Raw genomic sequence first — 56,164 nt, 5'->3', positions numbered from 1 at the left:
AGCAATACCATTGAACGTGCTGATCCTGCGGCCCATGTTGTCATAGATGTTCAGCGTGTAGGAAAGACCCTGGTACAGCGAGAACGACAGTTTCGCCTCGTTGACGCAAGGGTTAGGCGCCAGCAGCACGGGCGGCCTGAGTTCGGTCAGGTTACCTTCATCGACATTGACCAGGCTCGTGACCTTCTGGATCCCGCCCTGCCATATATCTCTGGTCGAGTCGGCAAGATACCCGTTGCTCTGAGCCCAGGTTATAATCTCGCACTTGTTCTCGTTCCAACTTGCTGAAACCGTGAAAGCCCGCGAGACGGTTATGGAGTCACCAGAAGCCAGGGTAAAAGACGTCCCTCCGGTGTCGGGAAGATAATCTCGGACGACATGGTTGTGCCAGGTGTCGCCGTTCGGAGCAGAATAGTAAACACTATCTTCAGTCAGGCAAAACCGAATCTTGCCGGTTACGGTTGCCGATGAATCATTCCTGAATTTAGCATATATAGTGCCTGAACCTCTGAAGGCGGTGTAGGTTCCCCAGGTGGTCAATGTGAATGGCGAAGCTTTATTCATCTCAGCAACGATCTTTGTCTGCCATTGCGAGTATGTGTAGCTGCCATGCTGATCGCCGTCATACCAAAGCCAGGGAGTGGCATATCCCCCACTGTACGGCGGTCGGTAGAAATGGTACCGCTGATAAGCTTCTGCACTATATAGCGGATAGCCGCTGTTTATGTGCAATTCCATAAGCGCGACGCGTCCGGGATAATTTATAGCTATTTGAGCCAGCGTACTGCTGGCTGTAGGGCAAGACGGTCAGGTCTCTGAATACAACTCTTCACAGACCACCACCCTTTGGGCCGCGTGAGCCATGCTTACAAGAACCAGACCAGCCACGATACTTAGTACTATACTAAAACAATGTTTCATAAAGCCTCCTTTTATTGTTTTTTTGTTACCCATATTAATAGTAACACTCAATTATGTGATATTATAATCTCATATCAATGTATGTCAAGGGGTATAAATCCAAACGGGACCCTCCACGGGTCCCGTTTGGATAATTGCCGTTCGTTATTCGTTTATTTCACCACGATCTTGCCCGAATTCTTGAGCCGCGCGCTGTCAAAGCGGTAAAAATAAACGCCCGATGTCACGCGCGCGCCGGTATCGTTCCTCAGGTTCCAGGTTACAGTTTCCTTATCACCCGCGGCAATGCCCCGGAATGTGCTGATCCTGCGGCCCGTGATGTCATAGATGTTCAGCGTGTAGGAAAGACCCTGGTACAGCGAGAACGACAGTTTCACCTCGTTGACGCAGGGGTTCGGCGCCAGCACAACGGGCGGCCTGAGCGTTGCCAGCTTGGCCTCATCAACGTCGACGATCAGGTCTGCGACGTTCTTGATGCCGCTCTGCCAGACATCCCTGGTTGAGTCAGCCAGTAAGGTTGTACTCTGAGCCCAGGCGATTAATTTGCAGCGGTTTTGGTTCCAACCGGCTTGTACCGTGAAACTGCGGCTGGTCGTTATTGAGTCACCGGGAGCCAGCGTAAAGGCGGTACCGCTCGTATCGGGTATATAGTCCCGAGCTACATGGTTATGCCAGAGGTCACCTGTTGGAGCCGCATAGTAGATACTGTCTTCTGTGAGCACGAACCTGATCCTGCCGGATATGGTTGCGGTTGAATCATTGCGAAACTTGGCATAGATCGTACCGGTGCCTTCGGTCAGAGTATAATTCCCCCACATTGTGCAGGTTAGTGGTGAAGGTTTGTTCATCTCGGTGATTGTTTTCGAGCGCCATGTGCCGGTCAGGTAAGCAGGATCCTTGTCTCCGTCTACCCAAAGCCATGGCGTCGCATAAGCCCATACCGAATCCACGCCATTCCAGTAATAATACGGCGCCGGGTATGAAAACCATCGTTGATATGACTCCAGCAGACCCAGCGGATAACTCGTGTACGGGTGCCATTCCACCGCGGCTACCCTTGTGGGGTACAGCACAGAAATTACGTCCAGCGTACAGCTGGCGGCTGCGCAGCTGCCTCAGCCCTCAGAATACGCTTCTTCGCATAATACCACGCGCTGAGCGGCGAAAGCCATATTAGCAATGGCCAGCCCAGCGACGATGCTTAACATTATACTGAAATTATGTTTCATAAAACCTCCTTTTGATTGTGTTGATTTCATCATATATTATAATATTATAATTCATTTTCATGGACTGTCAAGGGGTTTGTTACATCATAGGGGGATAACAAACACATATAATGCTCGCAAAGCCTAACGTACAAGTATGATCTTCGCCGTTTGTTGCCGGCTGTCCGCTTGCAGGCGGACGAAATATACGCCGGCAGGGATTTTGTTGCCGTCTGAATTAGTACCATCCCATGAGACAGCAGTAGGTAGTATGGAGTAGGTAGTAGGTAGCAGATTCTTTGTTAATCTACCGGATGCGTCAAAGATCTTTAATCCTAGATCCTGAACCCCCGGCTCTGCGGTGAAGACAATATTGACCCTGATCCTGGTTACGTTAGGGCTGACCGTCAAAGATAATCGCGTGTCCTGTTCGGTCGGATATGAAGTTTCTTCAGAAATTCCTGTGCCAGATATGCCGAAGAAATGCATTATAGAATCCAAAAGCGCGGCGCGGGTGCTCACGCCCAGACCGTCGATTAGTCCGCCCAGTTCGAACGCGGACCCCACGGTCCGGTAGATCATCGCATCCCATGCGACCGCGCGGCCCACCTGGGCGCTGTCTTTGAAGATCAAGAATGGTTCAGAACCATCCGGTTCGATAATATCCATGAACACGTTTTCGCCGCCATAAGAAAAAGACATACCCCGGGTGAACGTGTTTTCAAGTCCGAAGATCGGCATCATTTCCCCGCCGTCGTCCAGAGCGTTGATGCCGAAAAGCAGGTTGAAATTATAACCCCCGTATGCCAGAGGGTCTGCATACCATACGTTGCCCCCTTCGAGGTAGACGCGTCCCTCGCCACCCAGGTAATTGACAAGGGCTGCTGCTTCGGGGCTGTATTCACTGATAATATAATTACTGCCGTAGACGCCGGCACAAACGAAGACCGCCTTGAACAGATCAATGTCATCTGCCGGCAGGGTCGTGCTGTACATTCCAGTATACCCCAGGGCGGTTAGGATGCTGTCGATCAGTCGGCCCGACGAAGGAGTCAGGTCCGGGTTCCACACGAGGTAATGGTAGTCACCGATGACGATAATGAAATAGAACGTATCAACGAAATCGGCGCCGTCATCCGTTGCGATGAGGCTGAAAAATGCTTGATGCGCTTCGGGCGTGCTTATGTCAGCGGTCAGGGTGAATGGATCGCTGAGGTTCTCTTTCACGCTGTCGACCGGCAGGGCGCCGTAAACCGTGGAATTATCGCTGATCGTAATAAAGGGGTCTGATGTCTGCAGGGTGGACGAGAGGTTCGTGAGATCGAGGCCGCCGATGTTTTTTAGGGTAGCTGTCAGGCTGACCGATTCACCGGGATCCAGATGATTATTGTTGTTGCCGGCCGCGTCATAAACAGCCGTTGATACAAGGTCCAGGAACGGCAGAACACCGGTGTAATTCAGGGCAATGTCATCAGCGAAGACCCTCGCTGTTTCAATCGCCCCTCAGCAGGTGTGCGCCGTCGTGTCAAAAAGCGCGATCTCAATGCTCCGGACCTGCGCCGGGTCAACCCCGGGCAGTTGTGCGAGTTCATTGTCGATCGAAAATGAATACGCGTTCCAAAGCGTGTCTGCGACGCTCACGAGATGAAGGACCGGGCTGTTTTGCCACGGGCAAGGCGTGGTCCATTGGCCGATCCTCGTCTGCCCGAGCACATTCCCTGACTGGTTGACGTACGAGATGACCAGCGCGGCCGCTGCCCAGCACAGCGTATCGGCATTGTTATCGTCAGCGGAAAGTTTCAAAATGGCGGAAAAGTCAAGGGCAGTGACCGGGATGTTGACGCGCTGGTACAGCCGCGGCGAACCGCCATTGGATGTATATACCAGGGCTTCATAATCCGGGTCTGGATCATACCATGTGCAGCGGCTGACCGAATCAGCCGCCCAAAGAGCATGGATCTGCCAGCCGGTGCCAAAACTGCGTTCAAAATCGCCGTTGGTCAAAAGCACCGCGCTGAAACAGATGTGCAGAGCCGCGGTGAGGGTGCAGAAACATTTCAAGGGCATGGTTTATTCCTATAAAATAAATAGGTTTTGTATATTATAATACGTTTCAAAAGCTTGTCAATAGATAAAAGGGTAAAAAAACCGCCCGCTTTTTGAAAGCGGGCGGTTTGGTATTCTGTCCTTGTTTGTTAAGGTCTATTGTGTAAGGATGACCTTTGCGGTTTGCTGCAAACCTCCGGAAGACAAGCGTATGAAATAGATGCCGGCCGAGACCGGTCTGCCCGACTGGTCTTTTCCCGGCCAGGTTATCATACCGCTTACCGCTGCGCTCGACAGATTGCGCGAAAGATCATTGACTACCCTGCCAGCGGCGTCATAGACCTTGAGCTCTGTGCCGGCGGGATGCTTGACACTGTAGGTGATCTGCACGGTGCCATGGCTAATATTCGGTAGTGCGCGCAGGCTGAACCGAAGGCCTATGGCTTGCGTCCCGGCGTCTTCTTTGACCGCCGTGACATGGACGCCGAAGAAATGCATGATCGAATCCAGCAGCGCCGCCCGTGTCGAAACACCGCTCCCGTCTGTAAGGTTCCCGAGCTCGAAGGACGTGCCGACGGTCCGGTAAGTGCCGGCATCATTGGCGATCCCGCAATTGTACGCGTTATCGGTATCCATGAAGATCAGATAACCGGTGCCGGTCGGATCGATGTGGTCCATATAACTATTTTCCCCGGTATACGTGAAGTTCATCTGGTTCGTGAACGTGCCGGTCTGTCCGCTTATCGGTCCCAGGTCGGTGGAACCATCGGCAGAGGCATAGATGCCGAAGATCGGGCAGAAATTGTAGCCGCCGACCAGCGGGTCATAATACCAGCAATCGCCGCCCTCCATGTACATCCTGCCGCCGGAATTGATATGGTTTACAAGGGCTGCGGCTTCCGGACTAGCTGCTTCGATGACCTCGTTGTTCGGGAAGATCCCCAGGAACACCAGGACGGCACGGTATTGAGCTAAGTCGGTCAGGGGCATGGTCGTCGCGTAAACGCCGTTATAGCCGAGCGCCGTGAGAATGTCGTCCGCGGCTTGACCTGGTCCCGGTGTCAAATCAGGATTCCAGATGAGATAATCATACGTGCCGATGACATGGTTGATCGTGAAGGTGTCGGCAAAAGCGCCTTCCTGGACGATGAGCGTGAACACTGCCGCATGTCCCATGGGCGTCGACGCGCTAGCCGTCAGCTCGAACGGATCGGGAATATTCTCCTTCGTGCTGTCGACCAGCAGGGCGCCGAAACTGCCCGAGTTATCCGTGATCGTGATGTACGGGTCCGATGTCTGCAACGTGGCGGTGAGATTCGTGAAATTCACGCCGCCCACGTTTTTCATCGTTGCGGTCAGGTTGACCGTTTCACCGGGATCGATATGATTGTTATTATTACCGCCTGCGTCATAGACCGTGTTCTTTTGCAGGTTTACAAATGGCAGCGAGCCGGTGTAATTCAGCGCGACATTATCGGCGAAGACCTTCGCCTGTTCTGCCGCGCCTCAGCACGTGTGCGCTGCCGTGTCATAGAGGGCGACCTCGACCTTCTTGATCAGCAGGGGATCTACGCCCGGCAGGTTGCCGAGCTCTGAAGTTACGCTGAAGGAATAAGTGTGCCATGATTCGTCAGCTACCGGGATCAGGTGGACCGTGCTCGAACTCACCCAGGGGCATGGTGTCGTGTAACTGCAGATCCGGGTTTGTCCAAGAACCGCGTTGCCTTCGCTAAGGTAGGAAACAATTACCGCGGCCGCGGCCCAGCACAGCGTATCCGCATTGTTGTCGTACGCTGACATGCTGGCTTCGATCGAAAATTGCAGGTCGGTTGAAGGGATGTCCACGGTCTGGGAAAGTCTAAAATATCCACCGTAGGCGTGGAACACATAAGCTTCCATATCGGGATCAGGTTGGTAGTCCGGGCCTCTGAGCAATGAATCGTAATAACCCGGAGCGCTGTTCTGCCATCCGACGGAAAATTCCTGTTCGAAATCACCGTTCGAGAGCAGGGTGGACGCGCTCGCCAGACTGATCATGAGCATTGAGACGATGACAAAATTTTTTCTCATAAAAATCCTCCTTTTTGGTTCTTATGTACCATTGATAATATTATAATTAATAATCGTTACCCGTCAAGGGATAACAGAAGGCAAGGGGATATGAAAAAGATTGAGGATGTGAAGTTATGAGGTTATGAGGATATGATAAAGAAAGTGGATAAGGGTTCATGATAAGACGTGAAGATGGGAGATAACGAGGTTGAGAAGTTAAGATAATGAAGAATCGTAGACGGGTGGGAAATTCTGCTTGACATTGAGTTTCCAGTCGTTATAATTCATTGTTTTGAAGTTGTCGGCTATAAGCTATTAGCAGCATGAAGTGCACGGAGGCGGATAGGTGCTGGTGTGCCTACTGGGCTTCAAACCCAGCTATCCCTCGAAAGGGGGATGGTAGGTTCGATTCCTACACGCCTCCGCCATCATTTAGTAAATAGTAATTAGTCATTAGTAATTTAAGAAAAGTATTCTGAAATATTAAATAACAAAATTACACAATCACATAATTAACCAATTACCCAATTACTCAATAGTTTTTATAGTTTTGCTTTTACTGCGGAGTATTCGGTTTCAAAATACGGCAGATCAATGCCGCCGACAGTTTTTATCTGCTTGTTCGCGTTGTCGATCCGGTCCTTGGCCGGCGGGTGTGAAAGCAAAAGTTTCTCAAAGGCATTGGGCGGTTTGCCCTCAAGCGCCTTGAATTTCTCAAAAAGCTGCACCATGCCCTTGGGATTATCGCCCGCCTTTTTGGCGTACAGTACTCCATAATCATCGGCTTCATATTCATTTTCCCGGCCGTATCCCTGGAGGATCAGTCCCGTGGCTGCATCGACTGCCTGGCGCGCGACTTTTCCTATCTTGTCACCCAGCGCCACCTCCATGACGATGGAATATCCATAGATCGCCTGCAGGCACTTGATCGAATGCCGCGCCACGACATGACCCACCTCATGAGCCAGCGCCGAAGCGAACTGAGCATCGTTATCCAGGTTCTTCAACAACGAACTGGTTTGATCACTACATCGTCTTCGATAATAATGGATTGAAACTTATTGACAGCCCTGAAGAAATTGATAAAATTGTTTATAATGGCTGATCCAATCTGGAATTATGTAATATTGACCAATCAGGAAATCGGGGACACCATTTTTAAAGGAGCAAACAGTAATGAATGTTTATGAAGAAAACAACAAACGGTTGTGGAATGAACTTACGGATGTGCATATCAGGTCATATGGGGTTAGCGAATTCAAAAAAGGCGAATCCACTCTTGATGCTATTCAATTAAAAGAAATGGGCGATATTAAAGGGAAATCATTACTTCATCTCCAATGCCATTTTGGGTTAGATACTTTGTCATGGGCAAGAGAGGGGGTTATTGTGACTGGAGTGGATTTTTCGGAGAAATCGATTGCTTATGCCAACCAATTGAGAGAGGAATTGAATATCGAAGCCAGATTCATCTGTTGTAACGTTTATGATTTAAAAAAGCATTTAAATGAGAAATTCGATATTGTGTATGCATCTCAAGGAGTTCTCTGTTGGTTAAAGGATCTGGGAAAATGGGCAAAAATGATCGAGCATTTTTTGAAAACAGACGGCATTTTTTATATAATGGAGCATCATCCTTTAATATGTATATTTAGTGATTTAAAGAGGGGGGATTTGGAGATTATTCATCCTTATTTCCATGGTGAAAAACCGGCGAAATGGCGTGATGCATCACCCGATTATTCGGACGATACGTATATCCGAAAAAATCCATCATATGAATGGCAATGGTCATTGAGTGATGTTGTAAATTCATTGGTAAGGGCGGGTTTGCGAATTGAATTTATCCATGAGTTTGATAAAATATTCTATAAAGCTTTACCCGACATGAAACGCGACAAAAGTGGCTGGTGGTACTTGCCGGATTATAGAAATAAAATACCTTTGATGTTCACATTAATGGCCAGGTCAAAAAGCAAGATTTGAAAATTAACTGCCAGTTTGTCCTGAAACCCTGACCTCGCCGCGTCTGATAGTTACGCCTTTCGTGTCAAAATAGATGAGCAGCGGCAAAGCGTATTTACGGCTGGTCCCGCCCAGCAGGTCGCGGAATTCAGCGACGCGGATCTCCTTGTTGGTTTTAAGGAACTTGACCAGTCTTTCCCGTGCCTGGTCCACCATTGTCCTGTGCATGGCGATCCCTTCGCCCAGGAATATCACCAGCCCCGTATCGATCAGATAACGGTATGCTTTTTTCACGATATCCTCGGGACCGTGCTGTTGCGCGATGAGCTCGTTGTAATCGGGCGGTTTGTATTCGCTCGTGCAATATAACTTATCCAGTTTTTTAACCATGGTATCAAGCCCCTTGTCCAGCACGACGCCGAAGTCGTGGAGGCTGACCTTGTTATCCGACGCAACTTTAACGATCTTATCCCCGGACATACGTTCCAGCACATAACCAAGCAGCGTGTTATCGAGCCCGCGGCCAATGCCGATGCCGAGGTCGATCTTCGGCATGCCGGTTAGCGTTGGATTGCTTCTGTGATATTCTGTCAGGATCTCCTTGATCCTTGAGCGCATTTTTGTCATGTTCTCGGCCTCGTAATACAGGCCGCGTTTTTCATCGATGCGTACGACTTCGCTGTCTTTTAACAGCTCCTGCACGATACCCTGCACCTGTGCTGCCTGGAGATTGAGGTCATATGCGATCTCGTCGATCTTACGCGGTAGCAGGTAATTTGACATGAGGTTTTCCTTGATCATGATAACGGGATCGCGGTCCTCGATCTTGTGCAGATGTTCGATCAGCTGTTCGTCAAATCCTTTGACCTTTTCCGCCTTGGGTTCAATTATAACGCCGCCGCCGATCGTCATGGGAGGGGAATAAGTTCTTATGACATACCGGTCGCCGACGTCGCAGACCGCCGGCGTTTCCAGACGGAACTGAACCATGCCCTTTTCGCCCGGCGCCAGGGTTTTCTTTTCCAGGATGACGATCCTGCCCAGCACCTCTTTTGTGCCGAAATGAATGCGCAACCGCACCAGGTTCTTCAGCGGTTTTTCTGCCGACTGCAGGATATACAGCGAAGCGTTGATGAAGCTTGATGGCGTGTAAAAGTTGACCTGGCTTATCACGTCGCCGCGTTCCACTTCTTCTTTTTCCACGCCGGTGAGGTTGATCGCCGCCCGATACCCGGTTCCGGCTTCGGTAACCTCATGATTATGGACCTCGATGCCCCGGATCTTTACCTTTTTACCCGAGGGCAGGATCTCGTAGGTTTCGCCAACTCTTACCGTTCCGGACAGGATCGTACCGGCGACAACGGTGCCGAATCCCTTTATCGTGAAGCACCGATCGATCGGCATTCGGAAAACACCCCGGTCTGTCTTGGTTTCCAATTTAGGGATCAGACCGTCGATCATCTTTTTAAGAGTGTCAATGCCCTCGCCGGTAGTATTTGATACCGGGACGATCGGAGCGTTCTCCAGGAAAGTGCCGGCGACATAATCTCTTATTTCTTCCGTGACCATTTCCAGATGCTCTGCGTCAACCATGTCCCGTTTGGTAAGAACGATGATACCCTGCTTTAATTCCAGTAATTTAAGGATATCAAGGTGTTCCGTGGTCTGAGGCATGATCCCGTCGTCAGCGGCAATGACCAGGAACACGAAATCGATGGTGCTTGCACCGGCAAGCATGTGTCTGACGAATTTTTCATGACCGGGGACATCGATGATGGTGACATTGTCTCCGTAGAACGCGAACCCGAGGTCAGTGGTCATGCCTCTTTCTTTTTCTTCCTTGAGCCGGTCCGGGTCAGTACCGGTGAGCGCTTTTATCAGAGCGCTCTTGCCATGGTCAATATGCCCTGCCGTGCCGATGACGATGTGTTTGGTCATGATTTTATAATAACTGGTATCCCTGTGGGATGACGATGTGTTTCCTGATTGGATCGGGCATGGTTATTCGTTGGTTGGCATCGCCGCTAGTATGGTTAAACGTTTATTGTTTTTCGTTCCTTGATAGTACATATAACGATGCCTTAGGACGATACTGGCTGCCATGCCGTACAACTTTCAACTACCAACTTTTTCCCCACCAAGGATCTCATTCAGTGCTTTGATTATGATCTCTTCCTCACCTTCGAGGATCGTCCGGAAATCAAGCAGCAGCTGGTCGGTTTCGATCCGGCCGAAGATCGGCGTGGAGTACGTTCTTAATGCCCGGGCCAGCGTTTCGACCGATATTTTTTCAGGCTTCAGGGCGACCACGTATGTCGGCAGCTCTTCAGTGCTGAGCGAGCCGCCACCGACCTCTGATTTTGAAGGTCTTACCTCGATGCGGACATGACCGGAAAGCGTCTTTAATTGACGGGCACAGTTCTCGGCGTGTGTTTTGATCTCGTCAAGGGGCCGGACGAGCATGGACAGGACCCGGTGTTTCTTCATCAATTGCTCTTCTTTAAGCAGGAAAAGCTGCAGCGTCGTTTCCAGGGCTGCATTGGTCAGCTTGCAGCAGCGCAGCGCCCGGTGCAGGGGGTTTTTCTTGATGAGGTCGATGTATTTTTTCCGGCCAACAATGATACCGCATTGTGGTCCGCCGATGAGTTTGTCGCCGCTGAAGCAGATTACGTCGGCACCGGCTTTTACGCTTTCCTGCACCAGCGGTTCCCGGGGCAATTTATAAGCAGCCAGGTCGACCAGGGCGCCGCTGCCAAGGTCGTCGATCACGGGGATGCTGTATTTTTTTCCCAGGGCGACCAGTTCGTCGAGCGATACTTCCTTGGTGAAACCGGTGATGCGGTAATTGGACTGATGGACACGCAGCAATGCCGCGGTTCTATCATTGATCACGCCTTCGTAATCCTTAAGATGGGTGCGGTTCGTCGTGCCCACCTCGCGCATGACCGCCCCGCTCATCGCCATCACATCGGGGATCCTGAACGCGCCGCCGATCTCGATAAGCTGGCTGCGCGAAACTATGACCTCGCGGTCCTTTGCCAGGGCGCTTAATATCAGCAGGGTCGCGCCCGCGTTGTTGTTGACCATCATGCCCGCCTCGGCTCCGGTCAGGATCTGCAAAAGACGGCTGAGCTTATGATAGCGGTCGGCGCGCTTGCCTTCGTCGTCGATCTGGAGGACCGAGTAACCCGTTGATACCGCGCGCAGCGTTTCAGGAATATCATTGTTGTACGGCGCGCGGCCCAGACCCGTGTGGAGGACGATACCCAGCGCATTTATCGCGTATCGGTAATAGTGGCTGGTCAAAGCTCCGAGTTCATCGCGCATGCTTTTTTTCAAGTCGTCGAGCTTCAGAGATTCTCCGGCAGCAAGGCGTTTACGGAAATCGTCGATTAAGTCCCTGACGACCGTTAGAAGATGCGCGTGTTCAAAGGTTTCGCAGAACGGTTTTATTTCATCCCAGCCCAGCACGGCATCGACGGCCGGGATCTGCCTGAGCGCGCTGCCTTTTTCAGAAGGTGCGTTTTTTTCCTTTATTTTTTTCATGATTGTCTAATTTAGATAAATAATTTTAACTTCGCCACGATCAGGAAAAGTATAGTTAATTCCCTGCTTATGTCAACAAAAGAGATCGGCTGATCAAAGGTGAATGTTTTCATCGGTCGTTATTGAAGTAAAACGGCCTTTCTGGTCATGGCCTTGCCGTTGTGCTCCAGAGAGATGAAGTAGGGACCCGCCGGGACCGTGTTACCGCGTTCATCCTTGCCTTCCCAGGTAACGGTATGGACGCCCAAAGCCTGCCATTCATCGGCGATGGTCTTGACGTGAATCCCCGCGATATTACGGACCGTAATGCGCACCTGCGTACGCGCTGCGAGTTCGTACGTCGCGTTGATCTTTCTGCTCGACGGGTTCTGGTGCACTGCGAGCGCCGCGGAAACCGGGATCGTCAATGAGCACGGCGGTTGGTTATATATATAAGTCAAGAGCGGCTTCTCGCCCGGTCGCAGCGTCACCAGGCACGAATTCGGGATCTCACACCAGGGTCCAGGATCAATGCCCATGGGGACCGAAGCCGCGATCCAAAAATTGGATGGTTCATTTTGCGGAATCGGATAAAAATAGAGAGTGTAATAATCCGGAATTAACCAGCCGTGCCTTAATGCCCAAAGGGTATAGCCGTCGGTCATCAAAAAGTTCAGCTGGGAGGTATTTGCGGGCGGGCCTAAAGCCGAATCGATCTTTGTGACGGCAAGGCGGACGCACTGTTCAATGCTTTCTGACAGATGCGTGTCTATGATCTCGACAATGAACAGGAAATAGAGGTCGGAATCAAGATAGTTGGGGTCCGGATAATCGGGCGGATTGGAGTTGAGATAAGCGGGATCTTCACGCCGGATCAGCTCCAGGAGAGTTTTGGTATCCACCGTACCGTTGTGTGAAAAAAGCAAATTCAGATTCCGACGCAGCGATTTTCTGAAGAAAGGATGGGGATTAGGTATGTCGGTCGGTCCGCTGCTCCGGCTGCGCACGTGGGCAATGCCGGTGTTCTTCAGGAACATGATCAGATCGTTGACCGCAAGTTCGTACCTGGGATCGGACGGCGCGCTGGGTTCGCCGCGCTCGATCAATGGCATGACCGTATCCGGATCGGTGCGCGTGAAAAAAGTGATCCCCCATCCGTCCTTGTTAGAATTGCCCAGGGCGCGCAATGAATCAAGATGCGCTCGCACGATCACTTCCAGACCGTAATACATGGATGACGTGGTGATCCCCCACATGCGGCAGTTGTGCGGCACCGGCCGGCTTGGCTCCGCGTGCCTTGAGATCATGACCAGGACCGCGAATACCACAGGTATTATCAGCAGGCAGGTCTTTAACAAGAAGGGCCTGTATCTCCAGAGCATGCGGGATCTCCTGTTATCCATTCCTCTTAATATTATACGATATATTATACGATCGCATGACCTGGTGTCAAGGGGCGCGGCCGCCTAGATGGACAGAGCGGCGCCCAGCGCGCCGACGTACTGCGGGATAGGTGACTGCATGACCGAATGCAGATTGTGTTCCAATGCTTTTACCAGGCCCGGATTCAGGGCGCCGCCGCCGCAGAAAAGCACCGGATCTTCGATGCCGATCTGGCCGCTTATGCCGATGATCCGGCGGATAAGCGAATCGCAGATGCCGAAAATAATATCCTCGATCCTTTTGCCTTCGCTGACCAGGCTCAGGATCTCGGTCTCGGCCATCACCACGCATAACGAGTCGATCGGCTCGGGACGCCCTGATTTCAGCGCCAGGGCCCCGAACTCTTCGAGCGTCAGGTCAAGCGCCTGCGCCATTTTTTCGATGAAGTTACCGGTACCCGCGGCGCAGCGGTCATTCATCACGAAGCGGTCAAGCGCGCCATCTTTTAATTTAATGACCTTGCTGTCCTGCCCGCCGATGTCAATGATGGTCCTGACCGTCCGGTCGATGTAAGCGGCGCCGCGCGCAAAAGCGCTGATCTCGGTGATGGTGCGGTGGGCGTCGGTCACCAGCTCGCGGCCATAACCGGTGGCGGCGATGAGGTTATATCCCCATAATTCCCTTTTGATCTCCGCGATCGCCTCTCTGGGCCGGTATGAGGTTTTTACCACCACTTTTTTCCGGATCTCACCGTCAAAAAGCACGCCCTTTGAATAGAGCGAGCCCACGTCAATGCCTAATACCAACCGGCCTCCTTGGCAGCCATGACGAACGCGCGGACATTGGGGGATGGCGTGTGAATGGGGACTTCACAACCGGTCGAGGCGACATAGCCCCGCGGGCTGTGCATGGCCGAGCGGACCATCATCGAAGTCTCCCGTGCAATGATATCCGGGGTTGCCTGCGCCAATAGTGACGTGTTGAAATTACCTATGATCCTCATGTCTCTGGATACTTTATCCAGAACATTATCCATGTCAACCTGATCAACGCTCACGAGATCGGCATGCGTTTCGGGCAGCAGCTCCAGGATAGGCGTGGTATCGCCGCAAATATGCAGAACAATGTCGAGGTCATAGCGGTGCAGGAACCTGATCAAATCGGCCTCGTAGGGCAGGGCAAATTCCCGGTAGGTACGCGGGCTGATGACGCTGCTTGATGCCAGCGGATCGACAAGCACGGGCAGCCCTCCGGCGTTGATGATCGCGTAGCAAAATTCCTTGCAGGCTTGCAGGGACAAGTCGAGCAACGCGTTGACCTGCGATCGGTTGCGGATAGTATCGATCAGGAACTGGTCAGGCGCGCCCAGCGACATGGCGGTTGTGAAAGGCGCCGGCACGAAGGCAAGGATCGGCACGCGGTCGGCAACAGCGGCATAGGCATATTCGATCGCTTGAAGGTAGACGGGCAGTCGCACGTCCTTTTCCGGATCCGGCACTTTAATGCCGGCAAGTTTTTTGATCTCCAGCGCTCCTTTTTTTAAGACCGGAAGGTCGTTTTCGGGATAAGTGAACGCCGAACCCATGGCTTCGGCGATGATCCCGACCTCCGAAAAAACAGCGATCGCATCGTGGCCGTATTTTTCAAGGGCGACAAGCTGGGCGCGCGCCATTGCCTCTCCGTTCGTGTAGTACTCCTTGAGCTTGATGCCGGCAACGGTTGCCGCGTGCGACGTGATCAAGGGCATGACATTCACGCGGTCTGGTCTTTCGTCGATGACCAGCAGTCCGAAACGTTCACGCGATGTTAGAACATCTTTCATTGGATGCGAATTGAACGAATGACAGCGAATATCACGAATATCATAGAAAGCGAATCCTGCGAATGATAGCGAATAATTCGAATATTTTTAAAAAGATCATTCGTACCATTCGTGATATTTTTATTCGGAATATTCGTCATCATCATCTCATTATCTCCACGAACGCTTCCAGCCGCGTCCTGAGCTGTTCGGTGACGCCGGAAGGCATGGGTATGTCGATCGACACGACTGGGACTTCCGTTATCATGCTTTCAATGAGCCGCGTCTCCATGGCGCAGTGTGAAGCTCCCAGCATATTGGTGATCAGTACCCCTTTGATCTTGCGTTCGCGCGCCGCCTGCCTGATCCGCTCCACCCTTGCTTGTGTCGAACCGATCAGGGACGCCTGGTAGAACGCCCGCGCTAGCGCTCTGAAAGGTTCGATATTCTCATCGATCGGTACGAGCGCCTGGTTGATGACGTATTCAGTTTCCACGACTCTGCAGCCGAGGTCTTCCACGATATTCAATAGGATGGGATCGGCTGATGGCGTGACCCAGGCGATGGGAATGGTATCAGCGCCGGCAATGCCGGTACCCTTGTCGATCCGATGCGCCACTGTCTCGTAAAGCATTTCGACGATGCTGATCCATTCGTCGATGTCAGCGTACCCGTACAGGTTCCCGAACTCGACCGTCATCATTTCGAGCGCCGGCAGGGGCGGGCAGGGCGCGTTGCGATTCAGATCTTTTATGCTTTCCACCAGCGTCCGGAGCCGGTTAGCCTTGTGTATACTCTGGTGCAGTCCTGAAAAATCGATGTCTTTCGTCCGCGTGAGCCGGATCATGCGGTCCCAGACCTTCTGGTAATCGTTCATCAAGTAATTTTCAAATCGCGCCCGGTAATCGGCTGCTGTTTCAATCGCCGATTCATGGATACGACGTGCGGGGATCTCGAGCCAAAGCAGCTCGTGGCCCATATCTTCGACCATTTGCATCACGCAAGAATAATCATCGCAAGAAGCGCCGGTAGAAGCGATGAGGAGTTCGGGCCTGGGAAAATACGCTTTCTTGTGAAATGCCGAGATCGCGGCCCTGACAAAACATGCCGCTTCTGGCGCTCCCAGCTGCGTGGCAACGTCCAGCAGGTCTGCCGACTCGCGGAAGAACGGCGTCCACCAGATACATTCCGGATAGAACGGAATGCACTCGGGAAAAGCCATGATAATATAAGGAACAATACCCAGGTCGCCCATTGTGGCAACGACCTTTTTACCTGATTGACGGGCGCGGAACAGCCGTTCTGATTCGTTGAACACAAAACCCCACATCCTCAAGGATGCCAGCGAATTGTCCAGGCGCAGGCGTTTCAGTTCGCGAGCGCCGTAGACCATGAAAGTCGCCGGCGGGGTAAGGTAAGTGCCCCATGACTTGTTGCCGTAGTAACAGTACTTCTGGATCAGGTCGTCGCCGATATGGCGGAATTGCTCGCTCCACTGCGCCAGTGATATTTTCCGGGGGGCCGGGTCAATAAAGCGTTTATTTTTTACTGCCATGGCTTGCTCCGATCATTTCGGCGAATGCCTCGATCCGTACTTTCAGCTGGCTGAGATTCTGCGCTGAAAAATCGCTTCGGACCTTGAGCAGGGGAAGGTTCAGCATACGCTCGATCTTTTTCAGCTCGAATTCATAGCTGTCGCAGTAATCAAGCGTATGTGCCACCACGCCCGCGCATTTTAATTCATGCGCGCGCTTGGCTGTCCAATTATAGAAATCCCGGTTGGGGCGTTTGAAGATACAGGGTGGTTGATGGTAATAAGCTTTTTTAAGACCCTCAAGACAGGGATCGGTCGCGCGCAGGCTCAACATCCTGGACAGGCCGCAATTAAAGTCCCCGGCAATTCTCAGGTGTGATTCGAGCAACTCGAGCAAAAAGCCCGATTCGTAGACCAGGGGGCTGCCCAGCAGGTAGACCCGCGGTTTGTCCGTCGGTTCAGGCTTAACGGTCTTGGGGATATCCTGGATCCTGCCTGTGAAATAATATCCGGCAGACCGCTGAAATTCGAAAGTCGAAACGCGGGACGGCAACGCGGCGCGCTGCCCATCGATGTCGCGAAGCTGGTCCCGGGCTTGTTCCCAGCGTCCTATTTCCGGCCTCAATGTCTGGTCATTGATCTCTTTGCCTGAAAGGCGCTGCAATTCCCCAACCAGCCAGTCGATCTCGTCGCTATACATTTGATAATTATCAGTACGCGGGTTGTTCACAAGAAACGTGGGAACACCGATTGCGCGGTCAAGAACATCGAACATGCGGCGCGCCATATCGCAGCCGGTCGTGCCCACGAGCGCGGCGAAGCGTTCACGGTTTTCCAGGATGAATGAAACGTTCGATTTTACCAGCGGGCAGGCGTCGATCCGGAGGCGGTCGTCGCTGCGGCGCGCCAGGTCGATGGTCCCGTGCAGAAGACGGTACGGTTGGTATCCGGTCGCGCTCAGGATCTCGACCGGCGTATAAGAACACGTATATCCGATGAGCTTTACCTGTTCCATGGTGCCAGCTGCAGCGCCTTGACAAAGCGCTGCTGAAAATCCGGCTGCATCGCGAGTTCAATGTGCCGGCTGCGTCCGCGTATGATCTCCGCATCCTTATGCACGCGGTCATCACAGAGCGCGCTGACCGCGCCCTTTAGCGGCAGGTCGCGCTCAAGACGCACTGCTCTTAGACCGGTCGGGATTATACCGATCTGATAGAGCGAGGCAATTCGGAGGTGCGATCCGAATTCACCGGTGATGACGGCATCGGTGATATCACTCGCGCCGACCCCGGCGTGTTCCATGAGGAACTCCAAGCCCGTATGGATGGCGCCGATCGCCAGCTGAAGCTGACGAATGTCCCCCTGTCCAACGCTTATACCGCTGACCTTGACCGTCCTGGTCAATCGTCCGTGTCTGGTCAGCCATCCGCGTCGCAGCAGGACGGCGAGCAGGTCGATCAGCCCGGAAGCGCAGATACCATGCGCCTTTTTATTGCCGATAGTATGGACCCGAAAACACCTGTGCCCTGCATCCGTGATCGCATCAATGGCACCTGGTATTGCCAGGCTGCCGCATTCCAGACCGGCTCCTTCAAAAGCAGGGCCGGCCGCCGCCGAAAGGGCGTGTATCCGGCGTTTTGCGAGCAGGGCGATCTCACCGTTGGTGCCCAGGTCGATGTAGAACGAAGCACCGGATCGTTTGTGCAGTCCGCTGGCGAGGATCCCGGCGATCGTGTCGCCGCCCACGAATCCGCCGATGCTGCCGAAAATGAAAACCGGAGGTTTGTTCCGCCGGATGTTCTTGGTGATGGCACCGGCATACGGGTAGCGCGCCAGTCCCGCCACCGGTTTACCAAGATAGAAGGAGGACATGACCGGATTGCCGGCCACGGCCGTAGGTATGGGCACGGATGCGTCCGCCGCGAACCCGAGTTCTTTCGTGACCGCCGATACACCGTTCAGGAGCCGGCGGCGCAGGATGTCATAGCGACCGCTGAGCGCGGCGCTGATGCGGGTCATGACATCGGCGCCGTCAAAATTTTGGGGATTATAGATCTTGGCAAAGGACAGGACCTCGCAGCGTCCCAGGTCGACGCGTGCACCCTTGATCACGGTCGTGCCCAGGTCCAGGGCGAGACCGCAGCGTCGTATAAAATCCTTACGGGTTAACTCCAAACTGAAAAATTCCAAGCTGGAATCTTTTAAGGATTTCAGGCGTAAGCCTTTTATAAAACCCTTACGGGTAAATTCCAGGCGTGAGCCTTTTATTACGTACTGGCATGCCAGGCGGTATCCCTGCTTTATCATATGCTGTGGTATCAATTTTTTTTCGAGTTGTGTCGGAGCGTTTATCCGGCCTTTCAATTTAACGCGGCACTTGCCGCACCGGCCGTGTCCACCGCAGGCGGCATGGACCATGATTCCTTTTTCAATGAGCAGATCAAGCAGGGTGTTGAAACCCTTACGGGTTAACTCCAGAGAATTCAAGCGTGAGCCTTTTATGGATTTAAGGCATGAGTCTTTTATCACGTAATCTCCCGCGCGAACTGAATCATCGCTTTCACGTTCACCGGGTCAGTCTCTGCCGGCACGTCGCAGGAAGTGCTGATGATCAGCCGGGTATTACCCGCCGCCCGCGAGATCTCGTGTTTGATCTTTTCACGATCGCCCTCATAGATCGTGCTGGTTGACACGCCGCCCATTTTCAGGGTTCTGGTCTCAGGGCTTATATCCTCGACGCTGAGGATATCCGCGCCCACATCGTCAAGCATGGACATGATGGGCAGCGAATTGCCGCAGACATGAATACCGGCATAGCAGCGCCCATTTTTTATTTCTTTGACAAGCATCCGGAGCGGTTCAAAAGCGAACTTCCTGAACAATTCCGGCGAAATGATGCTGGACGATGCCATGGGATCGCCGATAAAAATACCGACGCCCAGCTCGATGAGCCGCGCGATGTACTTATGCTGAAAGTCAAGCGCAACATCGATGAAACGGCGCGCTTTTTCCTCGGCCACGATCAAAAGTTTAAGAAAATGGTCGGTGGTGGCAATGAAAGCGGCCAGTGAAAAAGGACCTTTGACCGAAACGTAAACCGGCACCGGTGCCTTTTTCTTAAGGATCTCGGCGGCGCGAAGGATAACATGCGTGCGGTCGATGCCGCAACTGGCATGGGCGCGGCCGGCGCGGACCGATTTGATCGGCGCGATCGTCTCCACGATCCGGCTGGAAGGCCCGAGCAGTTTAAGGCGGGGACTGAATTCCACGGCGCAACCCAGGGCTTGGGCTTCAACATAGGGATCGGAAAAAATGAGGACCATGTCATAAGCGTATTCCTGGTACGCCTGATAAATGACTCCGGCAAGCTTTTCACCGTCCTGGACAACCTCCTTGAACGGTGTTTTGCATAGCCAGGCGCAGTGATCAGCGCAGACCAGGGGAAAGACGGCGTAATTTTTTTCTTTGTTTATGACCTTGGTGACGCTGTCCATTGTACTGCCAGGGCTTATCCCTTATGCGTTTTGCGGATGATCTTGTCAACGACCGCCAGCGCCTGGATCGCGTCATGTCCATAGCCATCCGCGCCGATACCGCGGGCATAATCATCGGTCAACGGCGCGCCGCCGACGATGACATGCACGGTTTCCCTGATCCCTTTTGCTTCCAGCTGGTCAATGACTCTCTTCATGCCCGTCATGGTGGTGGTCATGAGCGACGACATGGCAAGGATCCGCGGTTTTTCCTGGATCACCGTGCTCACGAATTTATCGCACGGCACATCCTTACCCAGGTCAATGATCTCGTAACCGGATGATTCGCAGACGACCTTGACGATGTTTTTTCCGATGTCATGGATATCTCCTTCCACCACGCCCATGACGATCTTGCCTTTGCGACCGCCGGGCCTATTCTTTTTTATCAACGGCTGGACCAGGTTAAACCCGGCGTAAAAGGCCTCCGCAGCAAGCAGTACTTCCGGCACGTAAAAGACCTTCTCGCTGAAAAGATCGCCGACCTTCTTCATGCCTGGGACCAGTCCATGATCAAGGATCTCTTCGGGATCAATGCCCGAGCCGATAAGTTTTTCCACGATGAGCCTGGCTTTATCGACATCCAGATCGATAATTGCCTGCGTGATATCCGCTGGTGTCATTTTTCTCATCTCCTTAGTTTACCGAGCATAGTCAGAATTTCCGTTTTAGTCAAGTGGCGCAATACGTAAGCAATCCCATGACAAATATGCGGGGTGCGCGTGCGCGCACCCCGCATGAACAAGGTGGTATTGTGCCCGTGTTATTTTTTCGCAATGAACATCCCGCTGCCGACTTTATGCTCTTGCGCTGCTTTGCGCCAGATCGTAACCAGATTCTCGGCAAAACTGTACAGATCAGGGCCGAAATTTTTCATTATGGTCGGTTTCATCTGAACCGTCACCATGTCATGATACTGGTCAAAGCACTTGGCGAAAGACTGAGTGTTATCGATCGCTTCGATATTCTTGAACCCGACTTTCTTGAGCAGCTCTTGATAACCCTTAATACATTCCATGTAGGGGAAAGCCATGGAATCATAGAGGGGTTCGAGCTCTTTGGGCGAAATGTCACCGGTAATTATCCAGTCTGTGAAGCCGATCATGCCGCCTGTTTTCAGAACGCGGTACGCCTCGCGGAGCAACCGTTCTTTGTCCGTGACATAGCACCATGCTTCCTGACCCCAGACGACATCGATCGATCCGGCTTTGAAGGGCAGGTCCATGACGTTGCCTTCGTAAAACTCGATAAATTTCTCAAGACCGGCATCTTTAGTCCGCTGAATGGCCTTTGTCATCATGGTCTTGGTAGCGTCCACGGCTTTGACCGTAACGCCGTATTTCTGGACGATGTGTCTCGCCGGCGCGCCCAGCGCGCTGCACAGGTCGGCGACGACCATGCCTTTTTTCAAGCCCAGTTTCTTCGCCAGGACGTCGGTGGCTTCGGCGCCGCCCGAATGGATCTGCTCGGTCATGACCGCCTCCCAGAGCAGCCCGCCGGGTCCGTCATAGACGTCCTGTACGTCCTTTATCGTGTAGTCTTTCATGTATTTTTCCATAATAACCTCCTTAAGGTTCTTTTGCCAAATCAAAAATCTCCATCCCTTCAAGTGGTTTAGGTGCTACCACCGCTAGTTGCTCCTGAGAAGATGGCTTTCCTATCAGCGAGCCGATAACAAGACCGAGAACTGAACCGATCAATCCAATGATAATGTAACCGAGGTAAGTATCAGCAAACCATTTGGGCTGGAAATTGTGCTTCCAGACATGGTACTCCAAAATATAAAATACAACATTGCCGACAAAACCCATTATCGCGCTCAGGGTCACGCCGAGCTTGTTGGCTTTTTTCCAGAATATCGCGAATGCCGGGATCGCGATCGACGCGGTCAGCACGCCGGATGAGAGGATATAGACATCCATCAACGAAGTAGCGTTGATCGCATACACGAACCCCAGTAATATCGCTATGACAGCAAGAATTCGCGTCCACTGGAGAGCGACAGGTCGCGGTGCTTTCTTGAAGAAAATCGGTTGTATGAGGTCGTACGATAAAGGCATTGCGGTGACATTGGCAAAAGTATCAACCGTTGACATCTGCGATGCGATTATTCCCACGAGCATGAGAATTTGCGCCCATATAGGGAAGTACTTGAGAATTATCGCGGAGATGATACCGGTTGCATCGCTTCCAATCGCGGCAGCGCTAGTTTCCGCACCAGGCGGGAAAAGGACAATTGCGCTAAAGGCGGTGAGCAAAGGGAAAATCAAGACAAAGACAATTATGAGAACGAAACTGAAATATGCCATTCGGTATGCTTGCTTCAGGCTTTTGGCAGCCTGGATTCTTTGCAATAGATCCTGCTCGACCATCCAGCCGGGCAGGTAAGCGAATAGCAGAATAATAGGCATAGCGATGCCGCATGCAAATAACCGAAACATTGATCCCTGTCCATAATAAGGAGTCGCGGTTTCTGCCAGTCGGCCAAGGATGTTTCCCTGGGTAATCCCGCCGGCTGCGCTAAGGCCTACGATTGCGAGAATAACTATGAACGGCGCCATGATAAGGAATTGCGCAACATCGGTGAGCACGTCAGCCCGGAAGCCGCCAAAAAAAGTGTAGAGCATTACTGGAATCACAATGATAATCATGACCGCAACCGGTGAAACGTTGAGGAACGGCGCGCCCAAGTGACCCATCATGTAGAGTTCAGCGCCGGTCCATGAGGTAAAGACAAAGATCGAACAGAGCGCAAAAATATAACGGGTGTCTGTGCCAAACCGTTTTGCCAGTGCTTCGGGCAGGGATATCGCAGGCAGCCGGCGCACGAATGGGACCATCCAGATAATGATGAAGCAGAGTATGAACCAGGGAATGAACAGCATCCAGGCACCGGATAGCCCCATCTGGTACACCATCGACATGCCGTATCCCAGCCAACCCAGCATGAGCCAGCCTGACGTCAGGGATACGGCGAGACGCCAGCCGGGCAGTTCGCGGCTCGCGATCCAGAAATCAAGGATCTGACCGGTCGCGGTCTTGCCACGGGCTTTGTTCCAGCTGACAAAACCCAGTATGATTACTAGCGCTGAGTAGGCGATGGTCGTGATCCAGTAATAAATGGTGTTTCCCATTACTCACCCCCGAACAGGTAATAAATGCCGATTCCACCGCCGCCATAGATGTTCTTCGAGTCGCCGTATGTTTCGACGAGGTCCGCTAGTTCTGAATCGATCAGCATGGCGTAATCGATATCGGCCGAAATCATCAGCCATTTCGCCAGTGGACCCGACGGCGTGAATGTGAGTTTCAGCACCGCGGTTAAGTCGGTGAAGCAGGTTTTGTCAAGACCGTAATAATAAACATTATGATTGCCATCGGCGAATCCGCCTGATAATGTAAGGCTTAATGCTACCGGACCCAGGGGCAAAACCTTGGTGATCGATGGCGAGACATATAGACCTTTGGCTTCCATCACGTCATAGTTTAGGTTCAACGCGGCCTGAAGGACGCCCAAACTGCCTGACACCTTCGCGTAGACCTCGCCGGTTGTCGGAAACGCATCCCCATAAGCAGAGCCCGGATAATTATACAGCGCGAAACCGACAGTGGGTGTCACCGGGCCGACTGGCCGCGTGTAATCGAGGAAGAGTGCCAGATCAGTGAGTGACAGCTGTTTTTCCTTCACGTCGGTCAGGTCCATCGAACCCCACGCGCAGAACGTGAATCCGAACCAGTTGATCCAGGCATCAGGCCAGAGTACCGGATCGGTGTTGAATACGGCGCCGCGCCAGACATACTTGCTTCTTACGGGGATGTCGACACCGACCATGGGCAGCACTGCGGCGCTGCCTATACCTGCCATGACCAGCATGGCGAAGATAGCGTACAGATACTTCCTGCCTCTCATGTTCCTCTCCTTTCCTTGTTGTTTTATCATTTTATTCTTTGTTAATGCAACCCGCAGCGATCGCGGCGCCGATGGCGCCGACGATCTGCGGTTCGTCGGGCACAAGCAGTTTCCTTGCCAGGTTCTTTTCCAATAAAGAAACGATGCACCGGTTCTTTGCCACCCCTCCGGCAAAGACGATTTCATCAAGGAAACCTACCCTCCCGATCAACGCCTGCAACCGGCTCACGATGGATTGATGGATACCCAGGGCGATATTCCCTGGTTTCTCACCGCGCGCCAGCAGGGATACGACCTCGGATTCGGCAAAAACCGTACACATGGCGTTAATACTGACCGGCTTTTGAGCCCGCATTGCTTCAATTCCGAAGTCCTCGATCGTATAGCCCAGAGTGTGCGCCATTACCTCAAGGAACTTCCCGGTTCCCGCGGCGCAACGGTCGTTCATTTCAAAATCCTCGACTTTGCCGTTGATGATCTTAATGATCTTGCTGTCCTGCCCGCCGATGTCGATAACCGTGCGGCAGCCTGGAAACAGAAAGTAAGCGCCCAGCGCGTAGGCTTTGATCTCCGTTATCACCGGATATGCAAAATTCTCGTGAGCCAGGTACCGGCCATACCCGGTCGCGGTTATTCGGTCATAGGGGCTTCCATCCAATATAGTTTTTGCGTTTCCCAGCGGATCAGTGCCGGTTTCCACAACCCGGTAATCGGTTATCGAGTGGTTGTCAAGAACGGCAAATTTTATGGTTCTTGAACCAATGTCAAGGCCAGCGCAGCGGATAGGTCCTCTTAGGCGATTTTTTCCAAAAACGCTTCTACCCGGGTTCTTAACTGCCCGGTATCCTCTTCCGAGTAGTCGGTTTCGATCTTCAGGCTCGGTACGTTATTCTGCTTTAGCATGCCATCTACCCTGATGGCCTCAACGTTATAGGTGTGGCAGTATTGGAGAACATATTGAACGACGCCGTCAGCCTTGAAATCCCGCGCGGTTTTTATGATCTTATCAAGGCGGTCATTGTTCGGCGTGAAACAGGAACAATTGATCTTCAGGTAGCGGTCAGCGATCGCCGCGAGCTGCCCTTCCACGTCAGCTGGATTTTCGTCCACGAGATCATCATAGTAGCGAAGGCCCGTGCAGGTTTCGTCGGCGACCACGGCCGCGCCGGCGTTTTCGATTAGTGAATGAAGTTTCCAGTTACCCATGACCGCGGGACATCCCGAGATCATGATCCGCTTGACACCTTTGGGAAACGGCGAGATCCCCTGCTCGGTCCGCATTTCAAGCTCGCGGTTCAGTTCCTCAAGACGCTGAGTGAACCTCACCGGTTCGTCGTTCAGGGCCGCCTGCATGACGACCAGCGCGTCAAGCCCGCTGATCGGCGGCGGGTTCTGGCTGCGGAGACGGCTCAGACGCTGCAGGCCGCGGCGTTTGTTGTTTATAATCTTTATGGCCACGCCGAGTTTTTCGGCGGTCAGTTTTTTTTCGGCAAGCTGTTCCAATTTGCCGGCGAATTCGTTGACCTCGTTAAGCCAGAGGTGGGTGTCGATGATACCCTTTTTCTGCGGTAGTTCCATGATGTGAAAATTGACTTTTTGGGCAAGAATGTCCCAGGTTTTCTTTTTGGCATCACAGGTCGTCTCGCCGACCGCCATGCTTTTTATCGGAGCGTACGGACACGTTTTGGAAAAAGCCAGGCCCAGCGTTGACTTGATCAGGGGACAGATATCGCGGGGAAACGTTTTTTCCGCGTAAGGTACAGAAAAATTAGTGCCCCCGCACAGCGCGACCGGGACGATATCGACCGCCAGTGCGATCTCGTCGGGTACGTAAATGCAGAAGGTACCGATCATTTTATTGCCTTTTTTCTTTTCTGCTATGATCTCGGCGATCCTGCCGCCGTGTGATTCATGCAGGACAAGGTCAAAATACGCCATGCCCGCCGGCCGGTTTTTCTGGTTGGCAACCGTTTTCCGGAACTGATCGTTGATCGAAGCCAGAACTTCATTATGGAGCTTGACGTCCAGTCCCAGCTCCTGCCACATTTTTTTGTGGTTTTGTACTGCAGGGTCTTTATTCATACCGCCTCCTTAATAAAATCAGTAAACATCATACTTTTCCACTCTCGCACTACCTTATAAGCGCTTTAAATAAGCTGGTTTTTTATGCGGACACAACTCCAGAAGCTGGATCGTATTTTCATTTTTCCGGTAGAAAACGCGCCAAAAATATGAGATCCTGAGGTGCCGGAGATCTGCTTTTTCTTTGATCTGGACATCGCCCAGCCCGCTGGACGGTATCCTGAACACTAATTTAGTCAGCGCATCAATGACCTGTATCTTTAATTCATCGGTTATGCAGTATTTGTTTGTGGATCTGGTGAATCGAGCCGTGCAATCCATGTTCATCGGCGGCTCATTTTTCTTTCGATACTGGACCATCGTCGGAGTGAGTCTGTAATACAGCTCGATGCAGGTGTCAAGATCAGGCCAGGCAGCCAGCACCATGCGTTGGTTGAGTTCTTCATCGTCCGTTTCGTCGTTCCAGCGGATCTTTTTACGACGGGCATAAAGCATGATCTTCACACTTTTTTTCACGGGGTAATCCTGCGATGCCAAGATCGCCGGAATGATCCGGCGTTATCCGGCAACCCTGTGTTTTTAGCTGATGGAAGCTTTATTGGGTGGGCTCGACCGAGCCCCAAGCATTGGCGAGTCATTTGTTGCCCCGCCATTGGGAACTAGTGTCTATATTTTTTGGTTTTTGTATGTGTTTGTTGCTTGGTGTATGGTGCTTGGTGCTTATTGTGCAGACCCGACCGGGTCTTTGTTCCCGGCCAGTCATTTGAGTTCCCCTGAAATAATCAAAATATGCATCTTTACTCTATTCATTAGTAAAATTATATTTATTTTGCGGGCAATGTCAAGAGCGAGATTTCATCGCAATTGTTCAAAACTTAGTTGAACAAATGTAGCCGCAACCTTTAGGTTGCGAAGTCACTTTAAATTTCAATAGATCTTTACGCAGGCTGAAGCCCGCGGCTACAACTCTACCGAAAATTGAATAATTACATTTCATCGCTCTCTAAAATGTACTACCCGGGGTATATCGGATATGCTTGTTCCCCAACCCCGGGTAGACCCCAATGCCACTAACCATATTTAAATACAAGAACCGGGATAAAATATTCCCGGCTCTTGATAAAGGTGAGCTGTCTGTTTATCAGCGCGAGGGTAGGTGCTCCTCGACTTTCCTGATCGATTCCGTCGTAACTTTTGCTTTGGCAAACAAGCCTTCAATGCTGGCGCGGTCAGGAGCGCTCCAACAGCAGATCGCCTGGCCGTGTTCTTCATCAACATAAGCCCTTTCCAAGGTCATACCGCTTCCTACAGAAGCAGCACAGACCGTTTTTCACGTGTTATTTACCATATCTTTAGGCAAGGGTGCGAGGGTTATCAAGTATTTGGGCATACTGACCTCCTCATGGTTTCACGATCAAATGGCCGGCTTTTTCCGATGTCACGCGGCCGATGATCGCCACATTTTTGTCTTTGCAGCTATCCAGAAAGGTGCTGACCTTTTGTTCCGGCAGGACAATAGCCATGCCACCTGATGTCTCCGCCCCGAAGATAATGGAGAATAGTTCATCGTTACCGCTGGCATTCTGCACATTACTGCCGAACGCGTTCATATTCATCATTATGCCCGGTTCCGAGATGCCGCTTTTATAGATCTCCAACACCCGTTCATGAACGGGTATCTTCGAAAGATAAAGCTCGATCCCCGTATTACTGGCCTGCGCCATTTCGACCAGGTGTCCGGCCAGGCCATAGCCAGTGATATCCGTACCGGCATCGGCTTCGGCGCGACGCGCCGCGAGCGATGCTTCGCGGTTCAGTGTGGTCATGGCCGCGACCACGGGCGCCATTTCTTCAAGGGGCAATTTGTCAAGGATGTAAGCATGGAGAATAGTGCCCACGCCGACCGGTTTGGTGAGGAGAATGACATCGCCGGGTTTAGCCGCAGCGTTGGTAATTATCCGGCTGGGATCGATATAGCCGACCACAGACATTCCATATTTGATATCCGCGTTGTTGAACGTGTGACCGCCCACGATCGTGACCCCGGCTTCCTGCGCCTTGTGCTGCCCGCCCCGCAGTATTTCGCCGAGGTCCTTGGGATCGCCATTCATGGGAAACCCGATGATGTTGAGAGCGATCTTCGGATCACCGCCCATCGCGTAAACATCTGAGATGCAATTGGCCGCCGCGATTTGACCGAAAATGAACGGATCTTCCACGACCGGCGCCAGGATGTCGATCGTGTACACAAGGGCCAGTTCATCGCTGATCCGGTAAACGCCCGCGTCATCGGCCGTGTTCAACCCGACCAGAAGATCAGGATCTTCGATCTTGGGAAGCGCGGATAGAGCCTGCGCCAACTGCGCAGCCGACATTTTGGACGCTCAGCCGGCGCATTTGATAAAAGATAATATTCCTTTAGGCATGCGATTGTCTCCTGTTTTACTGATAACCTTTCTGAGTAGAGTATAACAAAATACCGCGTTAAGTCAAGCAATCGAAACAAACCTTTTGCGGAGCGTCTGCCCGCATGGCTCTTGACGAAAGAAACTTTCTGGTTATAATGCGCTGTGGCGGAAACAGGAAAGAAGGTGATCATTGTCGAATCACCGACAAAAGCGAAGACCATTAAAACCTACGTGGGACGCGCGTTTACGGTTGTTTCATCCAAAGGTCATGTAAAGGACCTGCCGAAGTCGACGCTCGGCGTCGATGTCGATAACAACTTCGAGCCGCGTTATATCAAGATCAAAGGAAAGTCCAAGATCATCCAGGAGATCAAGAAGGCGTGCAAAAAATCCACCGAGATCTTTATCGCGTCCGATCCCGACCGCGAAGGCGAGGCGATCGCTCAGCACCTCGCCGAGGAACTGAATTCACAGGCCGCCAATATTAAGCGGGTTTTATTCTATGAGATAACGCCGGATTACGTCAAAAAAGCCCTGCGTTCGACGACTTCGATCAACAAGAACCTGGTTGAAGCCCACAAAGCGCGGCGCGTGCTTGACCGGATCGTCGGTTACTACACGAGTCCGATCCTGTGGAAAGTGCTCAAGCGGGGGCTTTCCGCCGGCCGCGTGCAGAGCGTCGCACTGCGCCTTATCTGCGAACGGGAAAACGAGATCCGGGCATTCGTGCCGACGCCCTACTGGAATGCGGTCGCCGAGTTCGAGACCGATAAGAACGAAAAATTCAAAGGGACGCTGTGGCGTATTGACGGCGCGGTCCGCAAGATCGCCAACAAGGACGAGCTGGCAAGGTTTGAGAGTTTTCTAAAACAGGATACACGGTTCCCGGTCGTTACCTTCCGAAAAACGAATCCGGAACGGGTTCCGCCGCCGCCGTTCATCACTTCGAGCCTGCAGCAGGAAGCTTCGCGAGAGTGCAATCTCCCGCCGGCGAAGACCATGAGCATCGCCCAGGGTCTGTACGAAGGCGTGAAACTGCCGCAAGGAATGATCGGTCTCATAACCTACATGCGGACCGATTCGGTGCGCGTCAATGCCCAGGCACTGGAAGAATTACGGGAATACATCGGCGGCAAATACGGAAATGAGTACCTGTGCAAGGAGATAAGAACCTACAAGGACCGGAAAAATACGCAGGCTGGTCATGAAGCCATCCGGCCGACCAAAATGAATCTCGAACCGGACACGATCAAGGAACACCTGACCCCGGATCAGTACGACGTGTACAAGCTTATCTACAACCGCTATGTCTGCTCGCAGATGGCCGCCGCGCGGTATGCCATGAAGGAGGCGATCCTGGAGCACATGGGTATTGGTTTCAAGTCGGAAGAGATGAAGCCGGTGTTCCTGGGCTACCAGCTCCTATCCGGAGACCCGATCGATCGCGGGTTCGTGCCCGAGCTCAAGGTCGGTGATTCAGTGCGTCTCTGCGAAGTGACCTACGAAGAAAAGCAGACCGAACCGCTGCCGCGGTTCACCGACGCGAGTTTAATTAAAAAACTTGAGGACAACGGGATCGGCCGCCCGTCCACCTATGCGCACATCCTGCAGACCTTGTTCTACCGCCGCTACGTGACCAGGGAGGCCGGCAAGATCGTTCCCAGCGAGCTGGGATTTGAGGTCTATAAGATCATAATACCCAAACTCTCGAATATTTTCGACGTTTCGTTCACAGCCCGGATGGAAGAGGAACTTGACCAGGTGGAGAATGGAAAGAAAATCTGGCAGGACGTGGTGCGGGAATTTTACGACCCGTTCGTCGTGTCGCTTGAAACCGCAAAAAAAGAATCCGAGAAGGTCAAGGACAGCATGACTCCGGTCGTTGATAAGCAGTGCCCAAAATGCCAGAAACCGCTGGTTGTGCGCTGGGGTAAATACGGAAAATTCCTCGCCTGCTCCGGGTTTCCGGAGTGCAAATATTCCGAGAACCTGGCGGTGGAGAAAACCGATCGGAAATGCCCGAAATGCGGCCGGGACCTGATCGTCAGGCACGGCCGGTTTGGCGAGTTCCTGGCATGTTCCGGGTACCCGGACTGCCGATACACTGAGAATAAGACCCACGGCACCCCCTGTCCAATCTGCAGCGGCGATGTTTCCGTGATAACCGGCAAGCGGGGCAAGCTGTACCGCTGCAAGGCCTGTGGTTTTTCTTCGTTCTATCCACCGGTTGACGAGAAGTGCACGGTCTGCGGCAAGGGTCTTATCCAGAAAAAAAATAAGCGGGTCTGTCCGGTCTGCAGTGTGAAGAAGACAAGCGAAAAACCGCCGAACGCTTCCTGACCCATTGTGGTGAATTCGTCCCATTCGGTATCATTCGTGTAATTCGATAAAAGTGATCCGTTTTGGTTTTCATATTTCGATCGCCCAGGGGTTTGCCCGCGTCACGGCACGCGCACTGGAGCGCCAGTGCCAAACGGTCCAGATCTTTTCACGCAACCCCCGGGGTTGGAAATATAATGCCCTGAACCGCGAAGATTGCGCGGTGTTTGTAAAGGACCTGGCGCAGGCATCGATAGCGCCGGTGTTCGTTCATATGCCGTACCTGCCGAATCTGGCGATCCCAGAATCGAAATTTCATGACCGCGCCGCTGACTCGCTGCAGGAAGAACTGCGCCGGGCTGAGATCATTGGAGCCGGATATGTTATCATGCATGCCGGATCGTCGGTCGACCTTAAAGCAGGGATCAGGCAGATGATTTCAGGCATAAACCGGGTTCTTGAAACGGTCAGGAACAAAGTAGCGGTACTGATCGAGAACACTGCCGGAAGGGGAAATGAGATCGGGCATCGGTTTGAACACCTTGCCGAGATCACCGGTGGCATCAAGGACCGTTCGCGCATCGGCATAACGCTGGACACGGCGCATGCCTTCCAAGCCGGATATGACCTGCGCTCGAAGAACGCCGTGGATCGCACATTGAAGGAATTCGACCGCGTGATCGGTTTTGAAATGCTCGAACTTGTCCATTTTAACGATTCCCGGACCGCGCTTGGGTCCCGCCATGACCGGCATTGGCATATCGGCAAGGGTGAGATCGGAAAAGGCATGGGCTATATCGCGAACCACCCGGGCCTGAACGGCAAACCGTTCATCATGGAAACTCCGCGCATGACTCTCAGCGATGACCTCATGAACATGGCAGCGGCAGGAAAATTTGTTAATAGGCGCGCGAAACCATGAACCGACCGCATCAGTATCAGCAGAACAGGTCTTGACCGGCGTTCAAATTTAGATATAATAATGATAGACTTGAATTTATGCTGCAAATTCTCACCAAGCCGTCCATATTCATGATTTTTCAATGATTTGGCAGCGGGTGAGCCGAAGGGTATTGATGAAAATAAGCGTCGACGTCCACAAGGCAGCTATGGCGATGACGAGAAGGAGGTTTCATTGGCCCATGCATATACACCGGGATTAAAAGTCCTGGCATATACGGTACTTGAAAAACAAAGACGTCTGCCGTTACCAGGAGATATTCTTGTTAAACCGGGGGAGAAAGTTAACGCTGAAAAGATCGTGGCGCATACTTCCCTGCCCGGCAATGTCCAGACGCTCAATGTCGCCGGCTTATTGGGAAGCCTGCCTGACGAGATCGATGATGTCATGCTCAAAAAAGTCGGGGAAGACATAAAAAAAGATGAAATTATCGCCCAGAATAAAGGGCTTTTTGGTCTGTTCAAATCTTCCGTTAGAAGTCCGATAACTGGAAAAGTAGAGAGCGCGTCCAAGATCACCGGTCAGGTTATACTGAGGGAGCCGCCGATCCCGGTCGAGGTCATCGCGTATATCGACGGCGAGGTTTCGGAAACCTACAAAAATGAGGGCGTAACCGTACGGACAAAGGGGAGTTTTGTTCAGGGGATCTTCGGTATTGGCGGCGAGACGATCGGCGAGCTCGCAATGGCGACGGATAAACCGGATAAAGTGCTGACGGAAAACGACCTGAGCGAGATCTTTCGGGGTAAGATCGTCATCGGCGGTTCGATGATCACTTATGACGCAATGGTCAAGGCGCGCACGGTCGGCATCAAGGGCGTGATCGTGGGCGGTATCGAAGACAACGATCTGAAAAAATTCATGGGTTACGATATCGGCGTGGCGATCACGGGTTCTGAAAAGGTCGGGCTTACACTGATCGCGACCGAGGGTTTCGGAAAATTGAACATGGCCGACCGCACGTTCAACCTCCTTAAGTCGCTTTGCGGCAACAAGGCGTCGATCAACGGCGCGACGCAGATCCGCGCCGGCGTGATGCGACCGGAAGTGATCGTGCCCCTCGAAGAGCGGGCGGACCGAAAGACATCGCATATCTCAATGGGCAGCGGTATGGAGATCGGCATGTCAGTGCGGATAATCCGGGAACCGTATTTTGGCGCCATTGGAAAAGTCGTTAACCTTCCGGTTGCCCTGGAAATTATCGAAACTGAAGCAAAGGTAAGGGTCCTGGAAGTCGAACTCCCCGATAAAAAGCGGGTGGTCCTGCCCCGGGCTAATGTCGAGATAATCGAGGAGTAATTGAACCATGAGTATTCTGTTGTGCCTGCTTATTGCCAATGCCGGCGTATCGTCGTTGCTTATGCCAGCGTCGCCGGCCGGCGTCATCACCGCATTTTCCGCATCAAGCGGCGGTGAGGCCGTTTTTTACAACCCCGCGCACCTCGTCGCGGGCGATGATTTCCGTTTAACCTGCTACTACAATCATCTTTACGTGGGGATGAAAAGCATATCGCTCGCTTTGTGCCGGCGGTTCAATGACCGCGATTTTGGCCTTTCGATCACAAATTTCGATTACGGGGATATCGAACAGCATCCTTATTATCCTTCCGATGATTCAATGGCATACTATTCGGCGAATGATTTTTCGCTCGGCATCAGCGGCAGCACCAGGGTTTCTTCAAAGGGCAGGGTCGGTTTGACGGTCAGGTATATCGCGGAAAATATCTACGTCTATGGAGATCAGACCCTGGCATTTGACGGCGCGTTGGCGTACGAGGGAACGGGGTTCAATTTTGGTTTTGGTGCGACCAATATCGGATATAAATTGACGATCAACAACGAAGATGTGAACCTGCCCGCGAAACTGAGCGCGGGCGGTTCCGTGAATGTCAAGAAGGCGGTAGCCTGTTTTGACGTGCATTACCTGATCAACAGCGGGTCGTTCGAATTCGGTCATGCCTGGCGTATCCCGGTGGTGCCGGTCATGGAATGCCGGGTCGGGATCAATTACCGACAGCGTTTTTATCCCGGTTTCGGTGTCGTCGTCACGGCGGGCACGTTCACGGTCGAATACGGCGCTGCTTTGTACCCATACAACCTTGGATTGGTTAACACGGTGGGCGTCGGATTATCCTTTTAAAGGGAATGAATGCTACGAATGAGTGAACGAGTAAGACGAATGACGGCGAATGAATTTTGTCACTCCTGTCCCGTATCGCAGTACGGGATAAATTCCAACAGGAGTCCAGGAACAAAAGACTGGATTCCCATTTTCATGGGAATGACAGGCAACAGCGAGATAACGTCATGAATGGTCTGTGGCTGGATTTTGAGCGCCCGATAATCGAACTGGAGACCAAGATCGCCGAGCTTGAAAAACTGCCGGGCGTCGATGATGAGATCGAGCGGCTCAGGGCTCAGGCCGACCGGTTGCGCAAAAAGATCTACTCCAACCTTACCCGCTGGCAACGCGTTCAGCTGGCAAGGCATCCAAGACGGCCCTATGCTGCTGACCTGATGAAGCTCATTTTCAACGATTTTATCGAACTTCACGGCGACCGCAGGTTCAGCGACGACCCCGCCATTATTGCCGGCTTGGCGAAGCTTGATGCGCACAGCCTGATCTTGATCACCCAGCAGAAGGGCAGGGATACCAAGGAGAAGATAAGGCGCAATTTTGGCAGCCCGCACCCCGAGGGGTATCGCAAGGCGCTGCGGCTTTTAAGGTTTGCCGGTAAATTCAACCTGCCCGTTATTACATTCGTGGACACGCCTGGCGCGTATCCGGGCAAAGGCGCGGAAGAGCGCGGACAGGCAATGGCGATCGCCGAGAACCTTCTGGAGTTCGCCGCGGTGCGCGTGCCCGTGATCGTTACGATCATCGGAGAAGGCGGTTCGGGCGGTGCTCTGGCCATTGCTCTTGGCGACCGTGTGCTGATGCTGGAGAACGCGGTCTACTCGGTCATTACGCCTGAAGGGTGCGCTTCGATCCTGTGGCGCGATTCGTCGCGCAACAAGGAGGCCGCCGAAGTGCTAAAGACCACGGCTCAGGACCTTAAACGATTCAATGTTATCGATGAGATCGTTCCGGAACCGGTCGGTGGTGCCCATTTTGATTTCGAGACCACCGCGCGCAACATTAAAAAGGCATTGGCGCGCAACCTGGAAGAATTGAAAAAACTGGCGCCGGATGATCTGGTCAAGCAAAGGATCGACAAATACCGTCAGATGGGAGTTTACAAGACCTAATGGCACTCGAAGGCAATTTAGAAGATTTTGAGCTGACCGACGTCTTCCAGCTGATCCAACTGGGAGCCAAGGACGGCAGCCTGCGCATCCAGACGTTCGCGGACGTGGGCGTCGTTTACTTTAAGGGCGGCATGGTCGTCCACGCCAAGACGAATACGATCAAGGGGGAGCCCGCGATCGACACGATCCTGAGCTGGAAGCGCGGAAGGTTCGTGTTCAATCAGAGCGAGGAGAGTTTTGAACACACGGTCGACCTGCCCATTCAACAGGTAATACTGGAAGCCGCCCGGCGGATCGATGAGTTGAACAAACTGCAAAAATTGATACCTTCGTTCGACGTCGTGGTCAGGATCGTCGAGGTTCCGGATGCGGGAGTGGAGAAGATCAACTTGAGACCTGAAGAGTGGAAGGTCCTGGCGTTCGTGGACGGTACATTGACGATCAGCGATATTGCCAGGCGCGTGAACATTTCCGAATTCGAAGCTTCTAAAGTCCTTTATGGTCTGATCTCAACCGGGCTGCTCAGGATCGTACCCAAGACAACGGAAGAGAAAAAGTCAACGGTCGCCGCGCCCACGATCGTAATTCAGAAAGACAAGGAAGATGACGACAAAAAGGGCGGTCTGTTCGGGATCTTTAAGAAAAAATAAACAGGGGGAACGGATCATGGAGAACGAAAAAGGTCTGGTAAAGATTGTCGGCATCGATGAAAGCCGGATCAAACAGCATTCGACCAACCCCCGGTATATAGAACTTCCTTTCACATTGACCGGGAAACCGGATGAATTGTGGATCGGGATCTGCGTCAAAGAGTGCGAACGGGTGCAGCAGCAGAACAAGCGCCGGATGTTCATAACCGACAACCTATTCACGATCGTCGTGAACATGGATGACGACCTGGCAGAACAGAAAAGGATCGCTGAACAGATCGTCAAGGAAGCCAATACAAAATACACGGACCTGCTGCAAAAAACCAGGGAGCAGGAAGAGCAGCTCAAGCAGGAAACCCAGCGCAATGAAGCCATGCTCGTTGATTTCAAGAACCGCGCGAAAAAACTGTTCCCGCAATGATCGCGCGCGAAGAAACGATGGTAACGGGGGCATGAAAACCCCCGTTTTTCATGTCTGACCGTTCCGTATGGTCCTAAAAAAAGATACGGCGCTCAAGTTCCCTCACTTGCTGGTCATCGACGCGTCGGCCGGTTCCGGCAAGACGCACACGCTGACCCAGCGGTATGTCCAGTTCATTTTGTCGCGCGCGGTCGCGCGGCATCACAGCGACCTGGTCAATATCCTGGCCATTACCTTCACCAACAACACCGCCCGGGAGATGAAGCAGCGGATCATCGGATGGCTGAAAAAGTGCGCCTTCGATACCGACAGCGTCGAAAAGCAGCAGACCCTCGACCTGATCACCATGGAGAGCGAACAGCTGGTGAAAAAGGCGGGACAGGCCCTGGAGATGATAATCGACCGTTATTCGGATTTTCATGTTCAGACGATCGACAGCTTCATGAACCGCATCCTGCGCAGCTCCGCTGACGAGCTCGGCATTCCGCCGGACCACGATATCACCGATTCCTATACCAAGCTCGTGGAGGAGACGGTCAATACCATGCTCTCCATGACCGGCATCGATATTCCGTACCGCGCGATCGATGATTTCCTCGAGCTCCTAAACCAGTTTTCCAGCACCTATATCTGGAATCCCTCCTCGTACATCAAGAAACAGTTCGAGTTATTCCTAAAACAGGAGGGCAAGGTTCTCGAAGAGATTCAGTTCCCGGACCAGGGGCAAGCAAAAAAAAGAAAATACGAAGAACTTTACGGGCTGTACGAACAGGTAAAAGGCTTCGGATATACGGAAGACGATCTTTACGTGGACGCGGTGCGCTCGTTTGAGCACAAAGACCATGTCCGGTTCGATCTGAACAGGTTTTTCAAGGGTTATCGCGCTGAGAACGCGTGGATCAAGTACGGGGCCAAGCGGATGTTATCCTCGCGCGAAGGGCAGGAACTTGCCAGCCGGATCCGGACCGCGGTCAGCGAAATAACCGATATCATTTCGCTTGAGCAGTATGCGTCCTACGGCAGCCTGTATCGCCATTTTAAAACTTTGCTGGAAAAAGTTAAGCGCCGGAAAGCACTGCTTCACTTTGACGATATCAACAAAAAGCTTGTCCGATATATCGACCAGGGTATTATCCCTGACATCTACTGCCGGCTCGGCGACCGGCTCTACCACTTCCTGCTTGATGAATTCCAGGATACCGACCGGGTCCAGTGGCAGAACGCGATGCTGCTGCTGGATGAGGCTTTTGCCAAGGGCGGAACGCTGTTCGCGGTCGGTGACCTGAAGCAGGCGATCTACCAGTTCCGCAAGGCTGACTACCGCATCATGCGCCACGTGATCCGCTGTATCACGGGCGCTGAGCACGAGCAGTGCCTTTCACCGAGCCTGACCGGCAGCATGGAGCTTAAGTCGCTGGATGAAAATCACCGCAGCGACGGTGTTATCCTTGACTACGTGGATCTATTATTCAAGGACCGGCTGAAGAAACAAGTGGGCACCGAACTGTTGCCCGAAGACCGGACCGGACTGACCGGATACCGGCAGCGCGTTGAACCGGCAAAGGCCGGTCTTGGTTATGTCCGGACCGTGGTAATCAAGGAGACCGAGGAAAGAGAGGAGAAACAGGTCCTGCTCGACATCGTGAAAGACGCCGGTCAGCGTCATGCTCTGAAAGATATCGCGGTCCTGACCTACGCCAACTGGGGCGTGGAAGAGATCGTCGCCTGGCTCACCGAAGCCAGGATCAATGCGGCCTCGTACAGCTCCCTGAGCATCAAGAAACGTAAGATCGTCATGGAGATCATCGGCTTACTGCAGTTCCTCGATTCGCCGGTCGATAACCTGAAATTCGCCGAATTCATAACCGGCGATATCTTCAGCCGCGCCGTCCAGGGCAGCCACGGCAAGACGGCCACGGACCGGATCCGTGACATGCTCGTCGAAAAAACTTTAAGCGGAGACGACACCTATTTCTATACCTGGCTCCGCGAACATGATGATTTTAGGGGATTGTGGGATCTTTATTTTGAGCGGCTCTACAAGATCGTCGGTTACTATCCTTTATACGATCTCGTTATCGAGGTCTACCGGACGTTCCGGGTGCTGGAGAATTTTCCCGATGAGACCGGATTTCTGGTGCGGTTCCTCGAGGCGATCGTGACCCTCGAAGGCCAGGGCATGAACGACATCAAGCAGTTCGCCGAGCTCGTGGCCGAAGAGGGTCAGGAAAATATATTGAATATCATGCTGCCTGACTACCTGGACGCGGTCAAGGTCATGACCTTTCATAAGGCAAAGGGACTGGGGTTCCCGGTGGTGGTCAATCTGTTCAGTGACAAAGGCGGCTTCAGCGACTGCATGTACTTTGACCGCGAAGGTGAAAACCTGCTGGTCAGGTATATCAATAAAAAGATGCAGGAACACAGCCCGCGTCTCACGAAAGTCTATTACGAATCGACACTGGACGAACGCATCCAGGAATTGAACGTGCAGTATGTCGCGCTCACGCGGGCAAAGAACGAACTGTACAACATTGTGGTCAGGGCGATCGAGGACGTATCTGTTGATGAGCCCGGCGGCAGCGCCGCGTCCGAAGTCAAAAAAGAGAAAGAAAAGGGAAAGAGAAAAACAAAGGCAAAAGCGAAAGTTGAGGAACTGGGCCCGCTCGACCTGTTCGAGACCTGTGAATACGGCAAGAAGGCTGCCGCTGCCGGCCCCAAAGCAGCATTGCCGCCGGCGCAGCCCGTAAGCGTGATCTTGCCGAAAAGAGGTGGTTTTGAATTCACGCAGTATCAGGAAAAAGGCTGGACCGTGGGCCGCAGGCAGGACACGGGCAAAGGCGATCTGATCCATGCGGTCCTGGCTGAGATCGAATACTTTGATGAAAGGACAGAAAAGTCATTGCCGGATCTGGTCAAGGATGTCCTTTGCCGCGGTCCGGAAAAATACGACCAATCCGAGTTCTCAAATGCGATCCGCATCTTCTTGAACATGCCCGGCGTGAAGCCGTGGTTTGAGAACGCAGAGGGACGCGCAGTACAGCGCGAGGCCGAGTTCGTCGGTCCCGATGGATCGTTATGCCGGATGGACAGGGTCGTCATTGACAGGGATAGCGTGACCTTGATCGATTTCAAAACGGGTGATAGAGGCGAAAAACTGGGCTATTACGAAAAACAGCTCAGGGATTACGGTTCTTTGCTCAAAGCCGTTCATGCCGGCAAAAGTATCCGCTTGCTTTTAGCGTTCGTTGATACCGGCAGGGTAGAGGAAGTGGCGTGAACCAGCACTATCGTCTTTCCCCGGCGGTCGACATGGTCGAATTCATCGGCCAGGCATTGCTGGCAAACCCGCCTTTTGAGCGGACACTGATCGTGTTCCCGGGGAAGCGACCCGGTCATTTCCTGTACAAGTACCTCGCTGATCAGCTCAAGACCGCTTTTAAACCACCCGGGGTCATGTCGGCGGATGAATTTATTGATCACCTGCTGGACGAATGCCGCATTGCCCGGCGCATGGTGGAGGCGATCGACTGCGTGGCATTACTGCATCGTTTGAACCAGAACGAACCGAGCCGGGTCATCGGGCAGTCCCAATCCGCCATGGTGCTGGATGAATTCCTACCCTGGGGCTTCAAACTTTTTTCGGATTTCGAGGAACTGATGATCAACGAGGTCCCGGCTGATAGTTTGAAAACAGTGGAGACGCTTGTCTCCGAAGGGCTGCCGGCAGGGATCAGGGCCAGACTGATCGCCCTGTCCGGACTGTACGAGGCTTTGTACGAACAGCTGGAAAAGCACGGGCTAATGACCCGTTCGCTTAAATACCGGCTGGCAGCACGGCACATGGAGAACGTCAAACTATCAGGATATGACCGTATCATACTCGCCGGTTTTTTCGCACTCACTTTAGCGGAAAAGAAGATCTATATACATCTCGCCCGAGATCCGCGTGCGAGCTTCATATTCCAGGAAGGACCGGGCATAGACGCGATCATCAAGGATCTTGGTATTACACCGATGGAAACCGGTGGACCTGCGGCTGAGCCGCGGATCGAATTTCACAAAGCCATGGACAGTCATGCCGAGGTCTTTGGTTTGAACCAGCTGGTGAGCGCTCAAGAAAAACTGGGCGAACGCGACGTGGTCGTACTGCCCCGGTCTGAGACCCTGTTCCCGGTGATCAACTGCACGCTCGGGTTCGTTGAAGAACACAATATTTCCATGGGTTATCCGGTTTTCCGGACGCCCATGAACAGCCTGATCACGGCCCTGGGCAGGCTTCTTTCAAACCAGCAGGAACGCGGCAGGGACGCTGGCGCGGAGCCGGAGTACGAATCAGCGGATTACCTGCGTTTGGTTCTTCATCCGTACATCAAGAACCTGAGCTTTGAAGGCGCCAGCTATCCCACCCGGATCATGTTTCACGCGATCGAGGAAATTCTCGTCGGCAAGAACCAGCGGTTCATCTCGCTTGTGGCCATCGAGCAGGATCAGGAGATCATCAACCGGTGCGCCGCGCGGCTGAAAGATCACGGGAATGGACCGGTCGCGCGGGGAAAGATAAAAGATCACCTTAAAAAGATCCATGACACGCTGATCCGGTCTTTCACCGGGGTTGCGAGCATCGCCGGCTGCACTGAAAAAATCCTGGATGTCATCTCGCTCGTATCCCTCCAGAGCCCGGCGAACGAACACGATTACACCGCGCCGTTCATAAAGACCGTGATCGACGGATTGTACGATCTGGCCGTCTCGGACCTGGGAAAAGAAAAACTGGCATCGCTTGATCAGTATTTCCACCTGATCCAGGGATACCTGGCATTGATCAGCCATCCTTTCAAGGGAACGCCCGTGCGCGGCCTGCAGGTCCTGGGGTTTCTGGAGACGCGGAATATCAAGTTCGACAAGGTATTCCTGCTGGACGCGAACGAAGGCGTCATTCCGAATACAGCAAAAGAAGACACGACCCTGCCTTACGCCGTGCGCAAAGCCCTGGGGTTGATGACGCACGAGGAACGCGAAAAAATATTTCGCTATTATTTCGACACGCTGATAAAATCCTGCCGGACCGCTGATATTTTCTATGTCGAGGCCGCCGATCTGGAAAAAAGCCGCTTTGTGGAACGGCTGATCTGGGACATTCAGAAACCGTCAAAAAGCCTTGAATACCCGGCTTCCGAGATATTCTTTCCGGTGGACTTTACCCAGCCCGAGGTGATGCCCGCAGCAAAAAGCGCGCGGATCGCCGCGTATTTGGCGAGCGAGAAATCCCGTATCTTTTCGGCTTCCGGCCTGAATGATTATCTCAAATGTCAATTGCAATATTACTACAAAAAGATCCTGGGCATCAAGGAAAGAGAAGAAATCAGCGATGAGCCAGATCCGATGGGCATTGGCAACATCGTGCACGATATCCTGCTGAGGTTCTTTGTTCCATGGATCGGCGAGCCGCTCGATCTCTCCGCGGCTGATTCGAAGGCGATGGACCAGGCTGTGGATGCCGTTTTCAAGGAACGCTACCGGGATATCGACCGGGGTCCTATTTACCTCATCAGATCGCAGGTCAGGCGCCGGTTGCGGAACGTGGTCGATTTTCACAGAAATATGACCGGCATCAAGATCCTCGAGTGCGAGAATATCACTGAATCGGGATCGATACCGGATAAGTTCAGACTGAAATACGCGCTGCTTGAGATCTCCGGCGGCCGCAGCGTGACCATCTGCGGCCGGCTCGACCGGGTCGACGAACGCCAGGGTTCGATCCGGATCGTGGACTATAAGACAGGTACCAAAAGCGATATGCCGAGTTCCGACAAGTTCGATCTTACGCTGCGCGACGAATGGTCCGCGACTCTCAAGTCAGTGCAGCTGCCTTTATACATCCATCTTTACCTGGAAGAAATGGACCGGGATAGCAAAAAGTTAGTGCGACCGGGTACGAAGGTTCAGTTAAGCGGTATCAATCCGGGGTTGATGATGATCGGTCTGAAAGAAGGTATCAAGGAGCAGTGGCTTTTCAAAGAGAAAATGACCGAAAAAGACCGCGGTCAAGTTTACGGGGATTACAAAAAGGCGGTCATCCAGCTCATTGAAGAGATCCTGGACCCGGAGCATCCGTTCATGCCGCCGCCGGACGATAAACCGTGCGTAAATTGCGCTTATAAGACGTTCTGCGGACGTCAGTACGTCGTGAAAACCTGGTAAATTTCGAGTATTTACCGGCATATCATACCGGTTTGTCTAACCGGACCGACTGATTAACGCACCTTGATGATTTTCCGGATAATTTTTTTGCCGGTACGGTCGGCGATGAAATAAATACCCGGCTTTGCCGATCCCGTCATTAATTTCCGTCCTGAAATATCGAATACCAAACAGCCCGAATCAATAAATGCGTTCAAGGAACCGCACCGGATCGTGGGACCGGGTGGCTCAGCGTTATTCGCGCGGCGGGAATTTTCCTCATGGATCATTAGCAGCTCTTGATCCGCGTTGCCATAGATATCTGATGTGGTGCCGGTTTGACCCCAGGTGATCAGGTAATTGCTGTCTGAAGACGCGATCGCCGGGAACCACCGCTGTCCGGCAGTATTGGCGGAGACCTGAAAATTGCCGTTAATCATGGTCCCGGCAGCTGAAATCGCCTGTGCCCAGACATATTGCGATGACGGGCTGTTTGCGCCCTTTGTCCAGACGACCACGTACTGGTTCCCGTCGAAGATGACATCGGGCCACCGGTTACAGTCGCTGTCCGTTGTCACGGTGATCTCCGATCCCAGGGGCACGCCGGACCAGGATATCATTCGTGCCTTGATGTCAAGAGCCGGATACGTGCCCGTGAACCAGGCCACGAGATAATTCGTGCCGTCGCAGGCGAGAGCCGGGCCTGATCCGTTTTGGGCAATATTGAATACGGTATCTTCTGGCAATCCCGCGCTGTTCACAAACCGGCCCTGGATATAGTAACTGGATTTGGGCCAGACCGCGAGGCACCGGCTTCCGTCATACGCGATCCTGGGCTGGTATTCATAACTTCCCGCCCCGGTTGAGATGCATGTGCCGGTATCCAGCACTGCGCCAGTCGGCGAGACCCTGCCTGCGGTCACGTAATACTCTCCGTATTTCTCGTCACTCCAAACAACCACATAATTTTCACCGTTGAACACCAGATCAGGATAGCTCTGGATGATATCTTCCTGCGCCGGGTTGCAGATCTCGAATAAATCCAGTATGGCCATGGCCGGCGTGACCCGCACGCCGATGACGTCGCCCTTGGTTCAGCAGTGGTTGCGGGTCACGACCAGGAAGTTCGTGCCATCGAACGCCACATTGCAGCCATAACCCGCGCTGTCGTTGTACACCTGGATGCCGGAAGGATCAAGGACCGTGCCGTCGCGCGCGACGCGGGCGCCGTATATGGCCATGTTCGGTGAGGTGCGCTGGTCGATCCAGAACACGTAAAACCGGTTGCTGTAATAACAACCGGTCGGGTAACCGCTGAAGCCGGCGGCCGGGCCGATCGGAAAATCGGCCTGCACCAGGAAAACCGAAAGAACGACGGTCATGAACATGCGACCTCCTAATGTTTATCCGCTTAGGCGGACACTTTCAGGCCACCCCTTACTCGTGGCTGACGACCAGCGACCGGCTGTTTACGAGGATCCCGGCGCGCAGGCTCAGGATATATGTCCCGGCAGCGACGCGGCGGTTATGCTCATCAGTTCCAGACCAGGCTGCGGTATGGAACCCTGCCGGTAGATAACCGTCAACAAGGCTTTTAACCAGCCTTCCCTGAATATCGTATATTGAAAATACGACGGACCCGGTACTCGCCGTTTGGAAGCTTATCCTGGTACCGGATACCGTGGGATTCGGGGATGCGCTCAGGATCGCGTGCCGACGGTTGCTGGTTTCTTCGATCACGGACGGGCTCATGGGCCAGCGGTAAATACCGTCGTCCCGGGTGCTTGCGAAAACATAGGCGCCGGGATACGCGCCCAGGGTATTGATGCGGATATCGCGCAGGCCGGTATTCATTTCGCTCCAGCTGTCGCCGCCGTTCGTGCTTTTAAACACTCCGTAATCCGTGCCGGCGTAGACGATATTGGCGTCATCGCGGTCGATCATAACCGCGCGCGCGGCCGGGCAGCTTTTGTTGACCCAGGTCGCGCCGGCATTGGTCGATTTGAATATGCCGGCGGCGTTCGCGGCGTATAATATATTGGGGTTGGAACCGTGCATGGTGATCTCATGTATCGTATCGCCGGTCAAACCGGTCGAAGAAGAAAACCATGTCCCGCCGCTGCTGGTGGTTTTGTACACGGCCGCCGCGGTGCCCTCACAGCCCGCAGCGTAGACGACATTCGAATTTCCCGGACAGACGGCAACGGAATATGTATAGCCGTATCCGGCGGTAAGGTTGGATCTCTGCCAGCTGGCGCCCAGATCAGTGGTCCTGGAAACCGACATGACGTAGGCCGTGGCGTTGTTATATGTGCCGCCGCTCCAGAAAATCGAATTATTGTTGGGATCAGCCGTTATCTCCCCGCCATCTTCATAATAACTGTCCACCGAATCCCAGACGGACCCGCCGTCTGTGCTCTTGTAGAGCTGGGCCTTGCCTCAGCCCGAGCCTTCCAGCCCCATGACCAGGTCAGGGTTTGTATTATGAATGGCAAACTGGCACACGAGTCCGCATTCCAGGGGCGTGGGCAATAATGACCAGCTCGCGCCGCTGTTCGTCGTTTTGTGCACGCCGACGCCTTCGAATTCGGTATACATGATCCAGGGCACGGACGGAGCATTAGCGAAATTCGTGATATGGGCAAGGGTCATGCCATGGGTGCTGTTGATCCACGCCGATCCGCTGTTGGTTGATTTATATACGCCGCGGTTGTCGCCCGTATATAAAACCGTGCCCAGGGCCTGGCTGACCGCAAGTGCGCGGCCGACTTTATAAACACCGGCATAACCGGTACCCGGCACGAACCATGATAATCCGGAATTGGTGCTTTTATATATGAGCGTGTCTTTGCCGGCATAAACAGTATTGGGTGAAGCCGGGGAAGCACCCAGGCATGAAAAAAATGCGCTGGTGAAAACTAAAGTCCAATTTGTTCCGCCGTCGGTGGTACGGTAAATGCCTTCATAAAAGTTGGTCGCGTAAATGACGCTGGGGTTTGTCGGGTGTACCTTCAATCCATTGACCGCGTACCCGCTTGGTGACAGTCCAGTGGAGACATCGGTGAACGTTGAGCCGCCGTTCGTGGATTTGTATACTTTTGATTGATTGGGTGTACCCTGGATATATCCTCCGAGGTATATGGTATTGGGGTTGGTGGGATCTGAGGCCAGCGACTGAACAGCGCCGTTATTAACCGTGTGCAAAGGCATTGCCGTCCAGTTGACACCAGCATCGGTGCTTTTGAAAAAAGCCATCACGGTATAGGCGCTGTACGGCATTTTACCCGCGGCATACACGATGGACGGTATTGTCGGGTGCACTGCCAGGCCGTATATATCGGAACCGCCGACCGCGTACGCGGTCCAGGTGCTGCCCCCGTCGGTCGATTTGCAGACGCCGGTATTGGTGCCGGCAAATAGTACATTCGGGTCCAGCGGAGACACGGCAAGCGACAGGCAAGCGGTGGGGACGGCGCCTCTTTTTTCCCAGGTTTTAGCTGTATCGGAAGACCGGCAGATTGTCGCGCTTGCCGGATTTATAAGAGGGCTTGCCGCCGCATATACGATACTTTCGTTTGAAGGAGCGATGGCAATGCCGCCAACGGGCCCGCCAAACGGGCCAATCGCTTCCCAATCGGCAAAGGCGCTCAAGCAGCAGGCTAACGTAACCGCGATCGCCGCCATTAATAATGATTTTTGTTTTTGCATATCAAACCTCCTGGATGTGCGGTATTTTGTTCTATTCATTATTTAATTTATTTGGTAGTTCAGTTGGATCATATTTATTTTACCAGGATCAATTTCTTGATAATGGGTGCCTGGTTCGATGCTGATAGTTTATAAAAATAAACTCCCGCAGCGACGCGCTGGTTGTTGTCATCAAAACCGTTCCATTGTGCCGAATACGAACCGGGGGCTTGCCGGTCAGCGCGAACCAGGGTTCGCACGTGCCGGCCCTGGATATCGTAGATACCAAACGCAACCATACTTTCCCGGGTGATGATATAGTCGATCCGGACATTACTTCGCGCGGGATTGGGGTAGGGCTGCGATACCACGCACGGGTAGGCTGGATGTGTTTCTTCAGCGCCGGTATTGATCAGCCAGCAGTACATGCCCGAGCCATATGTGCCCGCGTATAGGTTGCGGTCGGAGTCGATCCCGAGGTCGGTTACGACCGGGGAACCGAGGCCTTCATTCATCTGCGTCCACGCTCCGCCGCCCGAGGCGCTGACATAAACGCCGGTCGCAGTGCCGGCGTATACCGTATCCGGAGCATTGGGATCGATCACGATCGAATTGACATTGTTCAGTCCCGTGTTCGTCCAGGTATTACCGCCGTTGGTCGACTTGAAAACGCCGTCTGCCTTGCACGCGTAGGCGATATCGGGATTGGCCGGGTGGACTGCCAGGGCGTATATCGCGCTGTCGCCGTTCAATCCCGCGAGCGTGTCCCAGGAAGCACCGCGGTCCGTGCTTTTGAAAAACCACGGGTAACCGCTGTACGACGAACCGCCGGCATAGACGACATCAGAATTGGATGACGCGACCGCGATCGCCAGGCAGTTGCCAAGCATGGAAAGCAGGTATCGGTTCCAGACCACGCCGCTGTTCAGCGTTCGCGCGACGGCGAATGCAAACTGGAACGATCCGCCGCTCCACAGGATATTGTCGTTGTTGGGATCGGCGATGATGGTGCTGCCGTCGGAAAAAGGGCTGGCTATTTGATCCCAGACGGACCCGCCGTCTGTGCTCTTGAAGAGCTCGGCATTGCCTCAGCCCGCACCTTCCAGCGCGTAGACCGTATCCGGGTCCGCGTTGTGGACGGCGAACCCGCAGATCATGCCGCAGCTTAAAAAATCGGGCAGCATGGTCCAGGATGCGCCCTGATCCGAGGTCTTGAACTCGCCCACATCGTTCACCTCCATGTAGATGGTCGACGGGGATTGTCGGGAGACGGCAAAATTATGCGCCACGGTGACATTCATGCCGTTATTTGATCCCAGCCATGACAAGCCGCAGTCCGTCGTTTTAAAAAACCCGGTATTATTCCCCGCGCAGATATCGACTGACTCAGTCTGGCTGATCGCCACGTTGCGGATCTCCGAGCCGTAAAGATAAGGACCCGAACCAGACCAGGACAATCCTGCGTCCGTGCTTATATAAACCGTCGTGTCCGCACCGGCGGTGACCAGGTTGGGTTCATCGGGAGAGGTAGCGAGGCTGTAGGCATGCCGGTAAGCGCTGACGTTAATCCAGGTGTTGCCGCTGTCGGTTGACCGGTATATACCCGTATCCGTGGTAAAATATACGATACCGGGATTTGTGGGGTGGATCGCGATGGCGCATGCCGTGCTGCAGGGAGTGAACCCGCTTGAGACGTCATTGAAGCTCGTGCCGCCGTCGGTTGACCAAAAGACCAGAGGGCTTTTAAGCGAATCCATGACTGAACCGCCGACATATAATATCTGGGGATTTGCCGGGTCAATGGCGATACAGTAGCCGCAAGTTTTTTTGTTCGTGACCAGCTGCCTGCTGATCCAGGTAACGCCGCCGTCGGTACTGCTGAAACACGCCAGGTAATAATAAATGCCGATCTTGACGGCACCAGCGGCCCGTACGACCAAAGGCTGTGACGGGTGGATCACCAGGTCATAAATGTTATACCCGGAAACCGGATGGCTGTTCCACGCTACGCCGCCATTAGTCGACTTGTACACGCGGGACGAACAGCCGGCATAAATGATATCCGCGTTTGATGGATCAATCACCAGGCAATAGATAAGATCCGGCACCATGCCGACGTTTGTCCAGGAATCGCCGGTATCAGTGGATTTCACAACATGCGATGGATTAGTAAAGGAAGCCGCATAGATGACCGACTCATTGGACAGCGCCCTCGCCATTGCCCGCAGATTGCCGCCGGCCGGACCAATCGTTTCCCATGATGCTCGGGCTGGCGAAAGTGCCGTCAGAACCGTGAAAAGTGAAGAAAAGATCAGTTTGTTAACGATGTGGTTAGACATGATAATATATTATAAGCGGGCGGATGTGTCATTCCCTTGAAAAAAACCGGGATATCTCTTGATTTTTCGGAAGATTTCGATGGTTTACGGCGCGTATTGACAATTTGTTCATTTTTATCTATAATGTTATAATGCCATTAAACAGAGAGACTGGCTTACTGCTGGGAAAAAGGGTAAAGGCCGTCAGAGAGTACCTCAGGATCGGCACGCCCCTGCGGAAGATCGCCCTGCACCTGGGCGTTTCGCACGCGACTCTCTGGCACTGGGTCAAGCGCTATGAAAAACACGGCGCCCGGGGATTGCAGCCGGGATCAGCAGTCATCCGGAATCGGCGCGTCGGAAAAGATGTCGAGATACGGATAATGCGCTTGAAAGAGCGCTGGCCGGGTTTGAGCATAAGAAAAGCGCGGACGATGATGCTGGACCAGGCGGGGTGCGTCCTATCAACCTTCGTGATCTGGCGGGTCTGGCACGATTACGGGTTCATCCGTAAAAAAAATAATGATCCGCTGGAGCTGTTCATTCAATCTACGCCAGCCCTGGATCAGATATTGGATACTGCCCGGCAACACGCTGAAAAAAAAGACAACCAGAGGGCGGCAATGATCTTGAATGGTTTACCACGCGTCCCCAGAACGGAGATCCTGAACCAGATTCCGGAGAGGTTTTTGTCGCCGCGCCGGAAGCTGGACCTCTTATGTCTGGAACGCAGGTCTGGATCATACGAAAATTTCGCCGAAAGAGCCCGGCAGACGGGCAAGATCCTGGAAAAGCACAAGTTGTTTTATTCCTCCATTATTGCCAATTTTCTCGAACTTGATGCACTGGATATCATTGGCCGGCCCGAACAAAAGGCAGAGGTTCTGGACCGGATGGCGGCGAAGATGCAGGGCGTAAAAAGCTATTCGCTCCGATTCCTTTTCGCTTTTGAACAGGCATACACAGCCGTATACCTGCTGCAGATCAACCGGGCCATGCGGTTCTTGGAAACATGCCGGCGGCTCGTGTACTGCCTGCCCTATCCTCATTATCAGGAGCTGTTCGGCGCATTATTGGTGCTGGTCGGGAAATTCAGGAATGCCGGACATTTCTACAGGAAGGCGCTGAAAAAATCGGCCCAGCCTGACCGGACAGCGGGTCTGATCCTTCAGATCGCCCGCTATACTCATTGTTATGCTGGAGAATATGCCGCCTGCCGCAGCATGATGGCGGCGGTGAGGAAGGCTTGGGATCAGAAGGCGCCGCCGTCGCTCGGATCGGCTTATGACCTTACAAATGCATATCTAAGCTATGGCCAGGGGTATCTGGCAGAAGCCACGGATTCATTTGTAAAATCGCTGGAAACCGCGCACCAGGGAAAACACGTCAACCGGATCTATGCCGCGTCGGTGGGCCTGGCCGGAGTTGCCATGGCGCTGAACAACAAAACTGAAGCAATGATATATCTGCGGAAATACCTTCCGCTTATGAGAAAAAACCATTTGCTGCGCGAAGAACTGTTGCTGAAATGTTTTTTAAACCGCGATGCCGTCATTGCAGCAGAACTGAAGCAGACACCGCCATTTTGCCTTTTGGACATGCTCAAGCTTGCGGACCAGTCGGGAAAGACCGGCGATTATCGCAAGAGCGTCATGTTCGCGTCAAGGCACGGGCTTGAAGGTTTGTTCCACCGCTGGATCGTTTTTTATCCCGCATCGGTCGTTCACCTGATGGACCGGGGTAAGAAAACAGGGTTGCCCAGGGCGATCCTGAACTTTCCCGTGTTCAACCAGAATATTCCGGTGTATAACATAAAGTTGCTGGGCCGCATAGCGCTGGCCAGAAACCAAACGCATCTGAAAGCCCGCTTTAGTCCCCAGGAAAAAGCTTTTTTGATCCACCTTGCATTACGGGCCGATGCGCCGGGAAAGTCGATAATTATCGACGAGCTGTGCAGGAACTTCTGGCCTAAAAGCCCGGGTTCGGCCGCGTTGTTGTCGCACCTGCTGGTGCGGCTAAAGAAAAAACTGCGTCTGGCCAGCCATCTGCTGGTCGTGTCATCGGCTAAAGGCAGCGGCGAATCGCGGCTCATCAATAACGGGATTTATTTTACGACCGATTATAACGAATTTAAGGCATTGCTGACTCAGGCAAAGACCTTGGACCTGTCCGGCGAATGGCAGTTTGCCCGGCGCGAATATCTGCGCGCTTTCGCGTTGCTCCGCAGTGAACCGTTCAAAAAAATGTATGACAACTGGTCCGAGACCATGCGGGGGATCATTTTGAACACGGCCGAAGACCGGATATTGGATTTTGCTCGTGAATGCGCGGAACAAGGCCGCAGGGCAGAGGCGACCAGGATCCTGGTGAGGATCACATCGATCGTTCCCGGTTCAGCGGCGTTGCGGGATGCGCTTTTAAAATTGAACGGCTGATCCGACGGGGAAATGCGTGAATATTGACTTTTCCGCCCCGCCCTGCATTCCATATCAGCCCTACTTGCGTGCACTCTTTTGGACAGTCCGGTTTTTGTTTCTGTTTCTGAATTATCTTATCATGACGATTTGTTTTGTAAGTGTAAACTCAGATGTCTCAAGTCGACAGAAATACGCTCCGTTAGGGACTTTTCTATCCAAGTTGTCCGTACCGTCCCAGGTAATGAGCGTGGGGTGTGGAGCGTAGAAAGTAAGGCAAGAAAAATCTTTAACTAAACGACCCGTAATATCATATATTTTAAGCGATGGCTTTTGATCCATGTCTGATATCTGGAACCTGATAACCGTTGTCTGTCTGAAAGGATTTGGATAGAGTTGCAGAAATGAAGCAACGCTATTGCCCTTGTTTTCTGCCACAGCATTGCCGGTATTGAACAGTATCGTGATGCTGTTTGAACTGTAATTTGCGCACGCGATGTCCAGATCACCATCAAGGTCAAAATCGGCGGACTGAATGCCCCAGGGATAACTTCCAACTTGATACGCTGTTGGACCAGCAAAGGTGCCATCGCCATTATTGAGTACCACGGCAACCGAATCTGCACTGCCAATACTGACTGCCAGGTCAATATCACCATCGCCATCGAAGTCGCCTCCCGCGATCTCCCTCGCGATGGAACCGGTGGGATAGTCCGCCGGGCTGGAAAACGTGCCGTTACCGTTGTTTAAAATCACCGTGATATTATTGCCGCCATAATTGGCGGTTGCGATGTCGGCATAGCCGTCACCGTTAAGGTCATTTCCGTAAACCGAATTCGGGCTATTCCCGACCGGAAAGTTTACCAGGTCCGGGAAATTTCCATCACCATCATTTGATAATATCGAGATGTTATTATTCCCGGTATTTACAACGGCGATATCCACGGCGCCGTCATTATCAACATCTTTCGCAATCACGCCATGCGCCCAGGTTCCGGCCGTGTAAATATCGGGTCCGGAAAAAGTTCCATTGCCATTGTTTGACATGATATAAACATTATCTGCAGAACCCCAGTAACTTGATAAAACCAGATCCACATCGCCGTCACAATCAAAATCCGCTCCGGAGATGGAATTGCCCATAACCGAAAGAGCGTATGTCGCTGTCAGCGCAAATACGCCATTGCCGTTATTTTTGAGAATATCCAAATTAGCGGATCCCGGTCGGTTGTTTATAACGGCAAGGTCTAGGTCACCGTCCCAATCCAGGTCAGCGCCGTATAACGCTATCGGCTCAAGCGAACATGTATAACTTGCCGGGCTCGAAAACGTGCCATCGCCGTTATTGAAGAATACGTAAATATCGCCGTTATTTGCAGTAACTGCCAGGTCGATGTCTGCGTCAGCATCGAAATCGCCGGCATATAATCCGCGCGGTTCAATCCCGGTTGAATAATCATGACGATTGCTGAAAGTTCCATCGGACGCAGTGGTGATCGCAGCGGAAAAATCCCAGGAAAACCCTTTCAAATAAACACCGTTAGATGCCTGGATTTCTTTTGTCAAAATGGCAGTTACTACTTCTCCATCAATAAAATCGATAAATGGATCGAGTGTCGCAGTTGATGTTGCGCTGTCATAATCAATTACGCCTTGATGAGGTCCGGTTTGCACGCCAAACAGGATGACAGTGGAAGCGTTGATCGTCGGAGCGTTTAAATCCATATTGAAAGTACCGGAAACATTGGTGGATTTTGGCACCTGGAGCTGGTATTGAGAGGGATCGGTCAGGACAACCAGGAGCGCATTCTCGTTTAAAAGTATAGTAAGGTCGGCGGTATTATAATTGGCTGTGCAGAGGTCAATATCGCCATCGCCGTCAAAGTCACCGCCCGCTATTGAATAGGGGTTATCCCCGCAAGGATAGTTGTTCGCCCCGCCAAATGAGCCGTCGCTGTTGCCAGGAAGCACAGAAATGTTATCTGAATTTCCATTTGATACTGTCAGGTCAAGATAACCATCACCATCAAAATCGGATGTGCATATTGCGTAAGGGACACTACCAGCAGGATAGTTGGTTGGCGGACCAAACGTGCCATCGCCATTGCCCGAAAGGACAGAGGCATTATTGGAACCGCTATTTCCTACTGCCAGATCAAGGTCGCCATCACCATTAAAGTCGCCGGCACACAGCGAATGGGGAGAGGTGCCAACGGAATAGTTCGCAGCGATACCAAAAGTGCCGTCGCCATTACCCAGGAGAACGGAGACATTATTGGAACCGCCATTCGCGATTGACAGATCAAGGATACCATCGTTATCAAAATCACCTGCCCAGATCGAGTATGGCGAGGCGCCAACCGGATAGTTTGTGGCTGAACCAAAAGTGCCGTCGCCATCGCCTGGTAGTATCGAGATGTTATTCGAACTTGCGTTCGCCACGGCAAGGTCAAGATCGCCGTCTGAGTTGAAATCACCACTGCAGATTGCGTTTGGAACCGCACCCGCAGAATAGTTGTTTGCGATACCAAAAGTGCCATCGCCATTACCCATGAGGATGGAGACATTATTGGAACCGCCATTTGCCGCTGCCAGATCAAGGTCGCCATCACTATCAAAGTCGCCGGCATACAGCGCACGGGGAGAGGTACCAACAGAATAGTTTGTGGCTGAACCAAAAGTGCCGTCGCCGTCGCCTGGTAGTATCGAGATGTTATTAGAATTTTCATTAGCCGCGCCCAGGTCAAGGTTGCCGTCAAGGTTGAAATCGCCAGCGATCACTGAATTAGGATTGCTGGCCGCGCCGTAGTTAATCGGCGTTGCATAGACAGCCGAGCCGCCCGCTGCTTTTGCGTTAAACTGCCAGACATAACCGGCAAGTGAATCGCCATAAATAGACTGGATATTCTTGGTTAGCACTGCGGATACCATTTCGCCGCATCTAAAATCATCAGTAGGATTAATAGATACCATCTTCGCTGAACTGTCATAGGTTACAATCCCGTTATATGACCCAGCCAGGGAGCCGTTAAGTTTGAAGGTAAGAGGAGTAAGCGTGGATGCATCCATATCCACGGTAAAAACTGCGGAAACATCGGCAGTGTACTGGATATTCAGTTCATTTTGAGACGGTATCGTAAGACTAACTTGAGGAATAGTGACCGCGGCTCCCGGCCCGCCATAAGCCCCCATATCATTCCTTGTGCCATCGGGATCATGATACACCGGTGCCGGGTTACCGGCATCGATACAGGGTGAACCTGCCTGGAGATGATAATCACCATTTGACTCGTCCACATAGAAAGGGTCGGCGGATATATCGCCAGGACCCGGAGAACAATTGTAATAGTTCTGGCCATTACCCCAAACATCGTTGTATGAAAAATCAGTGGGAACGCTATTATTGATACAGCCTATCCCTCTGCTGGAGTTTCCGGTTACGATGTTATTCATTATTACCGGACCGTATCCGCCACTATCATATATGCCGTTTGAGTTATTCGCAACGGTATTGTTGATTATATCTGGTTTTGAAGATATGTCTATTCCAGTGTAGGTGTTATCCACGACTACATTGTTGTGAATAAATGGCGCCGCGCCGTTCCAAGTAGCAATACCGGTACTATTACCTTCAACTCTATTATTACAAATTTCCGGCGAGGCACCGCTATTACAAAAAATTCCTCCACCGCCGGGCATGCCGCCGTAAATAGCGCCCCGGACAGTGAATCCTTGGAATTTTGTATTGCTGGTGATGGCGTTACCAACCGCTGTTACCACATCACCTTGGTTTCCTCCGCCATCGATTATTGACAGCCTTTCTCCTGTTCCTATTACCGCTACATCCGCTTTCAACGATATCTCTTCGTAGTATATCCCCGGAGCCACCATTACAATGTCACCAGGATTTGCCGCGTTTATTCCCTGTTGTATAGTTGGATAATCTCCCGGAACATGTATTATTATCGCAAAAACCTGTCCTACAAAAAGGAAGATTGTCAATATGAACGTGACCATAAATCTATTCATCTGTGCCTCCATTCGCTGCTTTATTATACGAGATTTTCAACTGAAGTCAATCTTTTTGCCGCGTACCTTTCATAGCAGTTTATATGTTTTCGCCAACATGTGGTGTATTTTGATATGTTCTGTTTCAGCGTCCATTGGACAATATGCATTTAGTCGTCGGGAGACTTGAGTGGTTGTTTCCGACCATAAACCTGGGTATAACTGTTATCTTTCAGCGTAAATTGGATATTATAACTACTGGGCGTCGGATTTTCATTCGCAATAATCGACCGATGGAAAAGGGCATTACGGTCTTGCGAGCATGCAAGAAAGAGCCAAATTGATCGGCGGTATCCTTGGTATTATCAGTAAACCTGATTCCGATACCGTCGTTACCGCGGAAATACGTTCCAAGTAGTTAAACCCGGTTCAAACCATTCTATATGCGTAATAATACCTATTCGTAAATAGGTAGACTGTCATATTCCCCAATATCCAATAATAATATATAATTTAATAAAGGGGACGTATGGCTGAAAAAAAAGGAGAAAGCACAGTCCTGAAGTGATGAAATCGGTCAATAGGTAGCTCAAAGCATCACCGAACGCGAGGAGACAGAAAATGTTTTGGGAAAAAAACTATAAAAAATCCGCGGATGAAGCCGGTGAATTCGCCGAGAGCGTCATCAACACCGTGCGGGAACCTTTGATCGCGCTGGATCAAGATCTCCGGGTGGTTACGGTCAGCCGTTCCTTCTATGAAGTCTTCAAGGTAAAGCCTGAAGAGACCGTGGGACAGCTTATCTATGATCTAGGCAATAAACAGTGGGATATCCCCAGGCTGCGGGAACTGCTGGAAACCATCCTTCCGCAAAAAACGACCTTTGATAACTATGAGGTTGAACACGATTTTGCCACCATTGGCAGGCGCATCATGCTTCTGAATGCCCGGCAGATCCAAAGAGTGTTGGGAAAGGCTCGGATCATCCTCCTGGCCATTGAGGACATCACCGAGCGCAGGGAGATAGAAGCCGGACTGGAAAAGACCCGAAAAGAACTGGAGGTTATTAAAAAATCCGCAGATGAAGCCGGTGAATTCGCTGAGAGCGTCATCAACACCGTGCGGGAACCTTTGATCGCGCTGGATCAAGATCTCCGGGTGGTCACGGTCAGCCGTTCCTTCTATGAAGTCTTCAAGGTAAAGCCTGAAGAGACCGTGGGGCAGCTTATCTATGACCTGGGCAATAAACAGTGGGATATCCCCAGGCTGCGGGAGCTGCTGGAAACCATCCTTCCGCAAAAAACGACCTTTGATAACTATGAGGTTGAACACGATTTTGCCACCATTGGCAGGCGCATCATGCTTCTGAATGCCCGGCAGATCCAAAGAGTGTCGGGCAAGGAAAGAATCATCCTCCTGGCTATCGAGGACATCACCGCGCGTAAGGAGATAGAAAGTGGACTGGAAAAAGCCCATGAAGAGTTAAAGGATTTAGCCGTCAAGTTAAAGCGCGCCGCGCAAGTAAAATCCGAATTTTTGGCCAACATGTCGCATGAACTCAGAACCCCGCTTAACTCTATTAACGG

Annotated in this window: 45 protein-coding genes and 1 tRNA gene; 14 read left to right on the top strand and 32 right to left on the bottom strand. The window is 52.4% G+C overall.

The features are described from left to right. From VF399_12510 to VF399_12485, 6 genes are all read right to left on the bottom strand, one after another. Positions 1–738 (bottom strand): Omp28-related outer membrane protein (locus VF399_12510; GenBank protein ID HEX7321162.1); only part of this gene is annotated, 738 nt, incomplete at its 3' end. Positions 739–1,073: 335 nt separating this feature from the next. After that, a complete protein-coding gene (locus VF399_12505) occupies positions 1,074–1,994 on the bottom strand; it encodes an Omp28-related outer membrane protein (GenBank protein ID HEX7321161.1) in 921 nt (306 codons plus the stop codon). A gap of 279 nt (positions 1,995–2,273) precedes the next feature. Continuing rightward, positions 2,274–3,356, bottom strand: a complete 1,083-nt coding sequence (locus tag VF399_12500) for a T9SS type A sorting domain-containing protein (protein HEX7321160.1) — start codon at positions 3,354–3,356, stop codon at positions 2,274–2,276. A gap of 276 nt (positions 3,357–3,632) precedes the next feature. Next, positions 3,633–4,196: a hypothetical protein gene (locus VF399_12495; protein HEX7321159.1), complete on the bottom strand. Its 564-nt coding sequence runs from the start codon at positions 4,194–4,196 to the stop codon at positions 3,633–3,635. A gap of 135 nt (positions 4,197–4,331) precedes the next feature. Next, the gene (locus tag VF399_12490; GenBank protein ID HEX7321158.1) at positions 4,332–5,522 is read right to left on the bottom strand and encodes a T9SS type A sorting domain-containing protein; all 1,191 of its coding nucleotides are present in this window, start codon (positions 5,520–5,522) and stop codon (positions 4,332–4,334) included. Between the two features lie 159 nt (positions 5,523–5,681). Next, the gene (locus VF399_12485; GenBank protein HEX7321157.1) at positions 5,682–6,245 is read right to left on the bottom strand and encodes a hypothetical protein; all 564 of its coding nucleotides are present in this window, start codon (positions 6,243–6,245) and stop codon (positions 5,682–5,684) included. A gap of 316 nt (positions 6,246–6,561) precedes the next feature. Here VF399_12485 and VF399_12480 point away from each other — a divergent pair. After that, positions 6,562–6,655 (top strand) — tRNA-Sec (locus tag VF399_12480). 114 nt (positions 6,656–6,769) lie between these two features. Here VF399_12480 and VF399_12475 read toward each other — a convergent pair. Further along, positions 6,770–7,234, bottom strand: coding sequence for a M48 family metalloprotease (locus VF399_12475; protein HEX7321156.1), 465 nt, complete (start codon positions 7,232–7,234; stop codon positions 6,770–6,772). A gap of 169 nt (positions 7,235–7,403) precedes the next feature. On the opposite strand from VF399_12475, the gene VF399_12470 reads away from it, so the two are divergent. Next, the gene (locus tag VF399_12470; GenBank protein ID HEX7321155.1) at positions 7,404–8,213 is read left to right on the top strand and encodes a class I SAM-dependent methyltransferase; all 810 of its coding nucleotides are present in this window, start codon (positions 7,404–7,406) and stop codon (positions 8,211–8,213) included. A gap of 3 nt (positions 8,214–8,216) precedes the next feature. Here VF399_12470 and selB read toward each other — a convergent pair whose 3' ends face one another. From selB to selD, 18 genes are all read right to left on the bottom strand, one after another. Further along, positions 8,217–10,130 (bottom strand): selenocysteine-specific translation elongation factor, encoded by a 1,914-nt coding sequence (selB, locus tag VF399_12465; GenBank protein ID HEX7321154.1) that lies wholly within the window; start codon positions 10,128–10,130, stop codon positions 8,217–8,219. Positions 10,131–10,307: 177 nt separating this feature from the next. Continuing rightward, positions 10,308–11,738 (bottom strand): L-seryl-tRNA(Sec) selenium transferase, encoded by a 1,431-nt coding sequence (selA, locus tag VF399_12460; protein HEX7321153.1) that lies wholly within the window; start codon positions 11,736–11,738, stop codon positions 10,308–10,310. 119 nt (positions 11,739–11,857) lie between these two features. Further along, the gene (locus VF399_12455) at positions 11,858–13,099 is read right to left on the bottom strand and encodes a class II glutamine amidotransferase (GenBank protein HEX7321152.1); all 1,242 of its coding nucleotides are present in this window, start codon (positions 13,097–13,099) and stop codon (positions 11,858–11,860) included. Positions 13,100–13,183: 84 nt separating this feature from the next. After that, on the bottom strand, positions 13,184–13,906 hold the full coding sequence (locus VF399_12450; GenBank protein ID HEX7321151.1) for an acyl-CoA dehydratase activase: 723 nt from the start codon (positions 13,904–13,906) through the stop codon (positions 13,184–13,186). Continuing rightward, positions 13,897–14,922 carry a uroporphyrinogen decarboxylase family protein gene (locus tag VF399_12445; protein HEX7321150.1) on the bottom strand — a complete coding sequence of 342 codons (1,026 nt, stop codon included), beginning with the start codon at positions 14,920–14,922 and terminating at the stop codon, positions 13,897–13,899. Before VF399_12445 ends, VF399_12450 begins: the two co-directional genes overlap by 10 nt. 142 nt (positions 14,923–15,064) lie before the next feature. After that, positions 15,065–16,456: a 2-hydroxyacyl-CoA dehydratase family protein gene (locus VF399_12440; GenBank protein HEX7321149.1), complete on the bottom strand. Its 1,392-nt coding sequence runs from the start codon at positions 16,454–16,456 to the stop codon at positions 15,065–15,067. Beyond that, positions 16,440–17,450 (bottom strand): 2-hydroxyacyl-CoA dehydratase family protein, encoded by a 1,011-nt coding sequence (locus VF399_12435; GenBank protein HEX7321148.1) that lies wholly within the window; start codon positions 17,448–17,450, stop codon positions 16,440–16,442. The genes VF399_12440 and VF399_12435 overlap by 17 nt, the downstream gene beginning before the upstream one ends. Then, on the bottom strand, positions 17,438–18,964 hold the full coding sequence (locus VF399_12430; GenBank protein HEX7321147.1) for an ASKHA domain-containing protein: 1,527 nt from the start codon (positions 18,962–18,964) through the stop codon (positions 17,438–17,440). The genes VF399_12435 and VF399_12430 overlap by 13 nt, the downstream gene beginning before the upstream one ends. Beyond that, on the bottom strand, positions 18,961–19,929 hold the full coding sequence (locus VF399_12425; protein ID HEX7321146.1) for a uroporphyrinogen decarboxylase family protein: 969 nt from the start codon (positions 19,927–19,929) through the stop codon (positions 18,961–18,963). Before VF399_12425 ends, VF399_12430 begins: the two co-directional genes overlap by 4 nt. Before the next feature lie 14 nt (positions 19,930–19,943). After that, complete coding sequence (locus VF399_12420) at positions 19,944–20,591, bottom strand: corrinoid protein (protein ID HEX7321145.1); 648 nt, start codon at positions 20,589–20,591, stop codon at positions 19,944–19,946. Between the two features lie 140 nt (positions 20,592–20,731). Continuing rightward, positions 20,732–21,526, bottom strand: coding sequence for a methyltransferase domain-containing protein (locus VF399_12415; protein ID HEX7321144.1), 795 nt, complete (start codon positions 21,524–21,526; stop codon positions 20,732–20,734). A 10-nt stretch (positions 21,527–21,536) separates the two neighbouring features. Beyond that, on the bottom strand, positions 21,537–23,102 hold the full coding sequence (locus VF399_12410) for a sodium:solute symporter family protein (protein HEX7321143.1): 1,566 nt from the start codon (positions 23,100–23,102) through the stop codon (positions 21,537–21,539). Next, positions 23,102–23,878 (bottom strand): hypothetical protein, encoded by a 777-nt coding sequence (locus tag VF399_12405; GenBank protein HEX7321142.1) that lies wholly within the window; start codon positions 23,876–23,878, stop codon positions 23,102–23,104. Before VF399_12405 ends, VF399_12410 begins: the two co-directional genes overlap by 1 nt. Positions 23,879–23,909: 31 nt before the next feature. Beyond that, positions 23,910–24,641, bottom strand: a complete 732-nt coding sequence (locus VF399_12400; protein ID HEX7321141.1) for an acyl-CoA dehydratase activase — start codon at positions 24,639–24,641, stop codon at positions 23,910–23,912. A 29-nt stretch (positions 24,642–24,670) separates the two neighbouring features. Then, positions 24,671–25,960 carry a double-cubane-cluster-containing anaerobic reductase gene (locus VF399_12395; GenBank protein HEX7321140.1) on the bottom strand — a complete coding sequence of 430 codons (1,290 nt, stop codon included), beginning with the start codon at positions 25,958–25,960 and terminating at the stop codon, positions 24,671–24,673. Positions 25,961–26,014: 54 nt separating this feature from the next. Next, positions 26,015–26,476 (bottom strand): hypothetical protein, encoded by a 462-nt coding sequence (locus VF399_12390; protein HEX7321139.1) that lies wholly within the window; start codon positions 26,474–26,476, stop codon positions 26,015–26,017. Between the two features lie 625 nt (positions 26,477–27,101). Next, entirely contained in the window at positions 27,102–27,257 is a 156-nt protein-coding gene (locus VF399_12385) for a hypothetical protein (protein HEX7321138.1), read from the bottom strand. A gap of 103 nt (positions 27,258–27,360) precedes the next feature. After that, a complete protein-coding gene (selD, locus tag VF399_12380) occupies positions 27,361–28,335 on the bottom strand; it encodes a selenide, water dikinase SelD (GenBank protein HEX7321137.1) in 975 nt (324 codons plus the stop codon). A gap of 195 nt (positions 28,336–28,530) precedes the next feature. Here selD and topA point away from each other — a divergent pair, with 195 nt between their 5' ends. From topA to VF399_12335, 9 genes are all read left to right on the top strand, one after another. After that, positions 28,531–30,708, top strand: coding sequence for a type I DNA topoisomerase (gene topA, locus VF399_12375; protein ID HEX7321136.1), 2,178 nt, complete (start codon positions 28,531–28,533; stop codon positions 30,706–30,708). A 52-nt stretch (positions 30,709–30,760) separates the two neighbouring features. Further along, positions 30,761–31,609, top strand: a complete 849-nt coding sequence (locus tag VF399_12370; protein ID HEX7321135.1) for a deoxyribonuclease IV — start codon at positions 30,761–30,763, stop codon at positions 31,607–31,609. Positions 31,610–31,822: 213 nt separating this feature from the next. Continuing rightward, positions 31,823–32,947 carry a hypothetical protein gene (locus tag VF399_12365; protein ID HEX7321134.1) on the top strand — a complete coding sequence of 375 codons (1,125 nt, stop codon included), beginning with the start codon at positions 31,823–31,825 and terminating at the stop codon, positions 32,945–32,947. Between the two features lie 7 nt (positions 32,948–32,954). Next, the gene (locus VF399_12360) at positions 32,955–33,788 is read left to right on the top strand and encodes a hypothetical protein (GenBank protein HEX7321133.1); all 834 of its coding nucleotides are present in this window, start codon (positions 32,955–32,957) and stop codon (positions 33,786–33,788) included. Positions 33,789–33,955: 167 nt separating this feature from the next. Then, entirely contained in the window at positions 33,956–34,897 is a 942-nt protein-coding gene (locus VF399_12355) for an acetyl-CoA carboxylase carboxyltransferase subunit alpha (protein ID HEX7321132.1), read from the top strand. Beyond that, positions 34,897–35,547 carry a DUF4388 domain-containing protein gene (locus VF399_12350; GenBank protein ID HEX7321131.1) on the top strand — a complete coding sequence of 217 codons (651 nt, stop codon included), beginning with the start codon at positions 34,897–34,899 and terminating at the stop codon, positions 35,545–35,547. The genes VF399_12355 and VF399_12350 overlap by 1 nt, the downstream gene beginning before the upstream one ends. Before the next feature lie 16 nt (positions 35,548–35,563). Next, positions 35,564–35,968 carry a hypothetical protein gene (locus VF399_12345; GenBank protein ID HEX7321130.1) on the top strand — a complete coding sequence of 135 codons (405 nt, stop codon included), beginning with the start codon at positions 35,564–35,566 and terminating at the stop codon, positions 35,966–35,968. A gap of 67 nt (positions 35,969–36,035) precedes the next feature. Continuing rightward, positions 36,036–39,248: a UvrD-helicase domain-containing protein gene (locus VF399_12340; protein ID HEX7321129.1), complete on the top strand. Its 3,213-nt coding sequence runs from the start codon at positions 36,036–36,038 to the stop codon at positions 39,246–39,248. Continuing rightward, complete coding sequence (locus tag VF399_12335; protein ID HEX7321128.1) at positions 39,245–42,172, top strand: PD-(D/E)XK nuclease family protein; 2,928 nt, start codon at positions 39,245–39,247, stop codon at positions 42,170–42,172. Before VF399_12340 ends, VF399_12335 begins: the two co-directional genes overlap by 4 nt. A 53-nt stretch (positions 42,173–42,225) precedes the next feature. On the opposite strand, the gene VF399_12330 is transcribed toward VF399_12335, so the two are convergent. The 5 genes from VF399_12330 to VF399_12310 form a co-directional block, all read right to left on the bottom strand. Next, positions 42,226–43,206, bottom strand: a complete 981-nt coding sequence (locus VF399_12330; protein HEX7321127.1) for a hypothetical protein — start codon at positions 43,204–43,206, stop codon at positions 42,226–42,228. 39 nt (positions 43,207–43,245) lie between these two features. Further along, on the bottom strand, positions 43,246–43,539 hold the full coding sequence (locus VF399_12325; protein HEX7321126.1) for a hypothetical protein: 294 nt from the start codon (positions 43,537–43,539) through the stop codon (positions 43,246–43,248). A 49-nt stretch (positions 43,540–43,588) separates the two neighbouring features. Next, positions 43,589–44,539: a FlgD immunoglobulin-like domain containing protein gene (locus VF399_12320; protein ID HEX7321125.1), complete on the bottom strand. Its 951-nt coding sequence runs from the start codon at positions 44,537–44,539 to the stop codon at positions 43,589–43,591. 51 nt (positions 44,540–44,590) lie between these two features. Continuing rightward, on the bottom strand, positions 44,591–45,859 hold the full coding sequence (locus VF399_12315) for a hypothetical protein (GenBank protein ID HEX7321124.1): 1,269 nt from the start codon (positions 45,857–45,859) through the stop codon (positions 44,591–44,593). A gap of 74 nt (positions 45,860–45,933) precedes the next feature. Next, complete coding sequence (locus tag VF399_12310; protein ID HEX7321123.1) at positions 45,934–46,755, bottom strand: FlgD immunoglobulin-like domain containing protein; 822 nt, start codon at positions 46,753–46,755, stop codon at positions 45,934–45,936. Between VF399_12310 and VF399_12305 the strand changes: the two genes are divergently transcribed. Next, positions 46,727–46,879: a hypothetical protein gene (locus VF399_12305; GenBank protein ID HEX7321122.1), complete on the top strand. Its 153-nt coding sequence runs from the start codon at positions 46,727–46,729 to the stop codon at positions 46,877–46,879. The genes VF399_12310 and VF399_12305 overlap by 29 nt on opposite strands. A gap of 47 nt (positions 46,880–46,926) precedes the next feature. Here VF399_12305 and VF399_12300 read toward each other — a convergent pair whose 3' ends face one another. Next, on the bottom strand, positions 46,927–48,177 hold the full coding sequence (locus VF399_12300) for a hypothetical protein (protein HEX7321121.1): 1,251 nt from the start codon (positions 48,175–48,177) through the stop codon (positions 46,927–46,929). A gap of 131 nt (positions 48,178–48,308) precedes the next feature. Here VF399_12300 and VF399_12295 point away from each other — a divergent pair, with 131 nt between their 5' ends. Next, positions 48,309–50,591, top strand: a complete 2,283-nt coding sequence (locus VF399_12295; GenBank protein HEX7321120.1) for a helix-turn-helix domain-containing protein — start codon at positions 48,309–48,311, stop codon at positions 50,589–50,591. 111 nt (positions 50,592–50,702) lie between these two features. Here the strand turns inward: VF399_12295 and VF399_12290 are convergent, their stop codons facing one another. Continuing rightward, entirely contained in the window at positions 50,703–54,599 is a 3,897-nt protein-coding gene (locus tag VF399_12290; GenBank protein HEX7321119.1) for an FG-GAP-like repeat-containing protein, read from the bottom strand. 600 nt (positions 54,600–55,199) lie between these two features. Between VF399_12290 and VF399_12285 the strand changes: the two genes are divergently transcribed. Next, positions 55,200–56,164 (top strand): PAS domain-containing protein (locus VF399_12285; GenBank protein HEX7321118.1); only part of this gene is annotated, 965 nt, incomplete at its 3' end.

It is taken from the genome of bacterium (genome assembly GCA_036382775.1).
Classification (GTDB): Bacteria; Hydrothermota; Tepidihabitantia; order SM23-42; family JAOAFX01; genus DASVHD01.
Note: the sequence above shows the minus strand (reverse complement) of the source record. Positions and strands in the feature narration are given on the sequence as shown.

What these genes read in the sequence shown, in the direction of transcription:
- VF399_12440 (HEX7321149.1), bottom strand. Translation starts at nt 16,456, where the DNA reads ATGGCAGTAAAAAATAAACGCTTTATTGACCCGGCCCCCCGGAAAATA.
- selD (HEX7321137.1), bottom strand. Translation starts at nt 28,335, where the DNA reads ATGTCGGCTGCGCAGTTGGCGCAGGCTCTATCCGCGCTTCCCAAGATC.
- VF399_12350 (HEX7321131.1), top strand. Translation starts at nt 34,897, where the DNA reads ATGGCACTCGAAGGCAATTTAGAAGATTTTGAGCTGACCGACGTCTTC.
- VF399_12470 (HEX7321155.1), top strand. Translation starts at nt 7,404, where the DNA reads ATGAATGTTTATGAAGAAAACAACAAACGGTTGTGGAATGAACTTACG.
- VF399_12490 (HEX7321158.1), bottom strand. Translation starts at nt 5,522, where the DNA reads ATGAAAAACGTGGGCGGCGTGAATTTCACGAATCTCACCGCCACGTTG.
- VF399_12485 (HEX7321157.1), bottom strand. Translation starts at nt 6,245, where the DNA reads ATGAGAAAAAATTTTGTCATCGTCTCAATGCTCATGATCAGTCTGGCG.
- VF399_12445 (HEX7321150.1), bottom strand. Translation starts at nt 14,922, where the DNA reads ATGAAAGATGTTCTAACATCGCGTGAACGTTTCGGACTGCTGGTCATC.
- selB (HEX7321154.1), bottom strand. Translation starts at nt 10,130, where the DNA reads ATGACCAAACACATCGTCATCGGCACGGCAGGGCATATTGACCATGGC.
- VF399_12295 (HEX7321120.1), top strand. Translation starts at nt 48,309, where the DNA reads ATGCCATTAAACAGAGAGACTGGCTTACTGCTGGGAAAAAGGGTAAAG.
- VF399_12360 (HEX7321133.1), top strand. Translation starts at nt 32,955, where the DNA reads ATGAGTATTCTGTTGTGCCTGCTTATTGCCAATGCCGGCGTATCGTCG.
- selA (HEX7321153.1), bottom strand. Translation starts at nt 11,738, where the DNA reads ATGAAAAAAATAAAGGAAAAAAACGCACCTTCTGAAAAAGGCAGCGCG.
- VF399_12495 (HEX7321159.1), bottom strand. Translation starts at nt 4,196, where the DNA reads ATGCCCTTGAAATGTTTCTGCACCCTCACCGCGGCTCTGCACATCTGT.
- VF399_12405 (HEX7321142.1), bottom strand. Translation starts at nt 23,878, where the DNA reads ATGAGAGGCAGGAAGTATCTGTACGCTATCTTCGCCATGCTGGTCATG.
- VF399_12300 (HEX7321121.1), bottom strand. Translation starts at nt 48,177, where the DNA reads ATGTCTAACCACATCGTTAACAAACTGATCTTTTCTTCACTTTTCACG.
- VF399_12355 (HEX7321132.1), top strand. Translation starts at nt 33,956, where the DNA reads ATGAATGGTCTGTGGCTGGATTTTGAGCGCCCGATAATCGAACTGGAG.
- VF399_12330 (HEX7321127.1), bottom strand. Translation starts at nt 43,206, where the DNA reads ATGGCCATACTGGATTTATTCGAGATCTGCAACCCGGCGCAGGAAGAT.
- VF399_12435 (HEX7321148.1), bottom strand. Translation starts at nt 17,450, where the DNA reads ATGGAACAGGTAAAGCTCATCGGATATACGTGTTCTTATACGCCGGTC.
- VF399_12415 (HEX7321144.1), bottom strand. Translation starts at nt 21,526, where the DNA reads ATGGAAAAATACATGAAAGACTACACGATAAAGGACGTACAGGACGTC.
- VF399_12345 (HEX7321130.1), top strand. Translation starts at nt 35,564, where the DNA reads ATGGAGAACGAAAAAGGTCTGGTAAAGATTGTCGGCATCGATGAAAGC.
- VF399_12315 (HEX7321124.1), bottom strand. Translation starts at nt 45,859, where the DNA reads ATGCAAAAACAAAAATCATTATTAATGGCGGCGATCGCGGTTACGTTA.
- VF399_12290 (HEX7321119.1), bottom strand. Translation starts at nt 54,599, where the DNA reads ATGAATAGATTTATGGTCACGTTCATATTGACAATCTTCCTTTTTGTA.
- VF399_12305 (HEX7321122.1), top strand. Translation starts at nt 46,727, where the DNA reads ATGGAAAGCAGGTATCGGTTCCAGACCACGCCGCTGTTCAGCGTTCGC.
- VF399_12420 (HEX7321145.1), bottom strand. Translation starts at nt 20,591, where the DNA reads ATGACACCAGCGGATATCACGCAGGCAATTATCGATCTGGATGTCGAT.
- VF399_12425 (HEX7321146.1), bottom strand. Translation starts at nt 19,929, where the DNA reads ATGGACAGCGTCACCAAGGTCATAAACAAAGAAAAAAATTACGCCGTC.
- VF399_12395 (HEX7321140.1), bottom strand. Translation starts at nt 25,960, where the DNA reads ATGAATAAAGACCCTGCAGTACAAAACCACAAAAAAATGTGGCAGGAG.
- VF399_12455 (HEX7321152.1), bottom strand. Translation starts at nt 13,099, where the DNA reads ATGCTCTGGAGATACAGGCCCTTCTTGTTAAAGACCTGCCTGCTGATA.
- VF399_12385 (HEX7321138.1), bottom strand. Translation starts at nt 27,257, where the DNA reads ATGACCTTGGAAAGGGCTTATGTTGATGAAGAACACGGCCAGGCGATC.
- VF399_12325 (HEX7321126.1), bottom strand. Translation starts at nt 43,539, where the DNA reads ATGTTCATGACCGTCGTTCTTTCGGTTTTCCTGGTGCAGGCCGATTTT.
- VF399_12340 (HEX7321129.1), top strand. Translation starts at nt 36,036, where the DNA reads ATGGTCCTAAAAAAAGATACGGCGCTCAAGTTCCCTCACTTGCTGGTC.
- VF399_12410 (HEX7321143.1), bottom strand. Translation starts at nt 23,102, where the DNA reads ATGGGAAACACCATTTATTACTGGATCACGACCATCGCCTACTCAGCG.